This window comes from Chryseobacterium sp. NFX27, from assembly GCF_049887855.1.
GTDB lineage: Bacteria > Bacteroidota > Bacteroidia > Flavobacteriales > Weeksellaceae > Chryseobacterium.
Map to the genome: position 1 here is coordinate 230,686 of NZ_JAGEKK010000003.1, position 57,671 is coordinate 288,356.

Here is a 57,671-nt window from a genome sequence, read left to right on the forward strand (position 1 = left end):
CCGATCAAGAGGGTACTCTATAAACATTTGTCTACCCCATCCCCATACAATACGTATGCTAACACCGGAATTCCTCCGGGTCCTATCTGCGTGGTGGATAAAAACTCTGTGGATGCGGTTTTGAATGCTGAAAACAACAGTTACATATTTATGTGTGCTGATCCTGCAAGGTTTGGCTACCATAAGTTTACAGCAAGTGCGGAAGAGCATGCCATCAATGCAAAAGCTTATCAGGACTGGCTGAATTCAAAAAATATCAAATAAAAAACTAATTTAACTTTTATTTAACAATACGACAATTAACATTTAACAATTATATACGACTTATACATCTATAAATAATACATAATTTGTAATATTTGAAATCAAACCCAATTAATGATTTCACAATATTATGACTTATACTTTTACGATTTTATACAAAAAATACCTTATGAATCAGACGGAAATTGTCAACATTTTCACAAAAAAAACGCTAGCACTTACTTTTGTACTTTCGGCAGCTGCAATGGCATTTGCCCAGGACAAGGCAGGCGTTACGGGAATGATTGTCAACAAAAACAACCAGCCGGTTCCTTATGCTTCTGTGACGTTCAGCAATAAAGCGAACAAGTCATTAAGCGATGCTGTACTGACCGATGAAAAGGGACAGTACAAACTGGAGCTAGCCCCTGGAAATTATGACATTACAGTAGAAGCAATCGACTATAAAAAAAGCATAGTCAATAAAAGTATTGCAGGGCCCGGAAATATTGGTGCACTATCCATACAACCTGAGGCGACAAGCACTTTAGATGGCAAAACCCAGGAAATACAAGGTGTAGTGATTACTGCAGCAGCTACAAAAGCTTATAAAGTTGAACTTGACAAAAAGACTTATGATCCTTCCCAGGATATTGTAAGTAAGGGAGGAAATCTTCAGGATGTCCTTTCTAATGTTCCTTCTGTTTCTGTGGACACTGACGGTACTGTCTCGATGAGAGGTAGCTCCAATGTAAAATTTCTGATCAACGGGAAGCCTTCTGCTCTTCTTGGAATAGATGATGGAGCGAATGCGCTTCAAAGTATTCCTGCAGATCAGATCGAAAGAATTGAAGTAATTACCAATCCTTCTTCTAAATTTGAAGCTAGTGGTACATCTGGTATTTTAAATATCATCCTTAAAAAGAATAAAAAAATAGGTTTTAACGGAAGTGTAATTGGTACTTTGGGCTATCTTCCGAGAACAGCTCTTAATACTAACTTAAGCTGGAGAAAAGACAACTGGACATGGTTTGTGAATGGCGGCGGTGGCTATTCTGAAAATAAAAGTAAGAATGATACTGAAACTACATATCATAACATTACATATCCCCCTATATTCCCCAATGTACAGCCAAATGATGTTCCTACTTATCAGCTGCAAAACTCCACCAATAAAAGTTATAATAAAAACTATAATGTAAGTGCTGGTTTCACTTATGATATTTCTGATAAAACATCATTAAATTTATCCGGAGTTGTGAGAACGTTTGAAGGTGATAGCAATGAATTACTGAATACTTTTAATAAGTTTTACCGATACAGCGATCAAAAAACATGGAATTTAATGGATTCTTATGGCCAAAGAGACTCTGAAGGGAGAAATACCAATCTTGCATTTCAGGGAGATATAGGACTTGATCATAAATTTGATGATAAAGGACAGAACTTATCTTTATCACTTAGCTTACAGAGAAACAGAAGTAATAATAATTCTAATATTCTTGAAACCGAAGACTCTGTTCCTGTACAAGAAGATATAACACAAAGACATTCTGTTACCAAAACTATTATTGGAAAAGCAGATTATGAGCTTCCCATCGGTGAATATTCCAAACTTGAAGCAGGATACAGATTAGATGTCAATAACAATGATTACGATAATTCCGTAAGCAGCACTTCTAATAATCCGTTTATTCTGGATTATAATAACAAAACGAACTACAGAGAAATGTTTAACGCTTTCTACCTGCAATTTAAAAGTAAGGTAGGAGAAAAATTCGCGTATCAGTTAGGTCTGAGAGATGAGCTGTCCAATGTTAAAATTGATTACGCTAATCTAAATCCCAGTCAGGCTCCGATTAATAAAAACAAGAACTACAACAATTTATTTCCAAGTGTATTCTTAAGCTATGATATATCAAAGAATAACCAGATTCTTGTAAACTATTCCCGTAGAATAGACAGACCGAGATCTTTCTTTATGGTTCCCTTTCCAAATTACAGCAATAGCCAGAATGTTTTTGAAGGGAATATTGATCTAAATCCATCGTATGTAGATTCATATGAAGTAGGATATAATATTACAAGGAAAAAATTCACAATCAATCCTACGCTTTACTACAGACATGCCACGGATGATACTAAAATGCTTGTCTACAGACCTGATGAGAGAAAAGGTATTTTTTATACAAAACCAATTAACCTAGGTAACGACGACCGTTATGGTTTAGATCTTAATTTTACCTATGATCCATTTGCATGGTTAAAAATCATGGGTAGCTTAGATGTATTTGGTTATAAAACCACCGGTATTGCTTCATACGAAACAAAAGACGCTTTAGGTAACACTAAAATCGGTACCATGGATTTTACGGGTGACGGTTTCTCAACAAGAGCACGTTTGAACACTACTTTTAAACTTGATAAGACATTAAGTGTACAGCTTCAAGGATTCTACAGAGGAGCACAAAAATCAGCGAATCAAGATACTCAGGACATGTATGCACTAAATCTGGGAGCTTCTAAAACAATATGGAAAGGTGACGGAACAATCTCTTTCAATATTCAGGATATCTTTAATACCAGAAACAGAGAAGTATACAGCTTCAATAGTGACTACACCCGCAGAAATTACATGCAGTGGCAGCCAAGACAATTTTCAATTGCTTTAACTTACCGATTTAAGCAGGGCGAAAAAATAGAACAGCCTAAAAAGAAAAAAGACATCAATGCCAACGAAAGTGGCGACGACCAGCAAGCTCCAATGTAATACAAAAAAATCCCGAAAAATATTTCGGGATTTTTTTATTTTACGGTTTCAGCTTTTTCGTATTTCACTTTTTCTGCTTCGTAGATTCTTTTTCGAAGATCACTGGTGGAAAACCTATGGTCTCTTTTATTGTAAAAGATTTCTATTCCCTTTTCCTCACAATACTGCTTGCCGGTAAAGTCTTTGTCCATATAATCATCACCTATGATTCTTACATCAATCACAAATGATTTCAGAATATCGAGCAGATCTTCCTCTGTATAATAAGGAATAATCTCATCAACAGCGTTTACTGCTTTCAATTGAATATACCGTTCAACGATGGTCTGACTTGGCTTATTTTTATTTGGCCGATCGTGAGAAGGATCAATCTGAAGCCCTACGATTAAATAATCACATATTGTTTTAGCTTCTTCAAGCATTTTGATGTGTCCTGCATGCAGCAGATCAAATGATGAAAATGTAATACCTATTTTCTGTGTTTTCATAATAGTTCAATTAAAATTCCGCTACAACCCATATTCTTTTAATTAATAAAAGATCAATATTGAGGGAAATATTTTTATAATTTGGCTTTATAATTTGTTTATAATCTTTTTTTGACTTCTTTAAACAGTCCTGGAATCAAGATATTGCTGCCATTTCCAGACTGTTCTTAAAGATTCCTCCAATGGGGTTTCAGACTTCCAGTGAAGGTCTTTTTCGGCTTTATCAGCATTAGCATAAGCAACGGTAATATCACCTTCTCTTCTGGCGCAGATCTGATAAGGAACCTTCACATCATTAGCTGTTTCAAAAGCTTTCACCACTTCCAGTACAGATGAACCTTTTCCTGTTCCTAAATTAAATATATCAATTACGGCTTCATCTGAGGTGTTACTCAACAGATTTTTCAACGCTGCCACGTGAGCTTTCGCGAGATCAACTACATAAATATAATCTCTGATAGCCGTTCCGTCTTCTGTAGGATAGTCATTTCCCCAAACGCTTAACTTCTCACGGATGCCTGCAGCAGTCTGCATGACATAGGGAACTAAATTATTCGGGATACCAATCGGCAGCTCTCCTAATAAAGCGGATGGATGAGCTCCAATAGGATTAAAATATCTCAAAAGGCATATTTTTTTTTGATATCCAGCCGCAAAATCTTTAAGAATTTCTTCTCCCATCTGTTTCGTTTTGCCGTAAACACTTTCCGGCATCTTAAGCGGTGTATTTTCGTCAATTGGCATTTCATCTGCTTGTCCGTACACTGTGCACGACGAACTGAAGATAAAGTTAGAAATATTTCTTGATTTAAATTCCTGAAGTATATTAATTAATGAAAACAAATTATTTTCATAATAATCAATAGGTTTTTCCTGGCTTTCTCCTACTGCTTTAAAAGCGGCAAAATTGATACATCCCTCAATCTGGTGTGCTTCAAAAACCTGATTAAGAAGTTCTTTCCTCTTTAAATCGAAAGGATAAAAAATTGGTCTTTTTCCTGTAATTTCCTCAATATTATGTAAAATAAATTTTTCTGAATTGGATAAATCGTCAACGATCACCACCTCAAAATTATTATTCATGAGTTCTACTACGGTGTGGGAACCTATATATCCAAGTCCTCCTGTAACAAGTATTGCCATTTTTTTTGTTTAATATTTTTTTAATCGTTGTGTTTTCCTATTTCTTCTATTTCGTTTTTTGCTGGAGTATGCTTAAAATAATTTATAAGTACAACTGGGCCTACAACAAATAATACATTGGAAAATATATATAAGAATAAATATGTTGCAGGATTTTTAGTTCTTTGATATTTAGCATAAAAAATTATTGCATGAAAAATAATCATTAAGAATAAAGAAATATTTAAGGTACGAAACATCTTTCCAGATTCTTTAAAAATATTTACAAATGTAATAGTCAATAATGGTAGAATTAAAAAGTATAGTGCTATAATAGGTACTTTAACTGCATTATAGTCTTCTTTTAACCCATATCCCCTTAAAAAAATATTAAACATGTTATATGCAAAAAATATCATCCAACAAAGGACAAAAATTATTGTAAAAAAATAAGCAAACTTATTCTTAAGTATTCTTTCGTCGTGAAGCATATTTATTTCATAAACTCCAGTACAGCATCCGAGATATACTTCAGCTGCTCTTCATCAAGTTCTGTATGCATCGGAAGAGAAATTACCTGGTCCAGAAGCTTATCTGTATTCACAAAATCTGCATCATTACTTTCCTGATAATATGCCTTCTGCTTTCTTAGGGCTACCGGGTAGTAAATCATTGCAGGAATTTCCTTTTCAGTCAGGAATTTTTGTAAATCATTACGTTTTCCGTTCAGAATTCTTAAAGTATACTGGTGAAATACATGAGTAGAATATTCTGCTCTTTTTGGAGTTAAAATATTTTCGTTTCCTGCAAAAGCTTCATCATAATAATCAGCTGCTTTTCTTCTTGCGTCGTTGTAAGAATCAAGATTCGGAAGTTTTTTTCTTAAAACCGCTGCCTGAATACTGTCTAATCTTGAATTCACTCCTACCTCATCATGATAATATCTCTCGTACATCCCGTGATTAACAATTCCCCTTAAACGGTGCGCCAGTTCATCATTATTGGTGAAAATAGCTCCACCATCACCATAACATCCTAAATTTTTAGAAGGAAAAAATGAAGTAGTTCCCACAGTTGCCATGGTTCCTGCATATTTCTCAGTTCCGTCAGAGAATGTATACTGAGCTCCTATTGCCTGCGCATTGTCTTCAATGACATAAAGATTATGCTCTTCTGCAATTTTTAAGATCTCTTCCATATTGGCACACTGTCCGAAGATATGCACCGGGATAATCGCTTTTGTTCTTGGTGTAATCGCTTTTTTAATTTCTTCTGTAGAAATGGTGAATGTATCGTAATCTACATCTACCAGCACTGATTTCAGTTTAAGCAGATGAATAACTTCTACTGTAGCAGCAAAAGTAAAATCTGCGGTGATCACTTCGTCTCCTTCTTTAAGATCCAAAGCCATCAGCGCAATCTGCAAAGCATCCGTTCCGTTAGCACACGGAATCACATGCTTTACATCTAAATAAGATTCCAATTCATTCTGGAAAGACTTTACTTCAGGGCCGTTGATAAAGGCCGCAGAATCCATTACATTCAAAACTGCATTGTCTACATCATTCTTTATTTTGTAATACTGACTTTGCAAGTCAACCATCTGAATTTTTTTCATAAATAAATATTTGTGTAAAAATAAGGAATTTAAAATCCTGTCAAAAATTTTATTGATTTTGTTTTATCTTTATAAAAAATAACTTTATGAAAAAAATTTTACTCTTTTGTCTTTTAGTGGGTTACTCAACCGTAAATGCGCAGACCGAGCTTGTTTTTGTTTATTTTACAGGCAAACCGAATAAAGCTGCTTTTTATGCGAATCCGCTTTCAGAACTGACTCAAAAATCCCTTAACAGACGTACTTCGCTGGGTATTCCGCTGAATGATCAGGATGCCCCCATTGAACAGTCTTATATTCAGAATCTTCAGAACCTTGGTTTTACCGTTACAGACTATTCGAAATGGCTTAACGGAGCTGCTGTAAATGCAACTCCGGCCCAGATAACAGCTTTACAGGCTCAGCCTTATGTATCCTCAGTAGGACATTTTGCAAGAAATAATAGTTCCGTTCCTAAAACAGTATATCAGGATAAATGGAACTCTTCTTCCGAGACTCAAAAAAATCTGACTGTCTTTGATTATGGCTCGGGCTCCGCACAGATAGATCAGATCAATGTAAGACCTCTTCACCTTGCAGGATTTACAGGAACAGGGATTTCTATCGCCGTTATTGATGCAGGTTTTCCTTATGTAGATACCGGATCCGCCTTTGAAAGATTGCGCAACAACAACCGGATCAAAGCTGTCTATGACTTTGTAACCAAAACAAGCAATGTGTACAGCACTGCCATCAGCAATCACGGATCTGCAGTACTGGGAGCCATCGGCGGCTACATCGAAAATACATTTGTAGGATCAGCACCGGATGCCGATTTCTATCTTTACCGCAGTGAAAATTCGGTTGGCGAAATTCCGGAAGAGGAATTATACTGGATAGAAGCAGCCGAAGAAGCAGACAGAAAAGGGGTCGATATCATCACAACTTCTCTTGGATACAATGTTTTTGACGATTCCCGGTACAGCTACACCTACTCCGATATGAATGGAACTACTTCTTTTATTGCAAGAGCAGCTGAAATAGCTGCCAATAAAGGAATTTTCGTTCTTGCCGCCGCAGGAAATTCAGGACTTCAGCCATGGCATTACATTATGACTCCCGCAGACAATGCTAAAGTATTCAGCATAGGATCGGTAGATGCTGCAGGAAGTCCTTCAGGATTTTCATCATATGGACCGAATGCGCTTGGTGTGGTAAAACCTGATGGAAGTGCAAGAGGAACCGCATCTGCTACAGTGACCAACAGTACCTTAACTTCTGTAGGAGGAACTTCTATTGCAACCCCTATCGCTGCTGGTGGCGTAGCCTGTTTCATCCAGGCTTTCCCATCCATGAACAGGGAGCTGATGAGGACAAAACTGAGACAGACTGCTTCTCTTTATCCGGCTCACACGGACCAGATGGGTTACGGTATTCTTAATTTTGGAAACCTTTACAATCAGGTATTGAATACTTCTGAAATTCTAAAAAAAGAAAAGTTTGCTATTTTCCCGAATCCTGTTAAGAATATTTTAAATATTGCTTCCGAAAGCGAGATTCTGTCTTTGGAAGTCTATGATAATTTAGGAAAACTGGTCAGAAAAAATAACGGTCAGAAATCTATTAAAGTGGAAGATTTTCCGAAGGGAACTTATTATCTGAAAATTCAAACAAAGGATCAGGTTTTTTATGAAAAATTTTTAAAGGAATAGTTATTTGATATTTCTAATGGTTTGATTTATGTTTAAGCACAAATAAGACAAATGCCACAAGTTAAATTTAAAGGCTTTCATCCCAATTCATTCTCATTACACCATTCTGTATTAAAATAACCTGATTTCGTGATGACGCATTTTTTTAAGTACAGCCTATTCCAAAGAATATCCTTGTCAAGGTTTAAAACCTTGACAAGGATAAATTAAATTGCTCAGATTAATATCTGTAACGAAATATATTCAATAGGAACGGGTTTTAGCCCGTTTCCCTTTTATTACCAATCAATTGGCTTTAGCCAAACCTAAATTGATCAGAGAATCATGTGTTTACTTTTGTTATTCTTTTAAAAAAGAAAACGCCTCTCCAATTGAGAGGCGTTGCTATGATTAATCAAGCTGAGTTTCTGCTCGCATTAATATTTCCAAATAATGATCTGGTCACCAGCTTTTCATAAGCTTCTTTATTTCCTTCTCCTTTCTGTATCTTCATCAGTGCATACTGCTGGATACTCAACAGCGGAAGTACGATTTTCTCGCGGATCTTCACCGATTTTCTCGACAACGGATCTTCTTCCTGCAGCATTTTGAACCCGGTAATCTCAAGCATAATATCCCTTGAAAGCGTATATTCATCAAAAAGAACATTCCAGAATGCACCGAATTTCGGATTATTTTTAATGTAATACGTCAACGGAAAATAGGATTTGTTCATACTCATCATCGAGTTCAGAACTAAAGTTTTAAAGAAATCAGAACCTTTATACAGCTCTTTTACTTCCTCCAGTCTTCCCTGCTCTTTCATCTGCTGCATTGCAAATCCGAACCCGAAAAATCCGGGAACATTCTGCTTCAGCTGAGACCATGATCCCACAAATGGGATTGCCCTCAGGTCTTCAAATTTCAGTTCCGTACCATTCCCTCTTTTGGACGGGCGGCTTCCGATATTTGTTTTACCATAATATTCCAATGTACTCATCTCCTGGAGATAAGGAACAAACATCGGGTGAGCTTTAAGGTCTGAATATTTTTTGTAGCTGATATCGGCAAGCTCGGCGATCAGTTTTCTTTCTTTTTCCGTAAGGTCTTTCTTGGAGTTTTTAAAGACATCATTTTCCACTCCGGCAGTCAGAAGCTGTTCAAAATTGTATTTGGCCTGTTCTTTATTTCCGAAAATACTGGTAATCGTCTGTCCCTGAATCGTCAGCTCTATTTTATTGTTGGCAATGGTATTTCCCTGTGATGCATAGAAATCGTGGGTTTTCCCTCCTCCTCTTGCGGGTGGGCCTCCTCTGCCATCGAAGAATACTACTTTAATTCCATTCTGAACGGAAAGTTTAGTTAAGACTTCTTTGGCCTTGTAAATTTCCCAGTTGGCCTTCAGGTATCCCCCGTCTTTTGTTCCGTCTGAAAAACCAAGCATAATGGTCTGCTGATTTCCTCTGCTTTGAAGATGCTTTTTATAAACCGGATTCTGGTAAAGCTCATTCATTACATTCTCGGAATTGGCAAGACCTTCCATGGTTTCAAAAAGCGGAACAATATCCATTCTGATGTCTTCGTCCTGATATCCGCAGATCTTAAAAAATGCATAGACATTCATTACATCCTTTACAGCATCGGAATTGGAGATAATATAGCGGTTCATTCCTCTCTGCCCGTTCAGATTCTGAATCTCGGAAACCTGTGAAACCGTTAATAAAGTATCTTTAACGATATCTTCAAACTGATCTGCATTAACTTTGTGATCAAGCTGGATCAGCTTATTGAATTTTTCTTCTTCACCGGCTTCGGTATTACCATAAACTTTTGCAAAAACCTCATCAATTACTTTCTGATGAATCCTGCTGTCCTGACGAACATCCAGCGTTGCAAAGTGAGTTCCGAAAATTTTCACCCGGTCTCTGAAGTTTGCCAGAAGGTCTAAAAACAGGGAATTGTGATCATTTACCAATATTTTTTCTGCTTCATCTGCCTTTTTCAGAATATTTTCTGCTGTGATTATATTTCCGTTGAAGATGGCACCGTACAGCTCATCACTTAACTGCGTCAATACTTCAGAAACTCCCCTGAAGCTTAATCTTCTCCTGATAAATTTCAAATGGCTGTAATAGGATTTCAGGATCGCGGAACGGAGCTCTTCAGCCACTCTTTTGGTAACATCAGCCGTTACAAACGGGTTTCCGTCCCTGTCTCCACCCGGCCAGAAACCAAGCTGAATAATATCTTCGTGAAGATGGAAATGACCGTTTCCAAAAGTTTTCTTGATTTTGGTAAACAGCTCTCCAATGGTGTCGTAATAGACATATCTTAAATAGGAAATAATGCTAAGTGCTTCATCAATTGGAGTAGGTTTTTCTTTATTAACGAAAGGCGTTTTTCCCAACTGCTGCAGAAGCATATCGATCTGCGTAACGGAATCGCCGGTAATAGCTCCACGCAAATCCTGGATGATCCTCTGTACCGAACTTGGATAAAACTGTGTAGGGTGCGCTGTAAAAACTACTTTCACTGTAAAATCCTTCAGTTTTTCACGGACTTTTTCAAGTTTGTGATCCTGGTATGAGCGTTCAAAAAGATTGGTTACTGTTCCGCTGTCACTTTCAGAATGAAGGTTTGGAAATGCAGCATCTTCTATACTGTCAAACAAAACCACCTGTCTTTCGATGTATTGTATGATCTTGAAGAGCAGTTCTACTTTCTGTTCCTCCGTCTGAAGATCGGTATGGTTTTTAAAGAATTCTTCGACAATTTCCTCTGGGGTCTTGCCACCTTCATATCCGTTTCGGCTTTCCTCGTAAAGGAAGGGAAGAAGCATCCCGATATTGGTCATTTTATCATAAGGCAGGCTCATAAATAATGAATTGTAGATCTGGAATTTATTCTCCACGATCTGCCTGAATTTTTCTGCTCGTTGGTCGTGTATCATATAACAAATGTAATGGATTTTGGAATTAAATTAGTTGACAAATGACAAAAAAAATGAAGTATTACTGAGTAAAAATATTTACTGTGAAAGAAGACTTTATAATTAATCTTTTGGGACCGTCATAACAATTCAGGTCTATTATAATTTTGAATACAACAGTTTAATGATTAATTTTACTTTTCACAGAATTAATCAACTTCTCATGAAAAATATATTCATATTCCTATTAATGGCTTTTATTTTCACAGGCTGTAGTGAAGACTGCTATAATGCTCCTCAGACGATAGCTTTTAAATTCGTTGATTCTAATGACGAAAATCTGATCACAAACGGAACACTTACGGCTTATTCAATCAAGGATAAAAATCAGGTTGGGGTACAATTAACCAAAACATCTGATGACATGATTATTTTAGAAAATGTGGGTGCTTATAACGGGACAAAAAATTATACTTTCCAATCCAATGTTAAAGCTTTTGATTTTTCAATACAGTCATCAGAATTTAAAGGTGGTTGTGATGGGTATCAGATCAATAAATTAACATTTACAGGGGTGGGTATTGATGTAACAGACGAAAAAGGATATTATAAAATTGTGCTGCAGTAGTTTAATTTAATAAAGATTTTAGATATCAGACACGAGACATGAGACTTTTAGGTTAAAGGCTGAGACTTGATTAGAAATATCAATGGTGAATTTTGTTTTGCAAGTGAATAGCGGGTTTTAGTTGTAAGACATTAACTCACCAAGCTTAATAATTTCAAACAAGCAACCAGCAACTGACAACCTCTCAACATATTCACTTTCCAACTCTCATCCAAAATTCCGAAAATAATAACTCATAATTCTTTTCAACATTCAATTAAATAAAGAAAGGATTTTATAATACACGTAATAAATAGCTACCTTACCATGTTCTACAACAAACAGCCTCCATGAAAATCCTATTAAAATCATTTCTACTTATTATCGTTGTTATTTTTCCTAAAGATTATACAGCACAAAAGCGCTCTGACAGCATTGATACTTTCATCATGCATAAAATGCAGGAATTGAAAATCCCGGGACTTCAATTGGCCATCATCAGAAATAATAAAATTGATCAGCTAAGCAGCTATGGGCTGGCCAATATTGAGCATCAGATTCCAACTAAAAACAACACTGTTTTTTCAATCAACTCAATGACAAAAGCATTTGTTGGTGTTGCTATTATGCAGTTGCAGGAACAGGGAAAATTAAATACAGGTGATGCTATTTCCAAATACCTTACTGATATTCCTGAAAGCTGGAAGAATATAACCTTCAAACAACTTTTAAGCAATACATCCGGCCTTCCCAATAATATTGATCAAAAAGAACAGGTTTTGGGTGAAGGCAATGAAAGTAAAAACTGGGAAATAGTTAAAACCCTTCCAATGGAGTTTTCACCTGGTGAAAAATTCAGTTACAACCAAACAGGATACTTTATCTTGGGAAAAATAATTACGCAGTTGAGCGGAGTACATTTCACAAAATTTATTGAAGACAATCAATTCAAACCTTCCCAACTGCTCGTAACTCAATTTGGAGATTCCAACGATATTATTGATAATAGTGCAGGTGCTTACTCCACTATTATCAATAACGAAGGCAAATGGATCAACGACGGAAAACTCCACAATGCTTTCGCGACTTTCCCAGTCTTTTTCCGAACAGCTACAGGAATTATGTCTTCAGCAGAAGATTTAAGTAAATGGCTTCTTGCTTTACAGGAAGGAAAACTCCTTAAGGATAAAAAAGCATCACAGAACTTTTCACGACTATAAAACTCAATAACGGTGATGTAGGCGGCTTTAATAAGCTTACGAATGGTTACGCCCTGGGGTGGCCTACCGTTGTAAGATCTGAACATCCTGCCGTTGCCCCTGTTGGTGGCATGCGTTCTACTTTATTTGTATATCCTCAGGATCATCTGTCCATTGTAGTTTTAACCAATCTACAGGGATCAAATCCTGAATGGTTCATGGATGAAATTGCAGGATACTACATTCCCGGTATGAAAGCTAAAAATGGTTTTGGACTTAGTCCTTATATGAAAATGCTGTATTTACAAACTATTTCGGACGGTTATCAAAATCTAGGTTCGGTTTATCAGAAAATCAAAAAGAAAATAAAAACTTCAAAGTGTCTGAAGATGAGATCAATTCATGGGGTTATCAGATGGTGGGCCGTAACCTTAAAAATGAAGCACTTGCTGTTTTCAAATTGAATACAGAATTATTTCCCGATAGCTCCAATGTTTTTGACAGTTATGGTGAAATATTAGATGCATTGGGACGTAAAGAAGAAGCTGTTATGAATTATAAAAAATCATTGCTTCTCAATCCCGATAATACCAATGCCGCGAATTATTTAAAAGATAAAAAATAAATCTTCATCCATTTTCGTAAATTTGCCCCAAAGCACTTTCTTTATGAAAATCATCGTCTTCGCTTCTCTGATTCTATCCAATCTGTTTTTTGCACAGACCACGATTCCTGATGATTACAAGAAAGTTCCGGAAATCCTTGACAATACCGAACTACTCTACCCATTCATAGTTCCCGGTAAAGAATATAGCTACTGGAGAGTGCTTACCAATGACACTGATCCTGAAAAAGCCGTGATTTACGAAAGCCAGATGCCGGATTTCATGACCATTAATGAGCCTCTTCCAGAAAAAGGTTTCTTCCAGCAATGTATCGGCAACCGATGCTTTTCATACATTCTTGCCTGCAAAAAAGAAAGGTCCGTATATTTTTCCAATGAACAGCAACTGAGAGATTTCATCGGAACGGTTGACAATCTTCCGGAAGCTATTCTATTAATCCAAACCTATGGTTTTAAAATAGATACAAGCAATAAGCTGAGTGGTTCTTATAAAATAGAGGACCAATATATTTATCTGTATGCCTCAAAGTCTAAAGGATGTCCGGAAATGAAAGAATCTTACTTTATAAAGATCAACAGAAGAACCGGAAAACTGGAATCTAAAAATAACGGTGTTTATTTTAAGGCAGAAAATTGTAATCAAAATGTTTCCCAGTAGAGTAATACCAAGATATTTTATATTCTCTCGCTGATTAAGCAGATTTTGCAGATCATTTTATTCTATAGCTACGATGAACCAACTTTGTTGATTCCTGCTTTGCAACCTCGAATTATAGTTAAACATATAACCTCTGCGTTAAAAACATTTTTTTATCGGCTAAAATCCTGTAAAGAAAATCATAACCAAAATATCAGAACGGGTTGAATTTATATTGTTATTATAAAAGACTTCGATAGGAATTTTAAAATTTCATTAACTCTGTTTTCATATTGCTTTCCGTAAATTTGGATCAAATAAATTTAGAACAATGCTTAATTTCGAATTTAAAAATCCGACAAAAATACTTTTTGGAAAAGGTGAGATTGCAAAAATCTCCCGTGAGGTTCCAAAAGATGCCAAAATATTAATGATCTATGGTGGTGGAAGTATCAAAAACAACGGTGTTTACGATCAGGTAAAGGAAGCTCTGAAAGATCATGATCTGTATGAATTCGGAGGCGTACCCGCCAATCCTGAATATGAAGTACTGATTAATGCTTTAAACTTTATCAAAGAAAAAAATATCAACTATCTTCTTGCTGTAGGCGGTGGATCTGTGATCGACGGAACTAAATTCCTTTCAGCTGCTGCTAACTATGCCGGTGAGCCATGGGAAATCCTTAAAAACCCGGTAAGAACTTTTGAAGGAGAAGGAATGCCTTTCGGAAGTATTCTTACACTGCCTGCAACAGGTTCTGAAATGAATTCGGGCTATGTCATTTCAAGAAGAGAAACCAACGAGAAATTATCTTCAGGCGGTCCGGGACTTTTCCCGCAATTTTCTGTTTTAGATCCGGAAGTGATCAGAACGATTCCTAAAAATCAGATCGTGAACGGAATTACGGATGCTTATACACACGTTCTGGAACAGTATATGACCGCTCCTTCTTCTGCAGACCTTCAGGAAAGAATTGCTGAAAGCATTCTGATCAGTCTTCAGGAAACAGCTCCAAAAGTTCTGGCTGATGATTTTGATTATGATGCTGCCGGAAACTTTATGTGGTGCTGCACAATGGCACTGAACGGACTTATCCAGAAAGGGGTAATCACGGACTGGGCCGTACATGCCATGGGACATGAACTGACTGCTTATTTCGGAATAGATCATGCAAGAACTTTAGCCGTTATTGCGCCTTCTCATTACCGTTATAATTTTGAAACAAAAAAAGGAAAGCTGGCGCAGTATGCTGAAAGAGTTTGGGGAATTAAAGAGGGAACTGTGGAAGAAAAAGCAGAACTCGGCATTAAAAAAATGGAAGAGTTTTTCCACAGCCTGGACATCAAGACAAAGCTTTCGGAATACACGGAAGATTACAAAGGTACTGCTGAAAGGGTGGAAAAAGCTTTCACAGATAGAAACTGGTCCGGTCTTGGTGAATATAAGAAACTGACCCCTCAGGATGCGTATAAGATTGTTGAGATGAGTTATTAAGGTTTGGAGTGTGAGGGTTTAGAGTAGACGGGTTGATGATTTCATGGAAATTTGGGTCTTCTGATATGTAATCAAAAACGTAATTTTCAAACTGTAATTAGTTCCTGTAATCTAAAAATCTTCACATTTTAGCATCAGTCTTCCAGCTGCATTATAAAAAATACTGTTATTTATAAACATTCGTTTAAAAAAGCGTGATTTCATTATAGATATTTCAAATTTATTTATATTTTAGCATATTCTTAAATTTGTGAAAATGAAAAAACAGCTACTTTTATTTGCCTTTTCAGCTTTGGCGCTAACTTCATGTAAAGATGACAATATTGAAGCCTATGAATTAGAAATGATGAGCGGAGACTGGAAGGTAAGCAAAATAGAAATTATTTCCGGAAAAGACAATAAAACAGTACTTGAGACAGAATCTCCGTCTGACTGTCAAGCTAAAGATATTCTGCACTTCAGAAGCGATTATTATACCAGCTATACGTATTACTCTGCAATCGGGCTTGAATGCCAGATGAGCGGAAAAACTGAAGGAAAGTTTACGTATACTGAAGAATCTAAGCTGATGAGCATTAAAAATGATAATGACACAGAAAGATGGTACAGAGTGGAGATCCTTACCAGCCAGGATCTGAAACTGGCCCACCTGTTCGGGACATTTGATCAGAATGGTGACGGTACGGATGATCTCACTTATGTGACCTATAAAAGATAAGCACAGACTCTCGATTTTATCGGGAGTTTTTTATTACATTTATAAGATATTTTAAAAATTGATTACAATGAAGAAGATTCTTTCAGCATTTCTGCTGCTGTATTTTGCCCTGTCCTTTTCACAGGAAAACAAACCAATGTTCTGGCAGGACATTCAGAATTTCAAAAAAACGGATCAGGAAAATCCTCCGCCTAAAGACGCCATCCTTCTGATAGGAAGCTCTTCTTTTACAAAGTGGACAGATGTTGCGAGCTATTTCCCTGATAAAACAATTATCAACAGAGGTTTTGGAGGTTCAAGATTAACGGATCTCAATGATTTCGCTGAAGATCTTTTAAGCCCTTATCAGCCTAAACAGATCATTATCTACTGCGGCGAAAATGATTTTGCAGACAATCATGACCTCAAAGCCAAGGTAGTGGTGAAAAGGTTTAAAGCATTCTATAAAAAGATCCGTGAAAAATTTCCCAATATAGAAGTGGACTATATTTCCATTAAATATTCGCCGAGCCGCGAAATGCTGTGGCCTCAGATGAAAGCAGCAAATAAAAAGATTGCCGCTTTTATGGAAAAAGAACCTCATGCAGAGTTCATAGATATTACCAGAGCCATGGAAGATTCCAATGGAAATATAAGAAAGGATCTTTTCGTGGAAGATATGCTTCACATCACCCCGGAAGGCTATGAAATCTGGACAAAGGTTATGAAACCATATATGAAATAATACATTTATAAAACAAAAAAATCCCTGAACGGGATTTTTTTTATTTCTTTTTCTTCGATTTTGATACTGATATCGATTTCTGCTGGGCTCTGTTAGCTCCAAATTTCTTCGGTGCTTTTCTTTTTGAAGGTCCACCCCAGTTTTCTTTCTTGTTTTTATCTTTTTTCTCGTGAAATGCTCCTCCACCTTCATACAGTTTCACCTGTGCCGGGTTTTTCATAATGATCACATCTTCTTCGGAAGCAATTTTCTTAGGATTGATTTTCACCTCTGCAGGGAAATCGTTGAACTTAAGATCTCTATCCATTAACAGCTCAATATCAAGGATATAAGCTTCTTCTTTCTTAGTGACGAACGTGATTGCCTTACCGTCTTTATCTGCCCTACCCGTTCTTCCTATCCTGTGGATATACTGTTCGGGAATTTCAGGAGTTTCAAAGTTGATAACGTGGGTAATATTTGAAATATCAAGACCTCTGGCCATTACATCGGTAGTAATTAATCCTCTGATCTCTTCATTTTCAAATCTTTTCATGGCTTTAAGCCTGTAATTCTGGGATTTATTTGAGTGGATCACATCAAACTGCTCAGGGAAAAGTTCATCAATTTTAGAAAACAAAAGGTCAGAATTTTTCTTATTGTTTGTGAAAATCAACACTTTAGACATATCTTCATTCTTCTTCAATAAATGCTCAAGAAGATTGATCTTTGTATTGAAATTTTCCACTTTGTAACCGGTCTGCTCAATTTTTTCAAGAGGCGTTCCTGATTTGGCCAATGAAATTTCTACCGGACTGGCAAAGTACTGATCCAGCATTTCATCTACCGCTTCCGTCATGGTAGCCGAGAAAAGAATGTTCTGTCTCTTCGGTTTCATCATTTCGAAAATATGGGTAAGCTGCGGTCTGAAACCTAAGTTCAGCATTTCGTCAAACTCATCAATGATCAGCTTTTGTACTTCTCTCAACGAAATTGCATTGTCGATGGCCAGATCCATTACCCTTCCCGGAGTTCCTACCAGAATATCGCATCCGTTATTAAATAAAAGTTTCTGCGTATTGATATTCTTTCCTCCGTATATTCCGATTACCCTTGCGGTAATATTTTCTGTCAGTTTCTCAACAATTTCAGCTACCTGTACCACCAATTCTCTCGTAGGAACAAGAATCAAAACAGTAGGATTCCCTGTTTTGTTGTATTTCCATGTTTTAAGAACGGGCAGAAGATAAGCCAATGTTTTCCCGGTTCCGGTCTGTGCGATCCCCATAACATCTCTTCCGGAAAGTATAGGGCCAATGCTCTTTTCCTGAATAGGTGTAGGTTCGAATAGTTCCAGATCCGCTAAAACATCAAGAATTTTAACCGGCAGGTCAAAATCCGCAAAAGTGAGTTTTTCCATGGTGCAAAGATAGGTATTTAAATTTAGAGGTTAAAAGAGACAAGAGATAAGAATCAAGATGCCAGACATGAGATATCAGACATGAGATGCTGAATCGTTAACTGAACAACTCCAAACCAGCAACTCATCCTCAACTCATTTACTCTAAAACGCTCAAACACTCTCACCTATTTACTTCACCTTAATACTTTCACTATTAATCCTGATCTCATCATCTTTCCAAATACTTGAGGTAATGATCACATAGCCTTTCTTTTTAAGGTCTTTTCTGATCGGGAATTTACCGTCTTCCCACTGTGAACAGTGTGTAGAGATAGAAGGTACCAGTGTATTCCATCCGGCTTTATCTAAAGTATAAACAAGGAAACCGTGCCAGCAGCTCGTACACCAGTCCGGATAAAAGCCTATTTCCTCTTTTCCATCTTCATTAAGGTCTCCCAGGTTATATAATCCGCCATTCTTAGCAGGTGAAATGATAAACGGTTTTATTTTTTTATCACTGAAATAAATAGTGGTTTCACATTTTCCATCGCATTCATCAGAACAGTCACTCACTTTGGTATAGGCATATTCTTTTGTTCCATTACCGTCAAAATCTCCCAAAAGTCCATCTTCAGTAGTTTTCTGGGCTATAAACAGTGAGCTGCAGAAGGTCAGAGTTATTAAGAAGAGTTTTTTCATAGGTTATTTTTTTGCTGCTGAGAGGTCTAAGATACAAAATTATAAAAGTAAGTTTTGCGATCCCAAGCTCTCATTTATTTTCTGGTCACTCTCAGTAAAAGGACCAGGATCAATATAACAGAAAACACAAAGCCTAAAACTGCCACCAAAGACATTTCACCGATCCGTGGTCCGGATTCTGAGACAAAAACAATAGCTGTGGCAATAATATTAGCCCCCAGAATCATGGCTAAAATTAAATTGACAACACTGGATTTGATCAGCTGGTTGGTCTTTTCAATATTTTTAATCTCGCTGGATACGGTGAATTTATTATCATCCAGTTTCTGGAGTACAGATCTTAACTCTTTGGGAATTTCATCTACATTATCTGTGAAATTCATCATCCGGTCCATTCCCGTTTTTAAAAGATTCTTTGGCTTGATCTTTTTCGTCAGGATTTTTCTGGTATAAGGATGAAGGCTTTTCACGATATCCAGATCCGGATTAATCGTTCTTCCAACCCCTTCTATCAGGCTGATACCTTTAAACAGAAGGTAAAAATAATCCGGCATATGAAGCCTGTTATCCTTCAGAATATCTTTCATTTTATTAATGATCACCTGAACATTGATATCCTGCAGCGATGAACTGTGAACAAAGTTCAGAATATCTTCCACATCATTTTCAAACCTTCTTTCATCAGGAATTTCGTAGCTGACCGCCATTTTTTTGAGATAGCGGACAATTTTATGGGAATTTTTAGCTACAAAGCTTACGATGAGGCTTTCAAGAATTTCCTTATCATTCGGCTGGATCTTTCCTACCGCACCGAAATCTATAAAAACAATTTTCCCGTCTTTTTTTACCAAAATATTACCAGCGTGCGGATCAGCGTGGAAAAACCCGTAATCCAGGATCTGTGAAACAAACAGTCTTAAACCTACTTCCGATACTTTTACAGGATCAATATTATGGGCTAAAAGCGAAGCTTTGTCGGTCACCTTGATTCCGTCGATAAACTCCATGCAGAGAATATTATTGTTGGAATACTCTTCATAGATTTTCGGAACATACGTTTCCTTGTTGTTCTTAAAATTCCGGGCAAAATGCAGAATATTTTCCTTTTCATTGATCAGGGAAACTTCTTCCAGCAAAGATTTCTCAAAAGTGGAAATCGCCTGTTTCAGATTGAGCTTTTCTCCGATTTCAGAATAAGCCGAGATCAGTTTTTCAAGGTCTTTTATGAGGAGTAAATCATCTTCAATAACGGTCTGTACGTCAGCTTTTTTAAGTTTAAGGATTACAGGACTTCCATCCAGCAAAACTGCTTTATACACCTGTGCAATAGATGCTGTGGCCAAAGGTTCTTTCTGAATTTCCTGAAAGTGGTCTTTAACGGATATATTGAATTCATTTTCCAGAATTTCCACTACATCCATATCAACCATATCCACTTTGTCCTGAAGTTTCTGCAGCTCCTGGATCAACTCGGGAGGAAGCAGATCTTCCCTGTTGCTGAATGTCTGGCCAAGCTTTACAAATGTAGGGCCAAGCTCTTCCAGTACGAGTCTGATCCTCTCATATACTGTCCCTTTAGAAATAACCTCATCCGGATCCACAGAAAGTGATTCCTGTTTATTCCCTGTATTCATTCTTGCCAGCATATCCTTAAACCCATATTTACTGAGTACGGAAATGAGCCTGGCTGATCTTTTCAGTTTTCGTTGCTGCTTGTCAAACATATATTTCTAAATAGTTGGTGCAAATTACTCCAAAAATTGTTCCCATTGCTATTTTAGTTTTTATTTGAACAGTAATCTTAGAGTTAAGTTAACACAGAATTGTTTTTTAATTTGGGGTTAAGGTGATGAGTTCATCCAATTTTATCTGCTTGTATTTTTTAATGCAATGTTTCTGCTCTATTTACTTTAATAAGCAAAGAATTGCGGTTGCACCACTGATTAGCTACTTTAAAATACTCCTTTCAGTCAATTACATTTGTATCAAACAAATTCTTTAAGCCTAAATCCATAAAAAAAGCCGCCTGAAATGGCAGCTTTATTTTAAACAATATCTTTAATAAGTGATTATCCTACTACTTTAACATTGTCTGCTTCAGGTCCTTTTTTACCTTCTTTAATCTCAAATTCTACTGCCTGTCCTTCTTTTAAAGATCTAAGGCCTGAAGACTGAATGGCTGAATGATGGCAAAAAATATCGTTTCCGCCTCCGTCTGGTGTAATAAAACCAAAACCTTTTGTTTCGTTAAACCATTTTACTGTTCCTGTCATTATATTTTATTTAAATTGATCAGTGAAGATAGTAAATTTTAAGAATATCCTGAAAAAAAAATATATTCTTCGCTTATTTTTTTTCAAATCACTTAAAATATTAAAAGAAAAAAATTACATTATGGATATTATTTAATGTATTTTTTTATCTTTATAACCATCAAACTAACCTATAAATATTAAAAAATGAAAAATTTACGAAACAACAAACTTTCAAGAGAGCAATTAAAAGGAATCAGCGGAAGCGGTATCATTATCGGGAACTGCTCCAATGAATGCTGCCCTACTGACGGAAGACCGAGATGTCCGAAACTGATCTGCCCTGCTGTGGTATGTCCTCAGTATCTGTAAAAAAAGAACCTATTTTAAATATAGAGCAGATTTTGTCTGCTCTTTTTTATTTTAGAAATTAGTGTTAATACAATATCCTGTCCGAATCGAACAGGATATTTTTATTTAAAATGGGAGCATTCTTATTTAAGATAGGTTTCGTACAGATCTTTTCTGCGGTCATTCATCACCTGAACAGATCCGTTATGGTGAAGGTCTTTAAGCAGATTGAGGTCTACATCCACAATAAGGGTCATTTCTGTATTGGGTGTTGCTTCTCCTTTCACGGCATTGGATGGAAAGGCGAAATCTGAAGGTGTAAATACGGCAGCCTGTCCAAACTGGATATCCATATTATTAACCCCCGGAAGGTTTCCTACACAACCCGCGATAGCAACGTAACATTCATTTTCGATAGCTCTTGCCGCTGCACAGTGACGGACTCTTATATAAGCATTCTGAGTATCCGTAAGATAAGGTACGAACAGGATTTTCATGCCCTGATCTGCCAGAATTCTCGGCAACTCCGGAAATTCTACGTCATAACAGATGACAAGACCTATTTTTCCACAGTCGGTATCGAAAACCCTGATCTCGTTTCCTCCTTTCATTCCATAGTATTTCCTTTCGTTCGGAGTGATGTGGATTTTCCGGTATTCATCGATCCGCCCGTCACGGTGTAGCAGATAGCTCACGTTATACAGGTCATTATGATCATGATCAAAAACGGGCATACTTCCGGAAATAATATTGACGTTGTAACTGATGGCCAGCTCAGAAATTTTATTTTTAATATCCTCACTCAATTTAGCCAGCTCTATCATACTGTCTCTTTCTGAAAGCTTATTGAACGGTGCCAGCAGCGGGGTATTGAACAGTTCCGGGAAAAGAACAAAATCGGATTTGTAATCACCCATCACATTGACAAAAAATTCTACCTGCTCATAAAAAGCATCGATATTTTTAAAATGTCTCATCTGCCACTGTACCAATCCTAAACGGATGATACTGTCCTGCATCGTATTGGGTTTTTTACTGTAGTAGATATTGTTCCATTGAAGCAAAACGGCATTTTCCAGTGACGATTCATCTTCGGGAAGGTACTTTTTCAGAATCTTTATAGGAAGAAAGTTATTGGAAAGCTGAAAGGACAGTACCGGATCGTAGATTTCCTTGTCTCTAACTCTTCTGATGTATTCTCTTGGGGAAAGCTCGTCGCTGTATTTATGGTAGTTCGGGATTCTTCCGCCCAGAATGATCGATTTGAGATTAAGCAGTTCACATAATTCTTTTCTGGCATCATATAATCTTCTTCCCAGACGCAGCTCACGGAATTCGGGATCTACGAAAACCTCAATTCCGTAGAGTACATTCCCAGTGGAAAGATGGGTATTGAAGGTATAATTTCCTGTAATATCGACATAGGTATGATCGTCTCCGAATTCGTCATAATTCACAATAATGGAGAGTGCTACGGCGGCCAGTTTTCCGTCTACGGTGATACAGATCTGACCTTTAGGAAATATTCTGGTGAGCTTCTCGATGCTTTTTTTAGACCAAATAGATTCAGACATTTGCGGATACGCGCGTTTCATCGTTACTACCAGTTCATCATAATCCTGAAGGCTCAGGGCTCTTGTTTCTATTTGCATTTGACGTAATTTTACTTAAATTTAGGGAAAAAATTTAACTTAAATTCTTAAAGATAATATACTCCAAATCATTTAAATCAATTTAACAGTGGATATTACTCAAAGCATACAGAAAGCAATCAACTCAAATACAAATTGGAAGCACTCTGATTTCGTATCAGCAGTAGATGCTTTGTCTTTGAATTATCATGTTGATATTGAAATAAATGCAGAAAAACTCGGCGTTTTAAGTTCAGAAGAAAAGATTATAGGATATGTTCATTTAAATTACCCCATCATCTTATTAGAAAACAATTATTCTCAACAAATAGAATCCATCTTAAGCAGCTATGATATACAATATATTATGGTCAATACACTGGATGATCAGTGTTTATCAGTAGATCCTGATATTTATAATACTTATTTTGATTACATGAGGGATTTAGACAATTTTTCTGCTGATGATTTTTACTTTTATAATGTAACCTAATGAAAAGGAAATTATGCAATATTAATATGCTTCATTCTAATTAACCACTCCGAATTTTTTATTTTTAAAATCAAGGACAATAATATTATTTACAAAAAATGCATTTCCTGTTAAACCGTCAATATTCTCCGCTTTATTAAATTCCTGAAGTCTTGTATTGTCATTATACCATGCATAATCATTATCCAGTTTTCTATTTCCCAGATATACTTTTTCTTTAATCGGTCTTCCATAAAATTTAACTTTCTCGCCCCAGGAGTTGGCGATAATTGTATCTGTTTTGGCAGTTTGATCTACCAGTGAAGTCCAGAGTTCTTTATTGGTGTTAATGGGAAATAAGCTTGCTCCGGTATCGAACAGAAACCAATGGGTTTTACCCGCAATAGTAAGTGGAATCTGCAGCCTTCCATTTTTAGATTTGGCCTCTACAAACGTTGTCAGTTTCTTCCAATAGCTATCCAATGAATCCAGGACACACATTCTTTTATTAGGATAATCAATGATTAATATTTTATTATCAAACATATCAGCTCCTAAAGTTCCGATGTGTTTAGGTTTTTTGGTAAATAGTGAATCTTTGGAAATTTTATCGCCGTAATCCTCTTTATACACCAGATTATCTTTGGACAATTTCCCTAGATGGTAGGACAATCCTTTTGTCTTATAAACAGTTTTGCCTCCATTATCCGTAGATTTAGAGCTTTTAACGAGGAAGCTGTTTATTTCACTTTCCTTATAATAGCTGTTTATTGTATTTCCATAGACTAGAGTTGCATCGCTTCCCAAATCGAACTGAAGGGTAAAATCTGCATTTAAATCATTCACTTTCACCGGAACCAGCATGGCTACTTTATCAAAGTTCTTTCCTGAAATTTTTGCGGCATACCAGGAAAAAGGAAACCAGGAATAGCTGTCGGAAGAAGAAATATTTTTATTGGCAGCTGTACAGCCAGCCAAGGTCCAACTAAGGCTTATCATTATAAGCAGATGTTTTATTTTCATTTTCCGGAATATGAGTTTAGGTATTAAATGTATAATAATTCTGAGGATAAACAGTTTTAATTTATTTTTTATTTACCTATTGAAAAATAAACACCTTACAAAATCAAATCCACTTCGACTTCGCTCAGTGTGACATCGCTAATAATAGACACAACAAATAGGAATATCTCTTAATACTAACAAAAAATCCTGCTTATAAAGATATAAACAGGATTTTTTTATTTTAAATAGTATATATAGTGAGATTATTCCCACTCAATCGTTGCAGGCGGTTTGCTTGAAATATCATAAGCTACTCTGTTGATTCCTCTTACTTCGTTGATGATTCTGCTGGATACCGTATCCAGGAACTCATAAGGAAGTCTGCTCCACGTTGCCGTCATAAAGTCGATGGTGTTGGCAGAACGAACTACAGCTGTATACTCGTAAGTTCTTTCATCTCCCATTACTCCTACTGACTTCACAGGAAGAAGGACTACGAAGGCCTGAGATACTTTTTCGTAAAGGTCATTTTTGTACAATTCTTCAATGAAAATATCATCAGCTTCCTGAAGGATTTTCACTTTTTCAGCGTCTACAGCCCCCAATACTCTGATCCCTAATCCCGGACCCGGGAAAGGGTGTCTGTGTACCAAATGATGTGGAATACCTAGTTCCTCACCTACTTTTCTTACCTCATCTTTGAAGAGCTCTCTTAACGGTTCCAATAATTCGAATTCCATATCTTCAGGAAGTCCTCCTACATTGTGGTGAGACTTGATCACTGCAGACGGACCGTTCACAGACTGGCTTTCGATAACGTCAGGATAAATGGTTCCCTGGGCTAAGAATTTAGCGCCTTCAATTTTATGGGATTCTTCATCAAAAACATGGATAAACTCGTTTCCGATGATTTTTCTTTTCTGTTCCGGATCATCTACTCCTGCTAATTTTGAAAGAAATCTTTCTTTAGCATCAACCATTTTAATGTTCATATGGAAATGTTCTCCATAGTTGTCCATTACTTTCTGGCCCTCGTCTTTTCTCAATAGTCCGGTATCAACGAAGATACAAGTCAGCTGATCACCAATTGCTTTGTGAATTAAAACTGCGGCTACAGAAGAATCTACGCCTCCTGAAAGTCCAAGGATCACTCTGCTGTCACCTACTCTTTCACGGATTTCTTCAACTGTTTTCTCGATATAATTGGTCAGTTTCCAGTTTTTCTCAGCATCGCAAATGGCAAAAACGAAGTTTTCAAGTATTTTTCCGCCTTCTTCTGTGTGAGAAACCTCCGGGTGGAACTGTACGCAGTAGATTTTTCTGTCTTCATTGGAAATAGAAGCCATTACTCCTGATTTTGCATTTAATTCAAAACCTGCAGGCAGCGCTCCAACTTCGTCAAAGTGACTCATCCATACGATAGAATTCTGAGTAACTCCTTTGAGTAAAGAACTTTCTTTAATAATGTCTAAATGAGCTTTTCCGTACTCTCCTTTTTCACCTTTGTTTACTTTTCCGCCTAAAAGATGAGCCGTAAGCTGCATTCCGTAACAAATTCCCAAAACAGGAATTCCCTGCTCATACAAATCTTTTTCTACCAGGTGAGCATTTTCTGCATTCACAGAGCTTGGTCCTCCGGAAAGGATAATTCCTTTGGGCTGTTTTGCTAAAATATCCTGTAAAGGTGTATTGAAAGGAAGAATTTCAGAGTAAACACCCATCTCACGGATTCTTCTTCCGATAAGCTGGTTGTACTGTGATCCGAAATCTAATATGATAATACCGTTGTTCATTATTATAATTGATAAATGATGATTGATAAATGATAAAAGCCATAAGCAGTATTCAAATACTAACTTCTAACCTCTAATTTCTAACTTCTTTGTTTAAACGTTTACAAAAAAAGACTTGGAAATGTTCCAAATCTTTTTTCATGATTTATTTTAAAACTTTCCGATGTCTTCTCTGTAGAATCCGTAATCGAAATGAATGTGGGCTGCATCTTCGTACACCTTTTTGCGGGCATCGTCGTAAGTGGCTCCTGTAGCCACCACGTTCAGAACACGTCCGCCGTTGGAAACCACTTTATTGCCTTTTCTTACGGCTCCTGCATAAAGAAGTTTAGAATGTTTCAGTTTGTCCTCCCCTACAATTTCGTATCCTGTTTCGATGTTTCTAGGGTAACCTCCTGAACACATCACAAGGCATACTGCTTTTTCATCTTTAAACTTAAGCTCGATATCTTTTCCATCCATACAGTCCTGGATCACATCAAGAAGATTGTTTTCCATTAATGCCATTAATACCTGAGTTTCAGGATCTCCGAATCTCATATTGTATTCAAGAAGGTAGGTTCCGTTTTTAGTGACCATCAATCCGAAGAAAATAATCCCTTTGAAACTGAATCCTTCTCCTTTCAAACCGTTAATGGTAGTCTGTAAGATATTCTTTTCAAAATCAGCATAATGCTCCTGGGTAAAGTCAGGGCTTGGCGCTACAGATCCCATACCACCGGTATTTGGTCCTGTGTCACCGTTTCCAGCTTTTTTGTAATCTTTTGCAGCGATACAAGGGAAAATCTTTTCACCGTTTGAGAATGCAATGATTGAAGCTTCAAAACCTTCTAAATATTCTTCAATAACCAGACGGATCCCGGCATCTCCATAAATTCTTCTGATCATGAAGTCGTGGATCGTAGCTTCAGCTTCTTCAAGATTGTCGCAGATAACAACCCCTTTTCCGCCAGCCAGACCGCTTGCTTTGATCACTAAAGGATACTGCTGGGTCTGAACATATTCTTTAGCTTCATTGTATGAATCAAATACCACAGCTTTAGCTGTTTTGATATCATAGGTCTGCATAAATTTCTTAGAGAAAGCCTTACTTCCTTCCAGGCTTGCTACTTTTTGGTTGGGACCGAAAACTTTAAGATCGTGCTTTTTGAATTCATCCTTCAGACCTGCTACAAGAGGTGCTTCAGGACCTACGATGGTAAGATCCACCTTTTCTTTAATGGCGAAATCTCTCAGTTCTTTGATCTCTGATAAATGAACATTTTTCCCTATTACATCGGTGGTAGCATTACCGTTAGCAAAAAACATTTTAGTAATTCTCGGATCATTCTGAAGCTTTGCTGCTAAAGCAGATTCTCTACCGCCTTCACCTATGATTAATATTCTCATACTTTATTTATTATCTAGTCTATTTTACAAATATATAATTTTGAATGCTATAAATACAATCCCCAATTATTTTTTTAATTCTATTTTAATTAATGTAAAAAGTGTCTAACTCCGGTAAACATCATCGGGATACCGTGTTCATTGGCAGCTTCAATACTGTCCTGATCTTTTACACTTCCACCGGGCTGAATGATCGCTTTTATACCTTCCGCTGCGCAGAAATCCACCACATCACGGAAAGGGAAAAATGCGTCAGAAGCCAAAACAAGATCTCCTGAGAATTTCTCTTTTGCTCTTTCTATGGCTTGTTGTGTAGCCCAGATTCTGTTCACCTGTCCGCCACCAATTCCGAAGGCCTGGATGCCATTGGAAACAACAATTGCATTTGATTTTACATACTTCACCACTCTCTGAGAGAAAAGAAGGGCTTTTTTCTGCTCTTCTGAAGGCTGTACATCAGTTACCACCTTGATATCGTCAGAGAAATGAGTGTCATTATCCTGAACGAGGATACCACCATCAATCTTCACCCACGTTTGTTTATCAGAAACAGGGTTAACGATTTTTATAATTCTGAGGTTTTTCTTTTTTCTTAAAACTTCAAGGGCTGCTTCATCAAATTCCGGAGCCATTACAATTTCAAGGAACGTTTTGTTCAGTTCTTCAGCTGTTGCCGCATCGATTTTGTAGTTCATTGCAACAATTCCGCCAAAAATAGAAACAGGGTCACATTCGAAAGTTTTTTGGTAAGTTTCTAAAGCTGAAGTTCCGATCGCTACTCCACAAGGTGTAGAGTGCTTCACCGCGCAACATGCCATTTCTTCTTTGAACTCAGTGACTACTTTCCAGCAAAGGTCCATATCACGAAGGTTGTTGAAAGAAAGCTCTTTACCGCCCAGCTGTTCAAAATCTTTCATCGCACCGTTCTCAAACGTAGAAACGTAGTAAGCAGCAGTTTGGTGAGGATTTTCGCCATATCTTAAATCTGATGCTTTTTTATATGAAGCATTAAGATAGGCAGGATATTCTTCATCTAAAAGCATTCTTGAAATAGCCCCGTCGTAAGCTGAAGTAAGGTTGAATACTTTTCCTGCAAGCTTTTTACGTGTTTCAATGTACGTATCGCCGTTCTGCTCCATTTCCAGTTTTACTGTTGCATAATCTTCCACATCAGTAATTACGGTAACGGAATCAAAGTTCTTAGCGGCGGAACGAAGCATTGAAGGACCTCCGATGTCGATAAACTCTACTTTCTCATGTAAAGAAATGTCTTTGTTCACATTTTCAAAGAAAGGATAAAGATTCACGATCACCATGTCGATCAGGTCAATTCCATGTTCCTGAACAGTTTTCATGTGCTCCTCATTGGAACGGACTGCTAAAAGACCTCCGTGTACTTTCGGGTGAAGGGTTTTCACTCTTCCGTCCAGCATTTCAGGGAAATTGGTTACCTCATCGATCTGAATCGGATTTAAACCTGCGTCTTTCAAATGTTTGAACGTTCCTCCTGTAGAAATCAGCTCATAATTCCGGGCTTCCAAGAACTGGGCGAATTCGATCAATCCGCTTTTGTCAGAAACACTGATTAAAACTCTCTTTTTACTCATTTTACTTTCAATTTTTTACTTTTTACAGCTATTTCAAACTGTAGCCCGGTCTTTCACCCCCGGTCTTACTTTTATTTACTTAGATTTCTTTTTTAATGTAGCAATGTATCAGTCTAGCAATGTAACAATCAGTTCAATTGGTAAACTGGTATATTGTTATATTGTTATATTGTTATATTGTTATATTGTTATATTGGTACATTGTTCTTAATTTCCCAAGACTTTATTGATCGCTTTTGGAAATATTTCATACTCAATATGATGTACTTTCTCTGCTATGGTTTCCGGGGTATCGTCTGCTGTCACTTCAAATGATTTCTGAAGAATCGCCTCGCCTTCATCTATTCCCGGAGTTACAAAATGTACGGTTGCACCGCTTTCTTTTTCCCCGGCTTCAATAACTGCATTGTGAACATTCATCCCCCACATTCCTTTTCCTCCGAATTTCGGAAGCAGTGCCGGGTGGATATTGATAATCTTTCCGGTCCAGTTTTCACAGAACTCAGGTTTCAGAATGGATAAGAACCCTGCCAATACAATCAGATCTGTATCTTTCGGAATCACATTTCCCAATTCACTGCTGAAATTCTTTCCTCTTGGGATCAGAACGTTTTCTATATGATGGTTTTTTGCTCTTTCAAGTCCGTAACATTCTCTGTCTGCCACGACCAGAGATACTTTTGCATTCCGGATCTCTCCGCTGTCAATGGTATCTATGATTCTCTGCAGGTTGGTTCCGGAACCTGAAACGAGTATAACGATGTTTTTCATGTGATTAATGTAACAATGTATCAGTTCAGCAATGTAACAATGAATTCAACTGGTACATTGTTATATTGTTATATTGTTATATTGCTAAATTAATCTTCTCGTTTCCTTCCGTGATTTCACCGATTTCGTACGCATCATCTAAAAGGTGCAATACTTTTTCAGCGTGGTCTGCATCGGCAACGATGATCATACCTACACCCATGTTGAAGGTTCCGAACATTTCTTCACGGGATACCCCGCCTCTTTTTTCCAATTCAAGCATTACATTAGGAATTTTGATTTTGGCAGCGTCGATAGAAGCACAAAGTCCTTCAGGGATAATTCTTGGAACATTTTCATAAAGACCACCACCTGTAATGTGGGCAATACCGGAAACTTTTACTTCTTCCAATACTTTATGAATATCTTTATAATATAATCTTGTAGGTACTAAAAGGGTTTCGTATAAAGGTTTTCCTTCAAACTCTTCTTCGAAGTTCGGGAATACTTTTCTTACCAATGAAAACCCGTTGGAGTGGAATCCTGAGCTTGGCAGAGCAATGATTTTGTTTCCTGCTTTGATGGTAGAGCCGTCAATGATCTGATCTTTTTCTACGATTCCTACACAGAATCCGGCAACATCATAATCTCCCGGCTGGTACATTCCCGGCATTTCAGCAGTTTCACCACCAATCAGCGCACAATTGTTGTCCTTACATGCTTTTACCATTCCAAGAACGATCTCAGCAGCGATTTCCGAATCAAGCTTACCGCAAGCCAGATAATCTAAGAAGAATAATGGTTTTGCACCGTGGCAAAGAATATCGTTGGCACACATGGCGAAGCAGTCGATACCGATAGAATCATATTGTTTGGTATCCAAAGCTACTTTCAGCTTGGTTCCCACTCCGTCTGTTCCTGAAACCAGCACCGGATTTTTATATCCTCCGATCTCATAGAAAGCTCCAAAACTACCCAAATGGTTCAATACATTTGAGTTGTGGGTTTCGCCTACTGCTTTTTTGATCTTATCAACCGTTTTGTACCCTTCTTCTTTGTCTACGCCTGCTGATTTGTAAGTGTTGCTCATGTTTAATAATTTTTATTAATGTAGCAATGTATCAGTTTAACAATGTAACAATCATCCTGTTGGGAAAACCAAAAAACTGGTGTCATGATACATTGGTATATTGGTACATTTTATTTCTATAATTACTTTTTATATCGATTTTAGAAAATAAAAAAGCCGACAATCTTGGTAGATTATCGGCCGTTATTTTATCTCAGAATTTCAGAGCCCACAGTTTTCCCTTTCTCTGAGAAACATTCTTTAAAAGTGGTCTGAATTTTCATCTTTTTTCTTTTTGCAAAAATAGTAATTTTAAATTAATATTCAAATTCTATTTTTCAAGGATGGTTTCAATGGCTGCAATCTTTTTGATTTTCTCTTTTAATTCGCTGTCTTTCTCCCCATTAGAAATCTTCTGAGCCGCTTTATCAAAGTTGTCATTAAAGAAAGGAAGTGAGAAAGTTTCTACAATATTTCCGCCGTGGAAAGGAAAACGCTTCGATGCAGCATCTAAAACTCCGGCTCCACCTCTGCCTCCTGGTGAGGTAGACATCAGCAGCATGGGTATTTCATTCCATACGGTTCTGTCCTTGATTCTGGATACCCAGTCGAACACATTTTTGAATGCTGTAGAGTATGTTCCGTTATGCTCGGGCAATGAAACCAAAAGAAGATTGGCACCGTCAATTTTTGCTGCAAAATCCTTTGCTTGCTGAGGAACTCCGCCTGCCAATTCTCTTTCGTGTTTATAGATCGGCATTTCGAAAGGATTCAGATCTACTACTTCCACTTCTGCATTTTCAAAAAGCGATGATGCATACGCTACTAACTGTCTGTTCATTGAAGCATCCGAATTGCTTCCTGCTATTGCTAAAACTTTCATTATTGTTTATTTTTATACTGTATTCTCTTTATGACGAAGCTTTGTGAATGTTATTTTAAATAAGCAGGCAGTTCCATCGGCACTTCCATTAATAAGATCTCAGCATCATCCACTGCTTCAATATTAAAACTTTGAGTATCCCAAATTCCCAAACCATCTCTTTCATTCAGAATTCTGTCTCCTACTTTGGCGCTTCCTTTTAAAACGAAGGCATAGACACCGTTTCCTTTTTTATTGAGCATATAATTTTTACCATTTCCGGCTTTAAAATTCGCCAGATTAAACCAGGCATCCTGATGAATCCAAACTCCGTCATCATTTTTGTTTGGGGACAGGATCTGCTGAAATCCGTTGATCTTTTCCCCTTCTTTAATGCTTTTCTGATCATATCGTGGTTCAACATTCAGTTCTTTAGGAAAAATCCAGATCTGCAGAAATTTCACCGCCTCATCTTTATTTTTATTGTATTCACTGTGCATTACACCAGTTCCGGCGCTCATTACCTGGATCTCTCCTTTTTTGATAACGGCAGTGGTTCCCATTGAATCTTTATGCTCCAGATCTCCTTCCAGAGGAATAGAAATAATTTCCATATCCTTGTGTGGGTGCGTTCCAAATCCCATTCCCTGAGAAACGGTATCGTCGTTTAATACTCTTAATGCTCCAAAATTCATTCTATCTTTGTTTTGATAATTAGCAAAGCTGAATGTGTGGTAGCTGTTTAGCCAGCCGTGATCTGCGTGGCCTCTTGAATCTGCTTTATGATATACTGTTTTCATACGTGATTTATTTATAGTACAAATGTAAGGGATGAGAGCCTTTGAAACTGTTGATGTAGGTTAAGAAAGGTTTTAGGCCGTAGAAAAGATGAAAATGTATTGTTTTTGCATGTTGTTTTGGTTAAATGCAAAGACGCAAGCTGTATTCCTCTTCATGCTTTTAAGGCACGAGGATTTTATCAAAGATAAAATTGATTGAGGATATAGATTAGTTTTGAAATGCATTATTTTTTATCTCTCGCGGATTTGGCTGGTTGAGCAGGTTTATAAGTGGTAATATAAGACGTATTTATTTAACTTTTTCAGTTTTTTCAGTCTCTACCGGAGTTCCGAAAATATGTTTACGGTGGTTTTCGCCCCAATCTTTCAGAGATTCTACAACAGGGTGTAGTGTATTGGTATATTGCGTGGGATGGTATTCTATGCTTACGGGATAAGTATCTTTAACAATTCTTTCAACTAAGCCATTTTGTTCCAGTTCTTTCAGTTCTTTGGCTAAAACTTTTGAGGTCAGTTTCGGAATGCTTCTCTCAATTTCTGTAAACCGTTTATTGCCTGCGTTTAAAGAAATAATAATCTGCAATTTCCATTTGCCGTTAATGACATCTAAGGTGTCACGGACAGGCTTTAATGCCTGCATACAATCTTTATGATTATGCTGCTTTTCCATTTTTTTCACTTTCCTTTAGGTAACTGCTATACTTTGGAAAGTGAAATTACAATAATTTTGTCATTAATAAAAACAAAAAATTTAAACAAAAATGACAAACATTTTAAATATCCAAACAAGTATTAGTGGAGAAAATTCAGTAAGTAACAAACTTTCTCAAGTTGTTATCAATCAGTTATTAGATAAAAAACCTGAGAGCAAAGTTATTGTTCGTGACCTGGCTTTAAACCCGATTCCGCATTTGGAAATTCATCATTTCAGTGCTTCCAGAATTCCGGACGAAGAAAAGAATGATGAACAGAAGGAAGCCTCAAAATATTCTGACGAAGCATTGAAGGAGATTCAGGAAGCTGATATTATCGTTATTGGTGTTCCCTTTTATAATTTTACTTTTCCTTCGACTTTAAAATCATGGATAGACAGTATTGCCGTTGCGGGAAAAACATTTTCTTATGCTGACGGAACGCCAAAAGGTCTTTTGCAAAACAAAAAACTGTATTTAAATTTTGCCATCGGCGGGGTGTATGAAAATGGGCTTGTTGAGAATATGGAGCATTATTTAAAAACTTTATTTGGATTTATCGGAATTACTGATGTGGAAGTTTTCAAATCCCAGGGAATGATGGTTCCTCAATTGAAAGATGAGAATTTCTCGAAGACAGTTGCGGAAATTGAAACAGTTTTGGCATAGATCATTATTTTCAGTAGCAGATCTAGTAAATTTAAAAAGACCGTCTCAATTTTGGGAGGGTCTTTTCTTTTGCTGCCTATAATAAAAGCGGGCTAAAGCCCGCTCCTATTGAATTTTTATTGTGATATTTTTAAAAATGAACCTGCTTAATTTCCTCCTCTATTTCCTTAGGGGTTTCATCTTCTGATTTTACAAAAATCATTGTAACGACAGCTCCGATTAACATACAGATGCCTCCGACTACAATATAATCAATGGCTTGTTTTCCAAAAACACTGCTTACAATAGGTCCTCCGAAAATACCGTTGATAATTTGCGGGATTACAATGAAGAAATTGAAAATCCCCATATAAACTCCCATTTTCTTTTGCGGAATTGAATCAATCAGCATAGCATAAGGCATTGCCAGGATACTTGCCCAGGCAAATCCTAATCCCACCATTGAAATCCAAAGGCTATTGATGTCTTTAATAAAATACATAGAAATAAGACCCAGCCCTCCACAAGCCAAAGCTAAGGCGTGGGTTTGTTTTTTACCAATAAATTTGGCAATTGGAGTTAAAGCAAATGCAAAGAAAATCGCATAGAAATTATAACTTCCGAATAAACTTCCCGTGAGATCTCCGGCTTTGTTAAATTCCACAGAATGTGTATCTTCAGGAGAAAGTCCAAAATGATGGGTTGCCAAAGCACTGGTTGTGAAAACCCACATGGTAAATAATGCAAACCACGAGAAGAACTGAACAATTCCCAGTTTTTTCATCTGAGAAGGGGCATTCCTGAAATCTTTAAAAATATCTGAGAATTTCGATTCATTTTTCACGATAGGTTTTCCGCCTTCAAATGCTGCGAATTCTTCCGGAGAATATTCTTTGGTCGTCATCATGGTATATACAATTGATATAATCAACACGGCTGCTCCAATATAAAACGAGTAAATCACATTGTCTGCCACAAAACCTTTGGGAGCGGCATTTGATACTCCTAATTTTGTTAACCAGTTCGGCAGATCAGAACCGATAACGGCACCAATTCCAATTAAGATCGTCTGAACGGAGAATCCAATCGTTGCCTGATGCTTTGGAAGCATATCTCCAACCAGGGCACGAAAAGGCTCCATTGCCACATTGATTGAAGCATCCATCATTGCCAGGAAAATAACCGCCATCAACAAAACATTGGCCGCCAGCATTTGCGTTGCTGAAGCAGCATTGGGAAGCATAACCAGGCCGATTGCACATAAAACCGCGCCAATTAAAAAATAAGGCTTTCTTCTTCCAAGCGGGCTCCAGGTATTATCTCCCATATGGCCAATAATCGGCTGAACAATAAGTCCCGTGATGGGTGCAACCAACCAGAACCATGACAATTCGTGAACATCTGCTCCGAAATTGGCAAGAATTCTACTTGCATTACCATTTTGCAAGCCAAAAGCCATCTGGATGCCTAAAAAACCCATACTCATATTGATGATCTGGGCCATGGACAGGTTCGGTTTTATCTTTTTTGAAAAAGTACTGTGCGGAGGATTCATTATTATTTTTTTAATTCTTGGATTAAGGCATTCTCAATGGCTGCTTTCTCTGCCACTACTTTATCAACTACATCATTCGGTACGGTTACAGAAAGTACATACTGTTTCACTTTCCAGCTCCCGTTTATTTTTTCTACAACGCCTGAGCCGCGACAGATTTTCATTTGGGTATCCAGAAGCTCATCGAACCATGCAAGTTTACCATCTTTGCTGAAATAGATATTTCTTTTAAGGGAAGTGAAGTTCCATGTTTTCTTTTTGTCAAAATAAGGTTTTGCCCAAACCATAAAAGCTTTTTTATCCCATATTTCGGTAGCATCGGTTCCGATAAATGTGGACTCATCAGCAAAATAGTTAAAATAGGCATTGAAATCAGCTTTTGCAGCAGCAGTATTAAAACCATCCAGCATAGTTCCTATTTCTGTTTTGTCTTTTTCAAATCTGGTCCCGCCGGACTGGGCATGTATTCCCATAAAACCAAGTATAAAAAGCACTAATGTGTAAACAGTTGTAATTTTTTTCATTGTATGATTGATTTAGTTTAAGAGTTCGATGATCATTGGAGTTTTTGCAGGTATAGTGAGACTTTTTTCCATAGAAAATTCCTTTCCTGAAATAACATCTTTACCTTTTGTCACACCGTGTAATGATTCTGCAAAACGTTTTAAATCTAATGTCTGATCTTTTTCATTATTGTTGATGACCACCATTACATTGTCCTTGGTATCATATCTGAAATAGACAAATACGCCTTCCTGAGGAACGTAATTTTTAGTTTTTCCCGTATGAATCACTTCTTTTCCTTTTCTCCAGTTTAATAATTTTTGGCTAAACTGATAAAATTCTTTCTGCCCTGGTGTCTGTGATGAAGGGTTAAAAGCATTCTGTGCATCCGACTTCCATCCACCAGGGAAATCCCTGCGTATATCGGCATCGCCTCCTTTAGTTTTATCTCCTCTCATCCCTATTTCTGAGCCGTAATAGATCTGTGGAATCCCTCTGACCGTAGAAATCATGGTTAATGCCATTTTATAAGCTTTCGGATCAGCATTGAAGATCTCATTCCATCTTTCGGTATCATGATTTTCAAAGAAAACCAGAAGATTATTGATATCCGGATACAGGAAATCACTGGTGAAAACGTTATAAATTTTAATCATCCCGCTATCCCAGCCTTCTTTTTCTTTAAGGGCTTTCGGCATATCGGCAAACAGCATAAAATCCATAACGGAAGGCAGATTTGAATTGTAGCCTGCTGCTTCTCCGGTTTTAGAGTTTTTTTGCCAGGCGGAAATCTGTCCTGCCGTATACAGCCATGTTTCACCTACAATATTGAATTTGGGATATTCATCGGTAATTGCTTTCGCCCATTTGGCCATACCTTCTTTATCGTTGTACGGATAGGTATCTACGCGCAACCCTCCCAATTCTGCATATTCAATCCACCAAATGGCATTTTGAGTAAGATATTTTAAAACCAATGGATTTTTCTGATTGACATCCGGCATGGTGGTGTCAAACCAACCATCCAGCGCATATTTTTTATCAATTTCTGAGGCATTGGTGTCAAACTGGGTCGTTGTTTTGTAATTGGACCGGTAGAAACCGTTTTTCCCTTCATCAAACCAATGAATCCAGTCTTTTGAAGGCAGGTCTTTGATGATCCAATGGGAGACTCCCCAATGGTTGGTCACATAATCCATAACCAGTTTCATATTCCGCTTGTTCAGCTTCTGGGAAAGTTCGCGGTATTCTTCATTAGTCCCGTAGCGGCCATCGATTTTATAAAGGTCAGTTTGCGCATATCCGTGATAGGAATATACTTTTTCATTGTCTTCGTTCACGGGGGTAAGCCAGACAGACGTTGCCCCAAGGTTTTGGATATAATCAAGGTTGTTGATGATTCCGCGAAGGTCTCCACCATGTCTTCCGTTCGGTAAGCTGCGATCTGCCTTTTCAATAAGGTCGGGTCTGGAGTCATTTTTTTCATCACCATTGGCAAAACGGTCCGGCATGATAAGATACATGACATCTTTTGATGTAAAAGATTCACGGTCTGCGGATCCGGGTGCTCTTTGTTTCAGCTCATAAGTGTAGGAGCTGATGTTTTTCTTTCCTTTTTTAAGATTGATTTTAAACTTCGGAACATTGATCTCATTGGTATTAACCGTAACAAAAAGATAATTGGGATTTTCAACTTTTTGTATGTCTTTTATCTGAATGCCGTCAGAAAGTTCAATTTCATTTTGAGCAATATCTTTTCCATATACCAGAATCTGAAGCTCAGGATTTTTCATTCCTTTCCACCAAAAAGCAGGTTCTACTTTCTGAATCTGAGAAAAAGCTACAGAAGCTGCTGACAGGGCAAAAATTGTGTATATTTTTTTCATTTAATGATTGTATTTTGATCAATAGTTTTGTTCAAAAGTAATGCCCCGGCCCATTTCCGAATATTAATGAACCGGGGCATAACAAACTTATGAATTAAATCTTAATTAACAGGCTTAACAGAAACGGCAAAACCGCCGCTTCTTACCATTTTAAATTTCAATTTAGATTTGCTGGTGATCTGTTTTTTGTAGATGTTATAGCTTTGAGGATTATCAATATAATCGGCATCTTTTCCATCTTCATAAACGGTTACCTCATATTTTTTTCCTTTATCCAGGAAGGAGAAATCTACGGTGTATTCACGCTTATTTTCATCGGTAATACCTCCTATAAACCAATTGTCAGTACCTTTTGCTTTTCTGGCGGTGATGACATAATCTCCCGGCTCTGCCGATAGAATTTTAGTATCATCCCAGTCTGCTGCAACATCCTTAATAAACTGGAATGCATCCATATGCTTTTTATAGTTCTCAGGAAGGTCCGCCGCCATCTGAAGAGGCATGTACATTGTTACGTACAGGGCAAGCTGCTTGGCAAGTGTGGTTTTCACGAAACGTTTATCTCCAGGGAAATAATAGTCTAATTTGGTCTGGAAAATTCCCGGTGTATAATCCATAGATCCACCCATCCATCTTGTAAACGGAAGGACTGTCTGGTGATCCGGCTTATTTCCTCCAAATGCTTCATATTCAGTCCCTCTGGCTGCTTCTGCAGAAATATAGTTCGGATACGTACGGCTTTCTCCTGTAGGACGTACTGACTCGTGGGAATTGATCATAATTTTATAATCGTTTGCTTTTTCAGCAATCCTGTAAAAATGGTTGATCGTCCACTGTGAGTAATGGTGTTCTCCTCTTGGGATGATATCTCCCACATAGCCTGTTTTTACGGCATCATAACCGTATTTATTCATCAGCTGGAAAGCTTTGTCCGACCATCTTTCGTAATTGGTTGCAGAACCTGAAGTTTCATGGTGCATGATCAGTTTAATACCTTTTGAATGAGCATAATCGTTCAGCATTTTGATATCAAAGTCCGGATATGGCGTAATGAAATCGAAAACAAATTCTTTGGAATGACCAAACCAGTCTTCCCAACCGATATTCCAGCCTTCAATCAGCAGTCCCTGAAAGCCGTTTTCAGCTGCAAAATCGATATATTCTTTAACTTTGGTATTGTTCGCCGCATGTTTTCCGTTCGGAGTCAATTTTGAAAAATCTGTTTGGTCCAGGTGTACGTTTTCTGCGGTAGAATAAGCCCACTGTGATTTTCCGATAATCATTTCCCACCATACGCCCATGTATTTGGTAGGGTGAATGTAGGAAGTATCAGTATATTTTGTAGGTTCGTTAAGGTTGAAGATCATTTTGGATTCCATCACCTCTTCTGCTTTCGGGGACACGATAATTGTTCTCCAAGGCGTTACTGAAGGGGTTTGAATATATCCTTTTGCTCCCTGTCTGTCTGCAGTAAGATGTGTTTTGAATTTAAAATTCTGAGCATCCACTTCAAGATGAGAAGCCGGGTAATCTAAAACAGCTGCTTCTGCCACATTCACATATAAAGGATCTTTACCTTCCTTTTTAAGCATTAATGGAGACTGGACAGCATTTTTAACGAGAGTCTGGGAAGCATTAGCATCGAATGCTTTATCCCATTGGGAAGGAATTTCAGAGATTTTTGTTTCCTGGTATTGATATTCCTGGGAATCATAATCTGCGACCATCCACCACGCTTTCATATCTGTAGGGAAATCGATTTCGGAATCTTCTTCCCTGATCACGAAATAGTTCAGGTTTTTCTGCTGCGGAAATTCATATCTGAATCCCAATCCATCATTAAACAGTCTGAACTTTACAACAATGCTTCTGCTTGTGGAAGCCTGATCAAGAGTAACGGCAAGTTCGTTATAATGATTAACATAGTTTTTCTTTTCACCGAGAACCGGCTGCCAGGTTTCGTTTTTAGAGTCACGTTTTTCGTCTGTTTTCGTGAACCCGTTGTTCAGGTCAAATTTTGCGTCTTCAGCTTTGGCAATTTCGGAAGCGAATTTGATAGCTGAATCTTTAAATAATCTCAATCCTAACTTAGAATCTTCTACCACCACAGCACCATTGTATTTCAGATTGTAATAAGGTACCCCTTGTTTCAGCTGAAAATTCATTTCAAATTTTCCATCCGGTGATTTCAAAGACTGTGCATTAACACCTGCGAACATCATTGAGAGCAATATGGCTCCAACTGTAATTTTCTTCATAATGATTATTTATAAACTTAAAAATAGATAAAGTGCTGCGGTAAAGCAACACTTTATCAAATTATTTTATACGTTTTACAATTTTGTAACAGTTAACTTATAATAGGCTGAATTATGTAAATCCAGTTCTATTTTGTAGTTTCCTGCATCCGAAACTTTGTAACCATGATCCCCGGTTACTGTATTTTCAGCATTGAAATATGTCTGCACGGCTTTTCCTGAAACCAGCGCTTCATCAGCATTTTTAGGCTGAATTTTCAAGGCCCAGTCATCATTTGCTCTAAATTTAAACAGCCCGCTGCTCGTTAGCATAATAGAATTAATCACATAGGTTTTGGTAGCAGGATTGTAGACAAAATCTGTATCTGAGCCCCATCCTGTAGGCGTAGCATCTCCAATTACCCCAAAGTTGGCAAGTACTGAAGAATAGGTATTGGCTGCCCAGTCTACTTTCATATAGAAGGTTCCTGCTGCAGCTGGCACGATATCAGCTCCGTCCGCAGCCAGTTTTCCGGTTTTTGTTCCATCATCACCCTTGTTTCCCGGCCAGTCCTGATTGATTGTGAATTTGTACTTTCCGTTATCCCCTGTTGCATTACTGATCCAGATAAATCCTCTGTAATTATCATTTTTTTCAGGAGAAAACAGGTTTGGTGAATTGGCTGGTGTCCAGTTGGCATATCCTGCTGCTCCTGCATAAGCTCCCGGTACATTGATCTTTGGATAAATCAGATCCGGATTTGGAGTATAAGGCGTTACTTTAATCGCTATTACATTGGAGTAAAAAGCTGCTGATCCTACAGATGTTTTTAATCTTGCTTCCACTTCATTCACCACATCCGGAGTTGCCCCGATGTTGAACATCACAGCATTCACTGCGGCATGGGTAGCAGAGCCTTGTGTAACATCATTGGAAAAATCAATGGTCGCACTTTTTTTGAAGCTATCTCCTTTTAAACCAAATTCTATCTGCTGAGAAGGAACTACAGCAATATTAAATGTCGGTCTTGTCCATGTAAAATTAATTACAGCATCATTTGCTGTAAGCTCGTTAAGAACTATTGTACTTTTATCGGAAGAAATTTTACCTGTAGCTGTTTCATTAATCACAGCCTGATCTTCATCCTTTTCACAGGAAATAACCAGAAAACCAATGAAGGCTATGGTTAATAATCTAAATATTTGTTTCATTTTATAGTGTTTTTTATTAATATCCAGGATTCTGAATTAAATTTGGATTAGCTATAATATCTTTATTTGGAATAGGGAAAAGGTTTCTATAGCTTTCCACTGCTTTTCCATCTTTCACATTTCCTTTCCAAGGCCATAGATAATCTGCTGTCGTATATCTGTTAAAACGCACAAGATCTGATCTTCTGGTCGTTTCCCATGAGAGTTCTCTTGCTCTTTCATCCAAAATAAAGTTCAGATTGATTGAAGTTACGTTTCCACTTGTATTTCCGTAAGCACGTTCTCTTAACTGGTTTACGTACCCAACTGCAGTTGCCTGGCTTCCTCCGCCACCGCCTCTAAGGACTGCTTCAGCGTACATCAGATAAATATCTGCCAGACGGTATAAAGGAATATCAGCTTCTACCCAGTTGTTGTGGGCTCCTGCTGCTCCATTGCTTTTTATATTTTTATACTTGATAAATGCATAACCATCGGTAAAAGAACCTAAGTCATTAATTTCCAGGTTTTGTCCAGCGGTAAAGAATCTTCCTCTTTTATCACTTCCATTGGCCGGGAATAGTCCTACAAATGCTTTCGTGGTTCTTAAACCGCTCCATCCGCCGTTAACTCCGAATTCCACTGCTTTCATATCACCCCCGATCGCAGCATGCACAAGGAAAGTGGTTCCACCATTGGTTTGCGTATTGATTCCGTCAAAATTGACACTGAAAATCTGCTCCGGGTTGTTAAGATTATTATCTGCAAGGAACAGCTCATCGTATTTCGGCTTTAAAGAGTAACCTGCTGCAATGACTTTATTACAGTAGGTGATACAATCTGTATTTCTCTGTGTTCCTGTATATACTTCTGCATTTAAATATAATTTTGCCAATAATGACCATACAGCGGCTTTATCCGCTCTTCCGTACTCATTGGTTTTAGGGTCTTTCAGTTCTGCTGCTACAGCAACCAATTCGGACTCAATAAAATTAAATAATGATTTTCTGTCTATTCTCTGTGGCGGATTTACCGATCCCGGAAGATAGGTTTCATCTACAAAAGGAACATTTCCAAACATATCTATGGCATGCGTATAAGACTGTGCTCTCAGGAAACGGGCTTCTGCTCTCATGAGTTTCGCCTGGGCAAGATTGTCTCCTGTGATATTATTTTCTGCAAGCTTTTCATCCGTTACATTTCTCAGGAACTCATTACAGAAAGCAATTTCTGTATAGATCCTGTAGTACATGGCTGCAATGAATTCGTTGGAAGAATCCCAGGTCATTTTGTGCAGGGTATGAAGGTTTCCGTCATTCCACCCGATTACAGCTTCGTCAGTGGTAACCACATTCAGATTGTACAGTAATCTGGTGTACTGGGAGAATCCTCCGTTGATACCATTGATATCACTATCAGGTTGATCACCGTCTCCACTGATCTGTCCTCCCATGGCAAGGCCTCCATAAAGTTTTGCTAAAATGTTTTTATAATTGGAAAAATCTTTATAGATACTTGCTGAAGTAACATCTGTGATAGGTTCCCTTTCCAAATCACTGATACATGATGCTGTAGTCAGCAAAAATGCAGCAGAAAGAGGCAGTACTATATTTTTAAGTTTGATTGTATTTAGTTTCATCGTAATTATTATTTAAAATTGAAAATTAAAGCCTAATGAATATATTCTAGGCATCTGATAATATCCGTTGTCTATGTTCCCAAAAACTTCAGGATCTACTCCTGTATATTTGGTCACTACAAAAACATTCTGAGCCATCCCATAGATTTTCAGGTTGCTTCCCTTAGAGAAAACTTCTCCGAAATTATAGCCCACATTAATATTATCCAATCTTAAGAACGATGCATTCTCCACATAAATATCTGATTTATACTGAGGTACAGTAAATTTATATTCCGGTGCCGAGGAGAATACATTCTGAAGGTATTCATTGGTGGATGTAGACTGTATTGAGCTGTTGGAAGCCATATTGTTATACACATAGTTTCCTAAAACCGCTCTTGCACTCAGGGAAAAATCCCAGTTTTTATGAGATACTTTTGTTGAGAATCCTAAAATAGCATCCGGAGTGGTGGATTTGTAGTAATACATATCTTTTGGTGTGATAGTACCGTCCCCGTTTCGGTCTACAAATGCGCCGTCCACAGGTTTTCCGTTACTATCATATACCTGCTGATATACCCAAAATGAATTGGGAGCATATCCTACGGCGTGAGCCTGGATTTTGTTTCCTGAACCTCCTTCAATGCCTCCAACTTCCATGTTGAAAGATTCATCAGCCCTATCTTTAAGCTTGGTCACTACCGGTTTGTAATGAGTTGCATTAAAACTCATTTCCCATGTTGTTTTTTCGTTTTTAACAGGGATTACCGTAATGCTTCCTTCAATTCCCTGATTCTTCATATCCCCTACATTCTGCCAGCTGGCGTTGCTTAAACCTCCTGCAGCTTCATCTGCATATACTAAAAGGTCTTTGGTGTCTTTTCTGAAAAGATCAATGGATCCTGTAATTCTGTTTTTAGCAAAACCATAATCTAATCCTATATTCTTTGTAGTCGTAGTTTCCCAGGTAAGATTCGGATTATAATTGGCAGGTCTGAACATAAAATAGAATTCATTTCCAAACTGATAGCCAGCTCCAGGATAACTTGGATTATATGCTGCAAAAGCCGGATAGTTATTAGGTTTATTACCATTTAAAGCGGGAAGTTCCTGCTGTCCTGTTTTCCCCCAGCCTGCTCTCAGTTTCAATGTACTGATCGCTGAAATATTTTTGATGAAACTTTCCTCGTTAAGCTTCCATGCTAATGAAACTCCCGGAAAGACTCCCCATACGTTATCTCTCGTTTTGTTAAAGAATCTGGAAGAACCGTCCTGACGAACAGATCCTGAAATAATATACTTATTTGCTACAGTAAAAATCGCTCTTCCATAAAAAGAAACCAATGTATACTGGGTTCTAAAATCCAGATCCGGCGCCAGCGTAGTTCCGTTCCCTCTAAAAGTAACTGCTCCAGGAATATTCATACGGAAATCCTGGTAAGCATATCCTGCCGTAATATCTACACCCGTATTGATGGCACTGATAGTCTTCACATAATTAAAATAGGTTTCCAAAAGCTTGTTGTTCTTTTCCATTGAATAGAAATTAGAACTTCCTTTGTCTTCAAAACCTGGTCTGTAATTAGCATCTTTATACTTATGTCCTTCACTTTTCGTATAATCATAACCGGCGTTTACGTTAAAATGCAGGTCCGGAAGAAAGTGAAATTTATAATCCAGCTGAATATTTCCCAACCCTCTGGTAACGGAAGATACATCTCTTACCCCATAGATCAGTCCAAGTGGATTGGTATTGGCGTTCACATTGTATCCTGTTGCAGATCCCGCAGCCAGCCATTCATAATATCCTCCGTAATTGGAATTCCCTGAATACACAGGTTGGGTAGGATCAAAATAGGTAGCCGCCTTGATTACTCCGCCATCTACGAAGCGGTTATCCGTAAAGGTCCCTTTTGCATTCACATTGACTGATAAATGATTGTCAAAGAATTTTGGATTTAAATTCAAGCCTATTGAAGTTCTTCGGAAAGAGTTCGACTTTACGATACCATTCTGTTCATTATACCCTAATGATAAACGGTAAGGCAGTCCTTTAATACCCCCGGCAAGGGCTAAGTTGTTATCTGTACCCCATGCAGCCTGATAAATCTGGTTCTGCCAGTTGGTATCAGAAGTTCCAAGCTTGGCTTTGTAATTGGCAGATCCATAGGTATTCACAAAATCTCTGAATTCCTGCGCATTAAGCACATCCACATTTCCCATTTTGGTAGATACTGATGCCACTGTTGAAAAATTCACTTTAAATTTCCCTGAGCTTCCCTTCTTAGTTGTGATCAAAATAACCCCGTTGGAAGCTCTGTTACCATAAATAGCTGTAGCAGAAGCATCTTTCAGAATATCAAATGTTTCAATATCATTGGGGTTGATGAGGGATAAAGGATCGGAAACCCCGTTCATTCCCACAAAATCCTGAGGAACCCCATCAATTACAATCAATGGAGAGTTTTCTCCACTTAAAGACGATGTACCCCTGATTCTTATTTTAGTTCCTGAACCCGGAGCCCCACTGTTATTTGTGATCTGTACCCCAGGTGTTTTGCCTTGAATCAGCTGTCCTGCAGAAGTAGCACCTCCGTTGAAATCTTTGGCAGAGACAGAAGTAATGGATCCCGTAAGATCAGATTTCTTCTGTTTTCCATACCCTATCAATACAACCTCCTCGATTTTTTTCTCCTTGGTTATAGTGTCTTGTGTCTGTGCATGTATCATTGAGCTAGCCAGTAAAAAAGCAGGCGCAATTTTTAATACCGTTGTAAAATTTTTCACAATATCGTTTTTTTAGTTTCGTTTCTTAATAAGGCTGTACAAACCAGCCTTGCAATTTATAAAAAAATTAGAATTATTATAATATTATTGAAAATTTGGATAATTTTATGTAAATTGCTTGTCTATTAAAAAATCAAATATCTGTTTTTCACAACATTACATTAACATATGCAATACATAACATATGTTGTATTTTAACATTTAGTTAAACAATTGTTTAACTAAATGTAATATTAAATCCTTTGCGGAGAGTAAAAAACTTATTATAGCAGAAGTTTAGGCGCTTTTAGGCAGATAATCCTTATCTTTGCCGTTAAAACTTTACTATAAATGTCAAACAGAAAGATGATTACGGCAGCTTTGCCTTATGCAAACGGACCGGTTCATATAGGACATTTGGCAGGTGTATATATTCCTGCGGATGTCTACGCAAGATTTCAGAGAAGATTAGGAAAAGATGTGGCGTTTATCTGCGGGTCAGATGAGCATGGGATTCCTATTACCATCAGAGCAAAAAAAGAAGGAGTAACACCTCAGGATATCGTGGATAAATACCACGAGATTATCAAAAAATCTTTTTCGGATCTGGGAATTTCATTCGATGAGTATTCCAGAACGACTTCAAAAAAGCATTACGAAACGAGCCAGGATTTTTTTAAAGTTCTTTATGAAAAAGGAAAGTTCACGGAAGAAGTTTCCGAACAGTATTTTGATGAACAGGCCGGAGAATTTCTGGCAGACCGGTATATTGTAGGAACCTGCCCAAACTGTGGCAATGAAAATGCTTACGGAGACCAGTGCGAAAAGTGCGGCTCTACCCTATCCCCTTCAGAGCTGATTAATCCGAAATCGATGCTAAGCGGAAATGTTCCGATTCTTAAAGACACCAAAAACTGGTATCTCCCTTTAAATGAATATGAAGATTTCCTTAATGAATGGATCATTGAAGGCCATAAAGACGACTGGAAACCGAACGTCTACGGACAGGTTAAATCATGGTTGAATGATGGCTTAAAGCCCCGTGCCATGACAAGAGATCTGAACTGGGGAGTTCCGGTACCGCTTCCGAATGCAGAAGGGAAAGTTCTTTATGTTTGGTTCGATGCTCCTATCGGATATATTTCCTTCACAAAAGAATGGGCAGAAAGAAACGGAAAAGACTGGAAGGATTACTGGCAGAGTGAAAACAGTGACTTGGTTCATTTTATCGGGAAGGACAATATTGTATTCCACTGTATTATTTTCCCTGCGATGATGAAGGCTCACGGTGATTATATCATGCCGAAAAACGTTCCTGCCTTTGAATTCTTAAACCTTGAGAACGATAAGATCTCAACGTCCAGAAACTGGGCGGTATGGGCACATGAATATGTAGAAGAGTTTCCTGGACAGCAGGATGTTCTGAGATATGCACTTCTTTCATCTGCGCCGGAAACAAAAGATAATAATTTTACATGGAAAGATTTCCAGACTAAAAATAATTCTGAGCTGGTAGGAATTTTTGGGAACTTTATTAATAGAGTTGCTGTTCTTATTCATAAATATTATGATGGAGTAATTCCTCAGGGAGATGTAAACAGCCCTGAACTGAAAGAGATCAACAAGGCGGCTAAAGAAATTTCAGGATTCTTAGACAATTATGAATTCAGAAATGCACTAACTGCATTAATGAATCTTGCCCGTTTCGGAAACCAGTACCTTCAGACTGAAGAACCTTGGAAAACCATCAAGGATAGTCCTGAAAAAGCAGCACAGTCCTTATTTGTAGGAGCTCAGCTTGCTGTTGCACTAGCTCAGTTATGCGAGCCGTTCATGCCTTTCAGTTCTGAGAAATTATTAACAATTTTCAATGCCGGGCTGGTAAACTGGAGTGATGTTGAAACTCAATCAGTTTTAATAGAAACTGGTCATAAAATCAATGAAGCTTCTCTTCTTTTCTCTAAAATTGAAGACAGTGTAATTGAAGCTCAGATTGAAAAACTGGAACAGACCAAACAAAACAATAAAAAAACAAACCCTAATGCCAACCCTATGAAAGAAGAGATTTCTTTTGATGATTTTGCTAAAATAGATCTTAGAACAGCTACCATTTTAGAAGCTGAAAAAGTGGAAAAAGCTGATAAATTATTAAAGTTTAAAGTAGATACAGGGGTTGATATCAGAACTGTAGTTTCTGGAGTTGCGGAAAGCTTCACACCGGAAGAACTGATCGGAAAACAGGTAATGATCTTACTCAATCTTGCTCCGAGAAAGATCAGAGGAATTGAATCTCAGGGAATGTTTTTATTAACGACAAAACCGGACGGAAAACTGTCTTTTGTGACACCGGATGACACTAATGTAGAAAACGGTATTGAGATAGGGTAAACCTAATATTTCAGATAAAAGCAAAGACACACGAAAATCGTGTGTCTTTTTTATTTTGTTTATGGTCATTGCGAGCATAGCGAAGCAATCTCTTAAATAAAGCTTAAACTTACTAATCTTAAAACTTAATTTTAATCTTAATGATTTAAAAACAGAAACCGTTAAGGAAAGGTTTAGTTATTAAGAGTATTAAGAGATTGCTTCGCTATGCTCGCAGTGACTAGGAAACTTTACTTTTTAGTCAGCCTCGCCAGATAAGAGTCTTCATCCTGCAATATTTTTTCTATGATAAAGCCATTGTTTTCTGCGGCATTTTTCAATGTTGTAAAATCAAGGTAAAGCCATTTAATAGGATCTTCCGATTCTCCTTTATAATGAACCACGTAATCCAGTTCACCATAATAGCCGCCTGCCGGAATATAAACTCCCCCATCTTCATCACGGTCAAACATATAGAGAATATCCGTACTGTCGATCAGGATCTGCCCGTTATCATTGATTAAAGTATGGAGTTTCTGAAGATATGTATCTATTTTTTCAAGACTTTCAAAAATACCTGTTCCATTCATCAGAAGCAAAACCGTATCAAAAGTTTCCCCGGAAAAATCCAGCATATTTTCACATACTGCTGTTTTAATTCCCCTCAGATTACAGACTTCAGTAGATTTTGGCGAAATATCCAGTGCCAGCACATTAAGATTTCTTTCATTCTGAAGATATAAGGCATGAGAACCGGCACCGGCACCTATGTCCAGTACTTTTCCCTGAGCCAGTTCCAGTGCTTTCTGCTCAATACCGTTCATCTCTTCAAAGTCTCTGAAAAGATAGGCTACCGGGAGCTCATCCAGTTCCGATATTGATGTTTCTGTCTGCAGATTCTCAGGATTTTCGTTGTGAAAATAATCCCAGACTGCCTTACCCATTAAGTCTTTCATTGCTGTCTTTAAAGTGCAAAGATAAGGGTTTCGGTTCCGGATTGCAAGTTTGTCTGAGGCGAGAGAGTTGGAGAGTTGCTGGGTTTGAGAGTAAATGAGTTGGGAGGTGAGCTTGGTTTGCTGATTTTGTAGCTGCTGGTTACTGGTCTATAATAATTAAGTTAATGAATTCACGGTCTGATATCTGAAATCTGATGTCTTGCTTCTTATCCATCATTCACTTGCAAAGCAAAATTCACCATTGTCATCTATCCCGTGCAAAATCAAAGACCATAATTTAAAATTGTGAAAATCCCTAATCCTCGCTACCTAAAACCTATCACCTATCCCATCGAATCCTTCTCCTTATGTCTGTCTTTCTCTGATTCGTTTTCTGCAACACCTGCTTTCCAATAGGAATAGGCATTGAGCTCCTGTGATGTCCAGCCTTTTTCTTTTCTAAGGTAGTTGCGGATCTCTTTTACACTTGAAAATTCTGCTGCCACATACCCGAATTTAGAAGTCTCAGGAATGCTAATATTTTTTACAACATCTGCCATTTCACTGCTGATATACGGTGTGGAATTATAAAGCCATTTAAATTCGATGTCAGCCCTGGTCTCAAGGATCTGCACATCTTCTTTTCCCGGAACTTCAATGATACAGATACCTTTTGCTGTTTCAGGCAGTGTTTCCAGCATAGCACTCAGAACAGGAATTGCAGTAGAATCACCCGCGAACAGATACCATTCAGCATCCGGATACATTTCTTTAGCTTCGGTTCTCATCATGATTCCCAGCTTGGAACCAGGTTCAGATTCTCTTGCCCATTTTGAGGCAGGACCGCCATCGCCATGGTCCACAAAATCAATAATCAGCTCATTTTTTTCAAGATCAATCCCTTTGTGAGTGTAGGTTCTTATAGCAGGAGCCACTTCTTTCGGTGGATACACCCACTGGCGGTTTTCATCCAGGGTTGGAAAATGAACTTCATCCAAACCTGTAGGAGGTACTGCGATCTTATTATTATCACCGATGGTGGTATTTTTGAACAAATGAGCTTCGGGAGAATACAGATACACTCTGATGTAATGATCTGTGATATATTCTTTTCTCACCATTTCCGCAACAATGCGGCCTGTTGAAATTTTAGCCATAACCTAATCTTTAATGTTAAAATCCGGCTTCCGTAATGATGAAAGCCGGATATGGTATATCATATTGAAATCAAAATCAAGACTAAGCTGCTTGATTTAAATTTCTAAAAATCAAATGTATAAGACAAATTAAATGTTCTTCCTCTTCCCTTGTAGCTGAACAGCTCAGGAAGTCCATAAGTAGAATATAAGACCTGGGAACGCTTGCTCCATATAGTCTGATAATCTGTGTTGAAAATATTCTGAATCCCTAGATTGAATTTACCCCAGTTGAAACGGTATCCGACCATTAAATCGGAAGTATTATACCCATCAATCTCATTTTTAAGATCATCTGTCAGCTTGAAATTCTGCAACGACTGGAACCTGAAAGACCAGCTTTTAAAGTTATACCCAATGTAGGTTACCAATTTTGAAGGAGAAGCATTGTAAATCTCCTGCTTCTTCCATTCGCCGTTGTTATCAACTTCAGACCTAATTAAAAGTCCGCTTGCTCCGAAGTAAACCCCATTGTTCATTGAGTAGGAAACCTCAGCCTCAATTCCCATATTTCTTAGCTTAAGATCATTGACAAGGATCTGGAAAGTCTTCTTGTCAACTGTAACTGTTTTATCCGAATTGCTTAAGAAACCAGCAATCTGACCTCTTAATCCTCCTTTATTGATACGGTACCCCACTTCAAACTGGTTAGTTTTAATGGCCTGTAATGGCTGTTCTTTAACATTAATGCTTGACGTAACGTCCCAGTGGGTTCCGGCTAAATTATAAACTCCAATCCCGTAATATTTCGAAGGATCGGCTAAGCTCACTCCCTGAGAGAATGTTCCCCAGGCCTGATGCTGGTCATTAAATTTATACAGTAAACCGGCATTTGCCAATGTTACATTATATGAACTTTCTCCGCCCGGAATCGCAGAAGCAGAACTTCCATACCCCATTGCAATTTGGGTCTGCTGCACTGAACCTACGAAATCATCCACTTTTACATTGATATTCTGATAACGGATTCCTCCATTGATCTGAAGTTTAGGTACAATGTCATATTTAGCCTGAACATATCCTGCATAACTTTGAGAGTGATTGGTAGGATATCTTCCCAGACTGTATTTGGTTTCGTTTACCAAACCGCCGCTCGACATTGTCTTTGCAATATCGTAGACCGACTGTGTTCCTTCAAATTTTTCAAGATCAATATCTACTCCATAAGTAACATTCAGGCTTCTCCATGATTTTGACAATAATGCCTTCACACCGGAATAATATGTATCCTGCTGGGAAGAAGACATATAAGCCGTGCTTACGCTGTGCAGGCTAACATTCCCGGGAAAAGGATAAAACCCAAGCTTCTCTCCTCTGGCAGCCAACTGTACATACAGATCCTGACCCCCTAAAATATTGTTTCCGTTATAGGCAACCGTTCCCATAAAGCGCTCGGTCCCAATATTTTTATCGGATGAGAAACCGTCACGCATTTCCAGAAGTCCGGCGTTTTTTGTCGTAAACGCACTTAGATTCTGTCCTAAATAAAGACTTCTGTCTCCGTTAAACTTCGAATTATAATACTGAAGGGATGCAGTGATTTTATGCTTATTATTAAATTTATATCCTCCTGTTGCCAGTACATCAATAGACTGGTTGTACTGAAGGTCAGTTTGTGTAATATCTGTTAATACCTGATTTTCATCGGCCCCATAAACTCCACCATTCTGCTGGTAAGCAACCCCCAATCTTCCGAAAAACTTCTCTCCTTTTGCTGCAATAGCCTGAGCCGCCCGGAAATCGTGGTCATCTTTTCCCATGAATCCGGTTCTTACTCCAAGTTCAGTTTCTCCGCCAATTCCGTTTTTGGAAGGTGTTTTAGTGATGATATTAATGATCCCGCCGGTAGCGTTTCCTCCATAAACCGAACTGGCTCCGGAAAGAACTTCAATTCTTTCAATATTAAAAGGATCAATTGCGTCCAGCTGGCGGCTGATGGCACGGATACTGTTCAGTGAAACTCCATCTATCATGACCAATGCTGAACGTCCTCTCATATTCTGTCCGTAATTGGTTCTTCCCTGCGGGCCGATATCCATACTCGGGATCAGGATAGAAAGCATTTCTTTAATGGGAACGCCGCTTTTTGCCTGCTCCTGGATTTTTTCTTTCTGAACTACCCAGACTGTTCCTGGAATATCGGAAATCTTTGTTGGTTTTCTGGATGCTACGATCACTACATCATCAATACCTTTAGAGGCTATAGAATCGTTTGCCGTTTGGGAGAATATGATTCCCGACGCCAAAAGACCTATGAATGCATACTGCTTTTTCATTCTTTTCTACTCAGTTTTTATAACCTTCAAATATAATTTTTATTGTTTCTAAATAAAAACAACAGAATATGAAATTTTTCATATTTTTACAAAAAAAAGAACGTTTTATTTTCACTCATAAAAACGTAAGATCCCGGACTTCGTAAAGCCAAGGATCTTACTCGTGAAAAACAAGGTATCTTTAAACTGCAGGCCCGGCTGCGTCTTTTATTTCTTCTAACAACTGTTTCCGTTCACGGAGTCTTCTCCTCGCAATGACCGATTTTCCGCCTAATACTCTGATGAATCTTAGATACTGGAATCTTTCTCTTCCGAAATGATGTGTCATAACGTACAGTAATACTCCAAAACCCACCAAAATAATATATCCGAAGATCTTTTTACCGGATATAATAACTGCATTGAGCTGAAGCGTCTTCATATTGGCAGCCAAAGTCTGAGGGGTAACCGTCATTCCGTCGATATATACGGCAAGATCTCCTACTGCTGTCATCTGAAAACGATACTGAAACCATGAATATAATGCTGAAAATAATCCTACTGCAAGAAATGTTCTCCATACTAAAACCAGCCCGATTGCAGCCAGCATATCATCCATTTCAAGTTTATCCAGAGTATAGAACCATACTGAAATAAACAGGGAGCACATTCCATATCCTTTTAAAAACATCGGTAGGTACCAGTTTTCATAATTGAATTCTAAAACCATCGAAAAGTACATAATCAATGCATAACCCATCATCGCCGAAAACCCCGAGAAGATGTACATTTTCAATGGTATTTCTTTTTTAAACCAAAATACGGCAATCACACCCGCCAGGATAATGCCCGGAATCATAAGCATACTCAGTCCTGCGTTGGTTTGCTGATCATATCCCAGCACTCCTACTGCAAAAGTATTCTGAAGAGATGTTGTTCCCAGGAACATTCCCAACCACAACAACATAAACAAGCCATGCTGTACATTATTTTTCTTGAATATTTTGAATGATAAATAAGGTCTTTTTAAAGTAAACTGGCGAACAACCAGCAAAGCAAAGCTTACAAAAGCCGCAATACTTGCCTTTATAATATTTTTGGAGTTCCACCAGTCCTGCTGTTTCCCAAAGGAAAATACATACGCCGAAAACATAAATGTTGAAACAAACAGCATGATGCTCATCCAGTCGATATAATGTAACGGAACCTTCAAAGCAAAATATTTATCATGCATAAAGATCCAGTGAATCAGGGCTAGAATAAAACACAACACCGCTGCAATGATGTAGAAATGCTGCCAGTTATAATGAATGGAAACTACCACTGCATAATAAGCCGCCACCTGATTCATCACCAAAACAAAGGTATAAAACAGCCCGTAGAACATTCCCCTGTTTCCGATCATCATCATTAACGGAAGAAACAGCTCTATCGTCACCATCATCTTCAAAAACCCGATAAATAAAGCCGTAAATACAAAAATCATTGGCTGCATGGTAGTTCCGTTGATATAGCTCAGCATTCCCAGAAGTACAAGCAATACGGTCATTTTATCCCTCACCTTGAATCGCATCTTCATTCTGAGAACGACCGGCATACACGCACCCATTCCTATCGTGGTGGCGTAATTCGCCCACATAAAATATTCTGTCATCGCCCCGGTACCGTTCACGAGATAGCTGATGTTTCCGGTATATACCCCGCCAAGAGGCATCACCACTGCCAATAGCAGTACAATGAGCAGCAATTGTACGGGTTTGGGTACCCAGTCGTTATATAATCCTTTGTTGTACATGAATTTAGAAGTTAGATATTAGAGGTTAGAAGTTAGAGGATGGAAGTATGAAGATGGGAGATGGAAGTTTATCTTTATCATCATGCTTCTGCATTTGAAACAATTAAAAAGATAAGGAAGGGGCCGGAAATTATGATCAGTCTGCATCAACCTTCCTCTTCCGGCTTCTGGCTTTCCTTCCAAAATCTTTCAAAATCATTAAATTTTTCAATCTTTCAATCTTTCAATCCTAATTAATATTCACATTCATGTTCATTCCCGCGCTCAGTTTTTCCAGGTCTTCTTTTTTATTGGACGTGCTGAATTCTATTCTTACCGGAATTCTCTGCTGTACTTTGATAAAATTACCTGTAGAATTATCTGTAGGAACGCTTGAGTATCTTGAACCTGTTGCCGCTGAAATAGCAGTGACAACTCCTTCAAATTTCTTTCCTCCCAAAGCATCAGCGGTCATAGTCATCTTTTCACCGATCCTGATATTGGGCATCTGGCTTTCCAGGAAATTAGCGGTTACCCATTTCTGACCGTTCAGAACAATCGTAGCTACCTGTTGGCCCGGCTGTATTAATTGTCCTTCAGAGATCGTTCTTCGTCCCATGATCCCATCATAAGGAGCTGTGATCACAGTATAGGAAAGGTTGATTTTTGCCATATCCAGCGCAGATTTTGTTCTTTTGATCTCGGCATCATTAATTCCCAATTTGCTTTTAACTTCAGTCGTGGAAAGGTTGGCAGACTGTTTCTGATTGACTAAGGTTTCATACGCCGCTTTCTGGGCATCATATTCCGTTTTGATCTGATCGTACTGCTGTCTGGTCACTGCTTCTGCAATAAGAAGGTTTTTATACCGGTTTAAATTCTGCTCAGCATTCCATAATCTGGCTTTGGCACCGGCGATATTGGATTCCATAACACTTACGTTATTGGAAACTGTGTTTACAGATGAACTTGTTGCCGATCTCTGGGCGAGTGCATTCTGATACGCCGCTTCTGCCTGTCCCAATTGGGTTAATAATTCATTTTTATCCAGAATAACTAATGTATCCCCTTTTTTAACCTTTTGATGCTCTATGAATTTTATGTCTTTGATATAAGCCGAAACCCTTGTATTGATTGGGTTAATGAATTCTTCCACCTGCGCAGCTTCCGTATAAGTCTTATCTCCAATGTGGAAATATTCGCGCACCAGCCAGAAAAGTCCGAATCCAATCACCAGAAATACAACCGTATTGGAAATGATGGCTCTGATCTTATTTTTTTTATTCTGTTTCTTTTTAAGTGCTGCTCCTGACTGTGCCGGAGCGGCCTGAGTATTTTGAGTGGTTTGTTCCTTGTTTTCCATTATCTTGATTTTCAGTTTTAAAATTAAAGTGTTCCTGCAGCCTTCAGCAGGTTATAATATTGATACAGTACATTGATCTCTGCATTGGCATAATCCAGTTCCGACTGAAGTTTCTGGTTTTGTGCATCAATCATTTCAGCCTGCACCGCCAATTGGTTTAAATATTTAGCTTCCGTGATCTTGTAGTTTTCTTCCGCCAGTCTTTTTGCATCATTCAGAATATCAGCCTGCTGAATAGATTCCTGGTATTTTACATAGGCTGCATTAACTGCCATATCTACATTCTGCTGAACCAGAGTCACGGCATCTCCTGCCTGTGTTTTCTGCAGTTCACCAAGTTTTACTCTCTCTTTGGTTTTATATAAATTATCAATATTGTAGCTCAGTGAAACACCCGCCTGCCATCCTCCTGAATACATATCCAAAACAGGATTTCTTGTCGTAACCGGACGTTGTAAAGTATAGCCTCCGAATCCGGAAAGGGTCGGCAGCTGGTCTGTTTTAATAATCTCAATATTTTTATCGGCTACATCTATATTTTTCTTGGCCGATTTCAGCTGAGGATTGCTTTCATGGGCAAGATCCATATAGTAATCCATACCGATTCCGGATTCCTTGTCCGTTAAACTTTCAACAGGAACAATCTCTGTTTCTGAAGGAAGTCCTAAGGCAATATTTAAATTGTAATTAAGAATCTTTTTATTATTCGTCAACGTCAGAATTCCCTGATCCAGATTTTTGATCGCCAGTTCTGCACGGATCACTTCATTTCGGGTTACCATTCCCTGCTGATAGAATTTCTGAATATTTTTCAGACGTTCCTGAGCCAGTTTTTTGTTATTCTGAAAGACGGTTTCCTGATTGAACATTTTATAGACGTCCAGATAATTGGAGATTACCAGAAATTTTACATCAAGCTTGTTTTTTTCAAGATCCAGTTCAGAAAGCTGCTCCCGAAGACCGGCCATTTCAATGGATTTATTCACCAAACCTCCCTTAAAAATGAGTTGTGTTGCCTGTACAGCATACGAACTTCCGTAATGAGGCATCGGAATGTTGGTTGAGCTTGAAAAATCTTTATCAATCGCTACTGCATCACCTAGATAGAACTGGCTTGTAGAAGCTGTAATATTAGGAAGCTTTTGAAGCTTGGCAACATTTGTATTTTGTTTTGCAATGTCAATATTCTGCGCAGCCACTTTTAGTTGCTGATGATTCTTAACAGCCATATCGGCCGCCTCACCTGCGGTCATCTGTTTGATCTGTTGAGAAAAAAACAGCGCAGGAAATAATGCTACCACTAGCGATAGTGCTGTTTTTATGTTCTTTGTCATTTTACCTTGTTTTACGAAGGCAAAGTTACGGTGACAACAAATTCAATCAAATGTTTGAATTTTGGAAAAAGATGTTCAAATGTAAGATTTTAGCTTTCAAACTGATGCCTGTACTGTCTGGGGCTTATTTCAAGATGCTTTTTAAAAAAGTGAGAAAATGCATATTGATCACTGAAACCAAGGATTGAAGAAACCTCTGAAACGGGTTTATTGGAGGAATTCAAAAGCACTTTTGCTTCATTCATCACAATTAAAGCAATGATCTGGCTGGCAGACTTTCCTGTAATGGATTTTACAACAGCAGAAAGATGTCTGGTTGTAATCGATTGCCGTTCGGCATAAAATTCCACGCTTCTTTCTGTCAGATGATGTTCTGCCAGGTCCGTCAAAAATACAAAGACAATTTCTTCCTGTCTGGACATCTGGTTCATAGAATTGTTA

At 37.9% G+C, this 57,671-nt stretch carries 48 protein-coding genes (2 of these 48 only partly in view); 15 read left to right on the forward strand and 33 right to left on the reverse strand.

The window, feature by feature from the left end; all coding sequences use genetic code 11:
• Nucleotides 1-264, forward strand: the 3' portion of a protein-coding gene (gene mltG / locus J4Q03_RS05245; RefSeq protein ID WP_426047154.1) for an endolytic transglycosylase MltG. Its footprint begins 762 nt before the window's first position; 264 of the gene's 1,026 nt are visible here — the last part of the coding sequence; the start codon falls outside the window, past its left edge; the stop codon is at nucleotides 262-264.
• Between the two features lie 169 nt (nucleotides 265-433).
• Entirely contained in the window at nucleotides 434-3,013 is a 2,580-nt protein-coding gene (locus J4Q03_RS05250; RefSeq protein ID WP_426047155.1) for a TonB-dependent receptor domain-containing protein, read from the forward strand.
• Between the two features lie 35 nt (nucleotides 3,014-3,048).
• Here the strand turns inward: J4Q03_RS05250 and J4Q03_RS05255 are convergent, their stop codons facing one another.
• From J4Q03_RS05255 to J4Q03_RS05270, 4 genes are all read right to left on the reverse strand, one after another.
• The gene (locus J4Q03_RS05255) at nucleotides 3,049-3,501 is read right to left on the reverse strand and encodes an adenylyltransferase/cytidyltransferase family protein (RefSeq protein ID WP_426047156.1); all 453 of its coding nucleotides are present in this window, start codon (nucleotides 3,499-3,501) and stop codon (nucleotides 3,049-3,051) included.
• Between the two features lie 120 nt (nucleotides 3,502-3,621).
• Nucleotides 3,622-4,644 carry a UDP-glucose 4-epimerase GalE gene (galE, locus tag J4Q03_RS05260; RefSeq protein WP_426047157.1) on the reverse strand — a complete coding sequence of 341 codons (1,023 nt, stop codon included), beginning with the start codon at nucleotides 4,642-4,644 and terminating at the stop codon, nucleotides 3,622-3,624.
• Nucleotides 4,645-4,664: 20 nt separating this feature from the next.
• Nucleotides 4,665-5,114, reverse strand: a complete 450-nt coding sequence (locus J4Q03_RS05265) for a hypothetical protein (RefSeq protein WP_426047158.1) — start codon at nucleotides 5,112-5,114, stop codon at nucleotides 4,665-4,667.
• A 2-nt stretch (nucleotides 5,115-5,116) separates the two neighbouring features.
• On the reverse strand, nucleotides 5,117-6,241 hold the full coding sequence (locus tag J4Q03_RS05270) for a DegT/DnrJ/EryC1/StrS family aminotransferase (RefSeq protein WP_426047159.1): 1,125 nt from the start codon (nucleotides 6,239-6,241) through the stop codon (nucleotides 5,117-5,119).
• Between the two features lie 86 nt (nucleotides 6,242-6,327).
• Here J4Q03_RS05270 and J4Q03_RS05275 point away from each other — a divergent pair, with 86 nt between their 5' ends.
• The gene (locus tag J4Q03_RS05275; protein WP_426047160.1) at nucleotides 6,328-7,932 is read left to right on the forward strand and encodes a S8/S53 family peptidase; all 1,605 of its coding nucleotides are present in this window, start codon (nucleotides 6,328-6,330) and stop codon (nucleotides 7,930-7,932) included.
• Between the two features lie 394 nt (nucleotides 7,933-8,326).
• Here the strand turns inward: J4Q03_RS05275 and J4Q03_RS05280 are convergent, their stop codons facing one another.
• Nucleotides 8,327-10,861: a phosphoenolpyruvate carboxylase gene (locus J4Q03_RS05280; protein ID WP_426047161.1), complete on the reverse strand. Its 2,535-nt coding sequence runs from the start codon at nucleotides 10,859-10,861 to the stop codon at nucleotides 8,327-8,329.
• Nucleotides 10,862-11,063: 202 nt separating this feature from the next.
• Here J4Q03_RS05280 and J4Q03_RS05285 point away from each other — a divergent pair, with 202 nt between their 5' ends.
• The 8 genes from J4Q03_RS05285 to J4Q03_RS05320 all read left to right on the forward strand — a co-directional run bounded on the left by J4Q03_RS05285 (nucleotide 11,064) and on the right by J4Q03_RS05320 (nucleotide 16,845).
• Nucleotides 11,064-11,468, forward strand: coding sequence for a hypothetical protein (locus tag J4Q03_RS05285; RefSeq protein ID WP_426047162.1), 405 nt, complete (start codon nucleotides 11,064-11,066; stop codon nucleotides 11,466-11,468).
• Between the two features lie 329 nt (nucleotides 11,469-11,797).
• The gene (locus tag J4Q03_RS05290; protein WP_426047163.1) at nucleotides 11,798-12,667 is read left to right on the forward strand and encodes a serine hydrolase domain-containing protein; all 870 of its coding nucleotides are present in this window, start codon (nucleotides 11,798-11,800) and stop codon (nucleotides 12,665-12,667) included.
• A 110-nt stretch (nucleotides 12,668-12,777) separates the two neighbouring features.
• Nucleotides 12,778-13,110, forward strand: a complete 333-nt coding sequence (locus tag J4Q03_RS05295; protein ID WP_426047164.1) for a hypothetical protein — start codon at nucleotides 12,778-12,780, stop codon at nucleotides 13,108-13,110.
• Entirely contained in the window at nucleotides 13,107-13,271 is a 165-nt protein-coding gene (locus tag J4Q03_RS05300) for a tetratricopeptide repeat protein (RefSeq protein WP_426047165.1), read from the forward strand. Before J4Q03_RS05295 ends, J4Q03_RS05300 begins: the two co-directional genes overlap by 4 nt.
• A 43-nt stretch (nucleotides 13,272-13,314) precedes the next feature.
• Nucleotides 13,315-13,929, forward strand: a complete 615-nt coding sequence (locus J4Q03_RS05305; RefSeq protein WP_426047166.1) for a hypothetical protein — start codon at nucleotides 13,315-13,317, stop codon at nucleotides 13,927-13,929.
• Nucleotides 13,930-14,239: 310 nt separating this feature from the next.
• Nucleotides 14,240-15,403, forward strand: a complete 1,164-nt coding sequence (locus J4Q03_RS05310; protein ID WP_426047167.1) for an iron-containing alcohol dehydrogenase — start codon at nucleotides 14,240-14,242, stop codon at nucleotides 15,401-15,403.
• A 256-nt stretch (nucleotides 15,404-15,659) separates the two neighbouring features.
• Entirely contained in the window at nucleotides 15,660-16,121 is a 462-nt protein-coding gene (locus J4Q03_RS05315; RefSeq protein ID WP_426047168.1) for a lipocalin family protein, read from the forward strand.
• A 67-nt stretch (nucleotides 16,122-16,188) separates the two neighbouring features.
• The gene (locus J4Q03_RS05320; protein WP_426047169.1) at nucleotides 16,189-16,845 is read left to right on the forward strand and encodes a GDSL-type esterase/lipase family protein; all 657 of its coding nucleotides are present in this window, start codon (nucleotides 16,189-16,191) and stop codon (nucleotides 16,843-16,845) included.
• Between the two features lie 40 nt (nucleotides 16,846-16,885).
• On the opposite strand, the gene J4Q03_RS05325 is transcribed toward J4Q03_RS05320, so the two are convergent.
• The 4 genes from J4Q03_RS05325 to J4Q03_RS05340 all read right to left on the reverse strand — a co-directional run bounded on the left by J4Q03_RS05325 (nucleotide 16,886) and on the right by J4Q03_RS05340 (nucleotide 21,198).
• The gene (locus J4Q03_RS05325; RefSeq protein WP_426047170.1) at nucleotides 16,886-18,244 is read right to left on the reverse strand and encodes a DEAD/DEAH box helicase; all 1,359 of its coding nucleotides are present in this window, start codon (nucleotides 18,242-18,244) and stop codon (nucleotides 16,886-16,888) included.
• Between the two features lie 171 nt (nucleotides 18,245-18,415).
• Nucleotides 18,416-18,925, reverse strand: a complete 510-nt coding sequence (locus J4Q03_RS05330) for a hypothetical protein (RefSeq protein ID WP_426047171.1) — start codon at nucleotides 18,923-18,925, stop codon at nucleotides 18,416-18,418.
• A 74-nt stretch (nucleotides 18,926-18,999) separates the two neighbouring features.
• Nucleotides 19,000-20,649, reverse strand: coding sequence for an ABC1 kinase family protein (locus J4Q03_RS05335; protein ID WP_426047172.1), 1,650 nt, complete (start codon nucleotides 20,647-20,649; stop codon nucleotides 19,000-19,002).
• 345 nt (nucleotides 20,650-20,994) lie between these two features.
• Nucleotides 20,995-21,198 (reverse strand): cold-shock protein, encoded by a 204-nt coding sequence (locus J4Q03_RS05340; protein ID WP_167409426.1) that lies wholly within the window; start codon nucleotides 21,196-21,198, stop codon nucleotides 20,995-20,997.
• Nucleotides 21,199-21,384: 186 nt separating this feature from the next.
• Between J4Q03_RS05340 and J4Q03_RS05345 the strand changes: the two genes are divergently transcribed.
• Nucleotides 21,385-21,549 carry a hypothetical protein gene (locus tag J4Q03_RS05345; protein ID WP_426047173.1) on the forward strand — a complete coding sequence of 55 codons (165 nt, stop codon included), beginning with the start codon at nucleotides 21,385-21,387 and terminating at the stop codon, nucleotides 21,547-21,549.
• A 122-nt stretch (nucleotides 21,550-21,671) separates the two neighbouring features.
• On the opposite strand, the gene J4Q03_RS05350 is transcribed toward J4Q03_RS05345, so the two are convergent.
• Nucleotides 21,672-23,180, reverse strand: coding sequence for a nitrilase-related carbon-nitrogen hydrolase (locus J4Q03_RS05350; protein ID WP_426047174.1), 1,509 nt, complete (start codon nucleotides 23,178-23,180; stop codon nucleotides 21,672-21,674).
• A gap of 88 nt (nucleotides 23,181-23,268) precedes the next feature.
• Here J4Q03_RS05350 and J4Q03_RS05355 point away from each other — a divergent pair, with 88 nt between their 5' ends.
• The gene (locus J4Q03_RS05355) at nucleotides 23,269-23,652 is read left to right on the forward strand and encodes a hypothetical protein (protein ID WP_426047175.1); all 384 of its coding nucleotides are present in this window, start codon (nucleotides 23,269-23,271) and stop codon (nucleotides 23,650-23,652) included.
• Between the two features lie 36 nt (nucleotides 23,653-23,688).
• Here J4Q03_RS05355 and J4Q03_RS05360 read toward each other — a convergent pair whose 3' ends face one another.
• The 9 genes from J4Q03_RS05360 to J4Q03_RS05400 all read right to left on the reverse strand — a co-directional run bounded on the left by J4Q03_RS05360 (nucleotide 23,689) and on the right by J4Q03_RS05400 (nucleotide 33,576).
• Nucleotides 23,689-24,630: a hypothetical protein gene (locus tag J4Q03_RS05360; RefSeq protein ID WP_426047176.1), complete on the reverse strand. Its 942-nt coding sequence runs from the start codon at nucleotides 24,628-24,630 to the stop codon at nucleotides 23,689-23,691.
• 269 nt (nucleotides 24,631-24,899) lie between these two features.
• The gene (gene guaA / locus J4Q03_RS05365; RefSeq protein WP_426047177.1) at nucleotides 24,900-26,429 is read right to left on the reverse strand and encodes a glutamine-hydrolyzing GMP synthase; all 1,530 of its coding nucleotides are present in this window, start codon (nucleotides 26,427-26,429) and stop codon (nucleotides 24,900-24,902) included.
• Between the two features lie 150 nt (nucleotides 26,430-26,579).
• Nucleotides 26,580-27,818: a phosphoribosylamine--glycine ligase gene (gene purD, locus J4Q03_RS05370; protein WP_426047178.1), complete on the reverse strand. Its 1,239-nt coding sequence runs from the start codon at nucleotides 27,816-27,818 to the stop codon at nucleotides 26,580-26,582.
• 89 nt (nucleotides 27,819-27,907) lie between these two features.
• Nucleotides 27,908-29,425, reverse strand: a complete 1,518-nt coding sequence (gene purH / locus J4Q03_RS05375) for a bifunctional phosphoribosylaminoimidazolecarboxamide formyltransferase/IMP cyclohydrolase (protein WP_426047179.1) — start codon at nucleotides 29,423-29,425, stop codon at nucleotides 27,908-27,910.
• Between the two features lie 207 nt (nucleotides 29,426-29,632).
• Nucleotides 29,633-30,196, reverse strand: coding sequence for a phosphoribosylglycinamide formyltransferase (gene purN / locus J4Q03_RS05380; protein ID WP_426047180.1), 564 nt, complete (start codon nucleotides 30,194-30,196; stop codon nucleotides 29,633-29,635).
• A gap of 76 nt (nucleotides 30,197-30,272) precedes the next feature.
• A complete protein-coding gene (purM, locus tag J4Q03_RS05385; protein WP_426047181.1) occupies nucleotides 30,273-31,265 on the reverse strand; it encodes a phosphoribosylformylglycinamidine cyclo-ligase in 993 nt (330 codons plus the stop codon).
• Between the two features lie 310 nt (nucleotides 31,266-31,575).
• The gene (locus J4Q03_RS05390; protein WP_426047182.1) at nucleotides 31,576-32,127 is read right to left on the reverse strand and encodes an NADPH-dependent FMN reductase; all 552 of its coding nucleotides are present in this window, start codon (nucleotides 32,125-32,127) and stop codon (nucleotides 31,576-31,578) included.
• 50 nt (nucleotides 32,128-32,177) lie between these two features.
• Complete coding sequence (locus J4Q03_RS05395) at nucleotides 32,178-32,906, reverse strand: pirin family protein (RefSeq protein WP_426047183.1); 729 nt, start codon at nucleotides 32,904-32,906, stop codon at nucleotides 32,178-32,180.
• Between the two features lie 289 nt (nucleotides 32,907-33,195).
• On the reverse strand, nucleotides 33,196-33,576 hold the full coding sequence (locus J4Q03_RS05400; RefSeq protein ID WP_426047184.1) for a winged helix-turn-helix transcriptional regulator: 381 nt from the start codon (nucleotides 33,574-33,576) through the stop codon (nucleotides 33,196-33,198).
• Between the two features lie 91 nt (nucleotides 33,577-33,667).
• Between J4Q03_RS05400 and J4Q03_RS05405 the strand changes: the two genes are divergently transcribed.
• Complete coding sequence (locus tag J4Q03_RS05405) at nucleotides 33,668-34,267, forward strand: FMN-dependent NADH-azoreductase (protein WP_426047185.1); 600 nt, start codon at nucleotides 33,668-33,670, stop codon at nucleotides 34,265-34,267.
• A 130-nt stretch (nucleotides 34,268-34,397) separates the two neighbouring features.
• Here the strand turns inward: J4Q03_RS05405 and J4Q03_RS05410 are convergent, their stop codons facing one another.
• The 7 genes from J4Q03_RS05410 to J4Q03_RS05440 form a co-directional block, all read right to left on the reverse strand.
• Nucleotides 34,398-35,801 (reverse strand): MFS transporter, encoded by a 1,404-nt coding sequence (locus tag J4Q03_RS05410; RefSeq protein WP_426047186.1) that lies wholly within the window; start codon nucleotides 35,799-35,801, stop codon nucleotides 34,398-34,400.
• A 2-nt stretch (nucleotides 35,802-35,803) separates the two neighbouring features.
• On the reverse strand, nucleotides 35,804-36,325 hold the full coding sequence (locus J4Q03_RS05415; protein WP_426047187.1) for a nuclear transport factor 2 family protein: 522 nt from the start codon (nucleotides 36,323-36,325) through the stop codon (nucleotides 35,804-35,806).
• A 12-nt stretch (nucleotides 36,326-36,337) separates the two neighbouring features.
• Nucleotides 36,338-38,191, reverse strand: a complete 1,854-nt coding sequence (locus J4Q03_RS05420) for a glycoside hydrolase family 13 protein (protein ID WP_426047188.1) — start codon at nucleotides 38,189-38,191, stop codon at nucleotides 36,338-36,340.
• A gap of 101 nt (nucleotides 38,192-38,292) precedes the next feature.
• Nucleotides 38,293-40,449 (reverse strand): glycoside hydrolase family 97 protein, encoded by a 2,157-nt coding sequence (locus tag J4Q03_RS05425; RefSeq protein WP_426047189.1) that lies wholly within the window; start codon nucleotides 40,447-40,449, stop codon nucleotides 38,293-38,295.
• 75 nt (nucleotides 40,450-40,524) lie between these two features.
• Nucleotides 40,525-41,640, reverse strand: a complete 1,116-nt coding sequence (locus J4Q03_RS05430; RefSeq protein ID WP_426047190.1) for a SusE domain-containing protein — start codon at nucleotides 41,638-41,640, stop codon at nucleotides 40,525-40,527.
• Between the two features lie 16 nt (nucleotides 41,641-41,656).
• Nucleotides 41,657-43,258 carry a RagB/SusD family nutrient uptake outer membrane protein gene (locus J4Q03_RS05435; RefSeq protein ID WP_426047191.1) on the reverse strand — a complete coding sequence of 534 codons (1,602 nt, stop codon included), beginning with the start codon at nucleotides 43,256-43,258 and terminating at the stop codon, nucleotides 41,657-41,659.
• 12 nt (nucleotides 43,259-43,270) lie between these two features.
• Complete coding sequence (locus J4Q03_RS05440; protein WP_426047192.1) at nucleotides 43,271-46,027, reverse strand: SusC/RagA family TonB-linked outer membrane protein; 2,757 nt, start codon at nucleotides 46,025-46,027, stop codon at nucleotides 43,271-43,273.
• Between the two features lie 330 nt (nucleotides 46,028-46,357).
• Between J4Q03_RS05440 and metG the strand changes: the two genes are divergently transcribed.
• Complete coding sequence (gene metG / locus J4Q03_RS05445) at nucleotides 46,358-48,394, forward strand: methionine--tRNA ligase (protein ID WP_426047193.1); 2,037 nt, start codon at nucleotides 46,358-46,360, stop codon at nucleotides 48,392-48,394.
• A gap of 230 nt (nucleotides 48,395-48,624) precedes the next feature.
• Here metG and J4Q03_RS05450 read toward each other — a convergent pair whose 3' ends face one another.
• From J4Q03_RS05450 to J4Q03_RS05480, 7 genes are all read right to left on the reverse strand, one after another.
• Complete coding sequence (locus tag J4Q03_RS05450; protein WP_426047194.1) at nucleotides 48,625-49,329, reverse strand: class I SAM-dependent methyltransferase; 705 nt, start codon at nucleotides 49,327-49,329, stop codon at nucleotides 48,625-48,627.
• 323 nt (nucleotides 49,330-49,652) lie between these two features.
• The gene (locus tag J4Q03_RS05455) at nucleotides 49,653-50,465 is read right to left on the reverse strand and encodes a siderophore-interacting protein (protein ID WP_426047195.1); all 813 of its coding nucleotides are present in this window, start codon (nucleotides 50,463-50,465) and stop codon (nucleotides 49,653-49,655) included.
• A 104-nt stretch (nucleotides 50,466-50,569) separates the two neighbouring features.
• On the reverse strand, nucleotides 50,570-52,780 hold the full coding sequence (locus J4Q03_RS05460; protein ID WP_426047196.1) for a TonB-dependent receptor: 2,211 nt from the start codon (nucleotides 52,778-52,780) through the stop codon (nucleotides 50,570-50,572).
• 181 nt (nucleotides 52,781-52,961) lie between these two features.
• Entirely contained in the window at nucleotides 52,962-54,554 is a 1,593-nt protein-coding gene (locus tag J4Q03_RS05465) for an MFS transporter (protein WP_426047197.1), read from the reverse strand.
• A gap of 229 nt (nucleotides 54,555-54,783) precedes the next feature.
• Nucleotides 54,784-55,896: an HlyD family secretion protein gene (locus tag J4Q03_RS05470; protein ID WP_426047198.1), complete on the reverse strand. Its 1,113-nt coding sequence runs from the start codon at nucleotides 55,894-55,896 to the stop codon at nucleotides 54,784-54,786.
• 23 nt (nucleotides 55,897-55,919) lie between these two features.
• Nucleotides 55,920-57,230 (reverse strand): TolC family protein, encoded by a 1,311-nt coding sequence (locus J4Q03_RS05475; protein WP_426047199.1) that lies wholly within the window; start codon nucleotides 57,228-57,230, stop codon nucleotides 55,920-55,922.
• 89 nt (nucleotides 57,231-57,319) lie between these two features.
• Nucleotides 57,320-57,671: the 3' end of a helix-turn-helix domain-containing protein gene (locus J4Q03_RS05480; RefSeq protein ID WP_426047200.1), read on the reverse strand. It continues 494 nt past the right edge of the window; the window shows 352 of its 846 coding nt (coding positions 495-846); the start codon falls outside the window, past its right edge; its stop codon occupies nucleotides 57,320-57,322.

Excerpts from the sequence above, each read along its gene's own strand:
- J4Q03_RS05250 (WP_426047155.1), top strand. The coding sequence starts at position 434 with ATGAATCAGACGGAAATTGTCAACATTTTCACAAAAAAAACGCTAGCA.
- J4Q03_RS05255 (WP_426047156.1), bottom strand. The coding sequence starts at position 3,501 with ATGAAAACACAGAAAATAGGTATTACATTTTCATCATTTGATCTGCTG.
- galE (WP_426047157.1), bottom strand. The coding sequence starts at position 4,644 with ATGGCAATACTTGTTACAGGAGGACTTGGATATATAGGTTCCCACACC.
- J4Q03_RS05265 (WP_426047158.1), bottom strand. The coding sequence starts at position 5,114 with ATGCTTCACGACGAAAGAATACTTAAGAATAAGTTTGCTTATTTTTTT.
- J4Q03_RS05270 (WP_426047159.1), bottom strand. The coding sequence starts at position 6,241 with ATGAAAAAAATTCAGATGGTTGACTTGCAAAGTCAGTATTACAAAATA.
- J4Q03_RS05275 (WP_426047160.1), top strand. The coding sequence starts at position 6,328 with ATGAAAAAAATTTTACTCTTTTGTCTTTTAGTGGGTTACTCAACCGTA.
- J4Q03_RS05280 (WP_426047161.1), bottom strand. The coding sequence starts at position 10,861 with ATGATACACGACCAACGAGCAGAAAAATTCAGGCAGATCGTGGAGAAT.
- J4Q03_RS05285 (WP_426047162.1), top strand. The coding sequence starts at position 11,064 with ATGAAAAATATATTCATATTCCTATTAATGGCTTTTATTTTCACAGGC.
- J4Q03_RS05290 (WP_426047163.1), top strand. The coding sequence starts at position 11,798 with ATGAAAATCCTATTAAAATCATTTCTACTTATTATCGTTGTTATTTTT.
- J4Q03_RS05295 (WP_426047164.1), top strand. The coding sequence starts at position 12,778 with ATGCGTTCTACTTTATTTGTATATCCTCAGGATCATCTGTCCATTGTA.
- J4Q03_RS05305 (WP_426047166.1), top strand. The coding sequence starts at position 13,315 with ATGAAAATCATCGTCTTCGCTTCTCTGATTCTATCCAATCTGTTTTTT.
- J4Q03_RS05310 (WP_426047167.1), top strand. The coding sequence starts at position 14,240 with ATGCTTAATTTCGAATTTAAAAATCCGACAAAAATACTTTTTGGAAAA.
- J4Q03_RS05315 (WP_426047168.1), top strand. The coding sequence starts at position 15,660 with ATGAAAAAACAGCTACTTTTATTTGCCTTTTCAGCTTTGGCGCTAACT.
- J4Q03_RS05320 (WP_426047169.1), top strand. The coding sequence starts at position 16,189 with ATGAAGAAGATTCTTTCAGCATTTCTGCTGCTGTATTTTGCCCTGTCC.
- J4Q03_RS05325 (WP_426047170.1), bottom strand. The coding sequence starts at position 18,244 with ATGGAAAAACTCACTTTTGCGGATTTTGACCTGCCGGTTAAAATTCTT.
- J4Q03_RS05330 (WP_426047171.1), bottom strand. The coding sequence starts at position 18,925 with ATGAAAAAACTCTTCTTAATAACTCTGACCTTCTGCAGCTCACTGTTT.
- J4Q03_RS05335 (WP_426047172.1), bottom strand. The coding sequence starts at position 20,649 with ATGTTTGACAAGCAGCAACGAAAACTGAAAAGATCAGCCAGGCTCATT.
- J4Q03_RS05340 (WP_167409426.1), bottom strand. The coding sequence starts at position 21,198 with ATGACAGGAACAGTAAAATGGTTTAACGAAACAAAAGGTTTTGGTTTT.
- J4Q03_RS05345 (WP_426047173.1), top strand. The coding sequence starts at position 21,385 with ATGAAAAATTTACGAAACAACAAACTTTCAAGAGAGCAATTAAAAGGA.
- J4Q03_RS05350 (WP_426047174.1), bottom strand. The coding sequence starts at position 23,180 with ATGCAAATAGAAACAAGAGCCCTGAGCCTTCAGGATTATGATGAACTG.
- J4Q03_RS05360 (WP_426047176.1), bottom strand. The coding sequence starts at position 24,630 with ATGATAAGCCTTAGTTGGACCTTGGCTGGCTGTACAGCTGCCAATAAA.
- guaA (WP_426047177.1), bottom strand. The coding sequence starts at position 26,429 with ATGAACAACGGTATTATCATATTAGATTTCGGATCACAGTACAACCAG.
- purD (WP_426047178.1), bottom strand. The coding sequence starts at position 27,818 with ATGAGAATATTAATCATAGGTGAAGGCGGTAGAGAATCTGCTTTAGCA.
- purH (WP_426047179.1), bottom strand. The coding sequence starts at position 29,425 with ATGAGTAAAAAGAGAGTTTTAATCAGTGTTTCTGACAAAAGCGGATTG.
- purN (WP_426047180.1), bottom strand. The coding sequence starts at position 30,196 with ATGAAAAACATCGTTATACTCGTTTCAGGTTCCGGAACCAACCTGCAG.
- purM (WP_426047181.1), bottom strand. The coding sequence starts at position 31,265 with ATGAGCAACACTTACAAATCAGCAGGCGTAGACAAAGAAGAAGGGTAC.
- J4Q03_RS05390 (WP_426047182.1), bottom strand. The coding sequence starts at position 32,127 with ATGAAAGTTTTAGCAATAGCAGGAAGCAATTCGGATGCTTCAATGAAC.
- J4Q03_RS05395 (WP_426047183.1), bottom strand. The coding sequence starts at position 32,906 with ATGAAAACAGTATATCATAAAGCAGATTCAAGAGGCCACGCAGATCAC.
- J4Q03_RS05400 (WP_426047184.1), bottom strand. The coding sequence starts at position 33,576 with ATGGAAAAGCAGCATAATCATAAAGATTGTATGCAGGCATTAAAGCCT.
- J4Q03_RS05405 (WP_426047185.1), top strand. The coding sequence starts at position 33,668 with ATGACAAACATTTTAAATATCCAAACAAGTATTAGTGGAGAAAATTCA.
- J4Q03_RS05410 (WP_426047186.1), bottom strand. The coding sequence starts at position 35,801 with ATGAATCCTCCGCACAGTACTTTTTCAAAAAAGATAAAACCGAACCTG.
- J4Q03_RS05415 (WP_426047187.1), bottom strand. The coding sequence starts at position 36,325 with ATGAAAAAAATTACAACTGTTTACACATTAGTGCTTTTTATACTTGGT.
- J4Q03_RS05420 (WP_426047188.1), bottom strand. The coding sequence starts at position 38,191 with ATGAAAAAAATATACACAATTTTTGCCCTGTCAGCAGCTTCTGTAGCT.
- J4Q03_RS05425 (WP_426047189.1), bottom strand. The coding sequence starts at position 40,449 with ATGAAGAAAATTACAGTTGGAGCCATATTGCTCTCAATGATGTTCGCA.
- J4Q03_RS05430 (WP_426047190.1), bottom strand. The coding sequence starts at position 41,640 with ATGAAACAAATATTTAGATTATTAACCATAGCCTTCATTGGTTTTCTG.
- J4Q03_RS05435 (WP_426047191.1), bottom strand. The coding sequence starts at position 43,258 with ATGAAACTAAATACAATCAAACTTAAAAATATAGTACTGCCTCTTTCT.
- metG (WP_426047193.1), top strand. The coding sequence starts at position 46,358 with ATGTCAAACAGAAAGATGATTACGGCAGCTTTGCCTTATGCAAACGGA.
- J4Q03_RS05450 (WP_426047194.1), bottom strand. The coding sequence starts at position 49,329 with ATGAAAGACTTAATGGGTAAGGCAGTCTGGGATTATTTTCACAACGAA.
- J4Q03_RS05455 (WP_426047195.1), bottom strand. The coding sequence starts at position 50,465 with ATGGCTAAAATTTCAACAGGCCGCATTGTTGCGGAAATGGTGAGAAAA.
- J4Q03_RS05460 (WP_426047196.1), bottom strand. The coding sequence starts at position 52,780 with ATGAAAAAGCAGTATGCATTCATAGGTCTTTTGGCGTCGGGAATCATA.
- J4Q03_RS05465 (WP_426047197.1), bottom strand. The coding sequence starts at position 54,554 with ATGTACAACAAAGGATTATATAACGACTGGGTACCCAAACCCGTACAA.
- J4Q03_RS05470 (WP_426047198.1), bottom strand. The coding sequence starts at position 55,896 with ATGGAAAACAAGGAACAAACCACTCAAAATACTCAGGCCGCTCCGGCA.
- J4Q03_RS05475 (WP_426047199.1), bottom strand. The coding sequence starts at position 57,230 with ATGACAAAGAACATAAAAACAGCACTATCGCTAGTGGTAGCATTATTT.